We start from the raw sequence: 53,091 nt of genomic DNA, 5'->3' as shown, positions 1-53,091 counted from the left end.
TTATTGTACCACTGTGCAAGCATGTGAAGTTCTTTTTCGTTTAAACAGTTTACCAGAGTTCCATCTTTCATCCGGCTTAAGCATTCCTCGTAATCCATCCAGAGTACGGATTCCACCTCATCTTTCTGAAGTACAAGATTGTTCTCATCCACCGGTTTTTCATAAACATAGACATGGCTGATTTCATGATTGCGAAATGGCCGTCCGTAAAATACGGCATCTTCCTGTTCCTCATGAAGTCCTACGTAGGTAAGCTCTTCCGGTGCGGCATCAATTCCCAGTTCTTCTGACAGCTCCCTGACAGCCGATATAAGGAAATCATCACCAGCCGGAATATGTCCTGCAGAAGAGATGTCATAGCAGCCCGGATAGGCATCTTTGCCTGCACTGCGTTTCTGCAGCAGCAAATCAAAGCCGCTTTTGTCATTGGGCCTCACGATCCATACGTGGGAAGTTCCATGAAGTATCCCCTCCCGGTGCATCATAAAACGGGCCCGTATCCTCCCAGTGGTATTGCCACTCTTATCCCGTTCTTCCAAAAGCTCTAACGGTGCTCCGTCTAACGAAGCGGCCTTTAATTTGTCTTTCTGATACTGCAGTTTCAGAGAGAAAAATGGAATCTGATCCCTAAGCAGTTCAAAAAAGATCCGGTCCCCTTCCCATATGGGAAGACTGTCGACTTCCTCAACCGGCACCCATTCAAGAGCTCCTTCCTGACAATTTATAATTGAGCCCTGAAAATTATCAGCTGTATATAAAAACATATATTCATCAGGATACTGATCTGACACAAAGGTGATAATTCCCCTGAGTTTATAGGACAGAAGAGTCAGTCCGGTTTCCTCTTTTACTTCTCTTAAAAGACACTCTTCCGGGCTTTCCCCTTCCTCCAGATGACCGCCGACTCCCAGCCATTTATCCTGATTGATATCATTTTTCTTCTTTATCCGGTGAAGCATGAGATAGCGCCCCTCATTTTCAATATAGCAAAGGGTTGTTAAGTTCTGATGCGCCATATCTGTTTCCTCCTTACTTCTTCTCTGTTAAAACTGCATTCTCATTGATATCTGCAGCCGTTTCCGTGATCTCTTCGCCTGAGGACAGTACCTCCACCTGCACCACACAATTCGTTTTCTTTCCATCATAGATGACCGGAACCCGGTATGTGCCCGCTTTACTCCAGTCACACTGGCTGACATCAAAGGTAAAGCCGGAAAGATCGTAAGTCTCTGTATTGAAATACCGCTCTGCCTGCAAATCCGGTGCTGTTCCAAGAACAGTCTTTGCATAATACGTGGTTGCGGTATTGTCATCAAAGATCGGCTCTGCTTTGCCCTTTAAGGTCTGGAACAGAAGAACCAGTACCAGTACTAAAACCATCGTTCCGAACAATGTAAAGTGTAAATGAAATTTCCTTTGCTTCATCTGGGCCTCCATATCCGTTTTTTCCCTGCTGCAGCTGCAGGGAACCTCTTGTTCCATGAAAAAAGCTGCGTTTAAGGCAGCGCAGTCCTATATTATCTTACCATATAATTTCCATCCTGGCATCCACTGAATTATTACAATTTCATAAAATTATCGTAAAGAAGTTCTTTTCATGTCACTGTGTTACGGTAAAGCAAAAAACTCCCCGCCGGTTCTGACAACCGGTGAAGAGTTATTGGAATTATTTATAAAATTTTATTTTTCATCAACTCTATATCATAAACAAGGATTTCCTTCGCACGTTCAAAATCCCCGTCTTCAATGGCTTCAACAAGTTTAAAATGATCATAATCGCCTTCTTCCTTGTTCTCCCATACCTTTAAGAAATACTGGTTGGCGATCAGGGTACATAATCGTAAGGAATCATTCAATGACTTCTGTAAATACCGGTTCCCGCAAAATCCGCAAAGAGCTTTGTGAAATTTCTGATTCTGATCCCAGTGGGCTTTAATATCCTGACATTCAATAATTTTAGCAGCCTGTTCGTTCAGTTCACGCAGTTCATTTAACTGCGCCTCCGATATCTTATCAAAACACCGCTCCAGTGCTCCCACCTCAATTATTTTCCGGAATTCTATGGTTTCAATAATTTCACCTGGCGTGATTAAAGACAGCTGATAGCCAAAGCGTGGTATATTATTAAGCACACCCTCGCCGCACAGCTGAACCAGCGCTTCTCTGACAGGTGTTTTGCTTACCTGATATTTATCTATTAAATTCTTCTCGTTGATAATCTCGTTGGCCTGGTATACACCGTCCAGAATATCCTTTAATATTCCCTCATATACCTGGGTTTTTATCGACTGTCCCTGCATCTTGTTTTATTTCCTTTCCCTTCGCTTCAAAATACAAATGCTTACTCACTCACCCCTTTACAGCACCAGCCATTGCACCAGCCTTTTGTAAAGTCTGCAGTAATAAATATAGCACAACAATTGGTATAATTACAAGTGTCGTTCCGGAAAGAATAACAGGCCAGGGAGTGGAAAGGCCTTCACTGACCGGAAGCAGCGAAATCGTTACCATAAGAGTATATTTGACCTGCTTTCTTAAATAAAGAACCGGCCAGAAAAAATCATTCCATCTTGCAATCAGGGTAACCGCTGCCCAGGAAGCCAGAGCAGGCTTGATGACTGGAAGAATTATCTTAATAAAGATCATGAAATCCTTACACCCGTCTATTTTAGCAGCCTCCACCAGTTCATCAGGAACATCGCAGATATACTGGTGCATATAGAAAATACCCACTGCAGTAGCAATTCGTGGAATTACAAGAGACCACAGGCTGTTGATTAAATTCATTTTTTTCATAATTACAAATAATGGCACTGCCCCTGTCTCAGGCGGCACAAGCATGGTCGCAATCACAAAATAAAACAGAAAATCCCTGCCTGGGAACTTATATTTTGCAAAAGCAAAACCGGCAAGGGAACAAAAGAAAAGGGATGTCACTGTACCCATGACCGTGGTGAATATACTGTTAAAAGCATTTTGCATTACAGGTATCGTCTCAAACAGGCGTCTGTAATTATCAAAGGTAGGATCAGACACCCATATGGAATGAATTCCGCTCATTGTCTCGGATGAGGGTTTGAGTGAAATCAGGCACATCCACAAGATCGGCATGATGCATATGAATGATATGATAACCAGTACCGTATGGATGAGAAATGATACTGTGGTTTGTTTTATTCTATATACCATGGTTTTACTCTCCTATATTTTTTCCTGTTTTCTTCGGGCAATGAGCTGAACCACAGAGATTGCCGCCAGAATCAGAATGAGAATTACACCGATTGCAGACGCGTATCCCATATTAAAGATGTTAAATCCTGACTCATACATGTATTGGAACAGCGAGGTATTTGAAGTTCCCGGTCCCGGCAGGATATAGGATTCATTAAACAGTTTCCAGCTGTCAACTGTCAGGGTGATGGAACAGAAAAATAAGATGTTTCCTAATGACGGCAGCGTAATGCTGCAAAACTGCTTCCACATATTGGCACCATCAACAGTTGCCGCTTCATAATAGTCTCTTGGAATATTTAACAGACCAGAAAAAATAATCATGGTAAACCATGGAGTATTTCTCCACACATTTAAAATAATAACCGGAATCTTGGAAAACGTTGTACTGGTAAGCCAGGGAACCTTTCCTATTCCCATGGCTTTCAGTACTTCGTTAATCAAACCGGCATTCTCATCAAAGAGCATCCGGAAAATCAAACCCATGGCTATGGCCGCACAGATATTGGGCAGAAAGGTAACCGTCTTAAAAAAGGTACTCCCTTTTAAATGCCCGTAATTTAACAGACTTGCAATGGCTACAGCCAGAAACATGATAATAATCAGACCGGAAATCCAGTACACCACAGTATTTTCAAGGGCTGCCCAGAACATATTATCAATGAAGAGCTTTTTGTAATTTTCAAACCCGCAAAACTCCGGTGCACCGATTCCTTTCCAGTTGGTGAGGCTGATGTAGAATGTCCATACTGTGGGGATCAGCTGGAACATTAAAAACAAAAGAAAAAACGGCAGGATAAACAGGTATGGAATTTTATTTTTCCTTATGATCTGCAGCATACTGATTCTCCTTCACTTTTCTGGGGAGAGAGTAACTCTCCCCATTTATTTACTTCATTATCTTTGCCTGTCCGATTTTTGCCTTTAGATTTTTATCCATATTCGCAATAGCCTGTTCCATAGTCTGGTTGCCTGCTACATAGGTTTCTAATTCTGCTGATATGATCTCATCTGCTTCTGCATCCTGTGGTGTAATTATTAAATTGGCAGCACCGTTTTCAAGACACTTTCCTTCCATTTCCCTGAAAGACTGTCCTCCGTAGTAGTCAGACGGTGCTTTCCAGAAATCATCCTGAAGCAATTTCAGACAGATGGGATTGGCATAAGGTGCGTTCTGTTTTTCCATGGATTTTACCCAGGTATTTCTGGACTCTGCATCGAACTGGAAATCATGCCACAGCTGCTCCAGCAGGCCTGCATACACATTGTCGCCTTTGTTAACAATGCAAAAATAGGAAGATACGGGTGCACCCGCTTTTCCCACTGATTCAAATTCGGGAGATGCCATGACTCTCCATTTTCCAGAGGTTGCTCCGCAGTTCTTTCTTAAAAATTCGTCCCAGAAAGCTCCGATATAAAAGGTTGCTACCTGCCCATTATTGATGGCATCATATAATGCAGGCTCCATAATCTCGGATTTAAGCAAAAGTCCCTGCTGGTACATGGTATCCAAAGTTCCAAGTGCAAGCTTTGTTCCCTCATCCTGACCGATCACAACATTTCCTGATTCATCCCATATTTTTGCATTTGCCTGAGGCATTAACCCTCTTCTTCCCCAGTATCTCCATGTTTTGCTTCCTGGGCTGATATAGGATAAGTAAACAGTGCCATTACTTTTTTCTTTTAAAAGTTTGCCGGCTTCCATGTAACCATCAAACGTGCTCATCATGGCTGGATCAATTCCATACTTATCAAAAATTTCCTTATTGTAGAACAGCACATTGGGTCTGACTGACTCCGGCAAGCCATAAATCTTTCCATTCACTGTTGCATCATTGGCTGCTCCGTCAACCAGATCTTTTAAATAAGGCTGTAAAAACTCTGTTTCATCCTTCAGTAATCCGCCCTGTGATAATTCCATGATGTTAACCGGGTCTAAATAAGTAGCATCCGGCAGATCATCCACAGCTCCTGATAAAGCAGTCATGGTGATCTTCTCACGGCTCTTGGCGTGCCCTTCTGTCTGGACAATGCTGATCTTCACATCAGGCGCAATATCTTTGTGGCGTTCCAGCCATGCATCAAAATATTCCTGCAGATATTGAGGCTGTCCGGTTCCGTATATGGTGATTGTACCCGACGGATATACCGTTTCTTTCGCAGCAGCCTGTGTTCCTGCCTCCGCTTTCTTAGTTTCCTGCGCTTTCTCTTCTTTTGGAGCATTGCCTCCGCCACAGCCTGCAAGCGTTGACAGAACCATGGTACCTGTTAATAGTGCTGCAATCATTTTCTTTCGCATAACAAACCCTCCCAAATTGTCAGTTTTTTCTACACTTCTCTGGCTGCATCTGTAATTGCTTTGATTCTTTCATATGGAATCTCAGTTGGTAATGTACAGTCTGCCCCCAGTATAAATGCCGTCTTTCCATAGTCTCTTATTATCTTCTTTGCTTCTGCCTTCAGTTCTTCTATGGTACCCTCAACCATAACTCCGCTTCTGTTTTTCAATCCCCCCATTACTGTTGTACCTGGAAATAACTTTCTTCCCTGCTCCAGACTGAAATCAGTTTCGTAAACTCCCCAGTTTACTACATCTGCCAGTCCGTTATAGGACGCGTAGCGATCCATGTTTAAATTATCCTTGCACATATGAAGGAAATTAATACCTCCCGCATCCTTTGAAGCCTTTAGAATCTGTTTGTCAAACGGTTCGATGTACTCAGCAAATTCTTCATCTGTGAAATAATGTCTTTCCCCGCCTAACGCTGCATAATAAATTCCATCTAACCCCAGTTCATGATATTTAGCTGCCAGCTGGCATAAGACATCAGTGATTCGCTTAAAAGCTTCCACAACCGGTGCAGGATTTTCTCTGAGATGGGTACAGATTAATTCTCTTGTCTTTTCGTATCCATTTCTGCTTTCGTTGGGGTGAATTGCAGATGCACAGATTCCATGAAGTGTTCCCAAAGAAAATGCATCGCCATCCGCCTGATCCAAAATTCTCTTTACCAGATCCATCTGTTTTAGCATAAATGTGTCATCCATCGAGTAGACCGAAATTTGATTCCAGTCATGTGGAGTTTTGATTACTCCTGCGTCAGGAATGAGGTTTTCATTCATGATTTTAATGATGTCAGTATCTGTTTCCTCAAAAAATTTCAGATGTGATAAAATCCCCCTTTCTCCATGTTCTTCACCTGCAGGAAAATGCAGAGAAAACCCTGTAGGCACATAATCTGTCTCTTTTCCCTGTATTGCCGCAATAACACGCTCTCTCTTCTTCATCTCGGTTTCCCTAGCCTTTCTACTGTTCATATTACTGATATTATCAGTAATGCTACCAGTTGTCAATAGGTGTTCTTATTTATCTATATTTTCGGTATTAGTGACAATAAGCATCGTTATTCTTGTGCAATATGTATATTTTCTTAATAATATTTTGGCTGTGGCACATTATTAAGTTGATAAATATTAAAAATGTATCAGATCCTTCTATTGTGGTATAATTAGCACATTGCAGTTAATTCCAATAATTCAAATTGTAATGATAGGAATAATAAAATGTATAAAGCTAAAAAAGTATTAAAAATGATAAGAAAAGTCTGGATAACATTTGGTGTTTTGTTTTTTGTCTACCTTATTTTTTCTTTTCAAGCACATGGGGTAGATAGGTCTCTTTTGGACAGTGATGAACAAATACTTGTATTAAATCTAACGGACAGAATAGAATTTATACCGCAAATTGGTCTAAAATCATCTGCGTTAATATTTTATCCTGGTGGAATGGTTGATCCTAAGGCATATGTACCTATGGCAAGAAAAATAGCAGAGAACGGGCATAAAGTAGTGATATTAAAGTTACCATTTCGGAATGCAATAACCCAAGCACAAAAGAAGGAGCTGTTTTCCAAAACAATAAATATAGTGAGTGATGGTAACGAAGATCTAACATGGATTTTATCAGGACATTCTAAAGGTGGTGCGTTAGCATCGGAGTTTGTAAGGACTAATGATGGGGTTTTTAAAGAACTTGTGCTTATTGCTACTACTCACCCAAAGAACTACTCCCTTTCAGATCGTAATATACATGTGACAAAGATATATGCCAGTAATGACGGAATTGCAAGTGAAAGCAAGATTTTAGAAAATTTAAACAATCTTCCAAAGGATACTTCTCTCGTAAGGATTGAAGGGGGTAACCACTCACAATTCGGATATTACGGTTATCAAATTGGTGATAATAAAGCAATCATAAACAGAGACGAACAATGCCAAAAGCTTGTAGAGTCGCTAATGCAAGTTCTAATAACAGGCTAAAGCCCATAGTAAAAACTCCCCGCCGGTCCTGGCAACCGGTGAGGAGTTTTTGAAATATTATTTAATTTTCATGGATATATAAACGGTTAATGATACTATATGGTTTACTATCCGTAAGTAATGTGGTTACATTATTTCCAGTAGATATTGCAGTAAGGGCTGTAGCGAGCATCTCCTTTCTTTCACCCTCTACAGCTTTAAACCAATTGGTGAACGGCGGATTTACATCAAGAGATCTAAGTCCAATATAAATATTGCCGTCTTCTGCCGGACCGGTGCTGGTAACTTTGCAAGTAGCCCACAAACTCATAATTATATTCTCCCTTCTACTACATTGATTCAAAATAAATTATTTCTGCTAATCTTAAAGGTAAATTTACTCGTTTAATAGCAGATAGTTTGCAGCTATATTATTACTCTGCTCTTTATTTATGTGTATATTAATATTATACAGGTCATCCGGTGCACCACTCAAAGCATCCAAAGCAAAAATGACAGGATTCTTCCCTGAAGTACTTCTTATACGAAAGCCTAACGGTTCGCTGTTCCAATGTACTCCGTCCAAATAAGCCTTTGGATCTTCTAATCCATTATTAGCTGCTTGTTTGTTGTTAGTAAAGCGGGGACAGGAAAATGCCCACATAAAACCTTCCGTATCATTTTTTTGCACTTGAATTGCCATGTCACAAACTTGCAAGAAGGTATTATCATTTTCCCATACAACAATTGCATAGTAGCATACAGAATCAAGTACTTCAACTGGATCAAATCCAGGAGGTGTAACTGCTTCACCAGGTTTTAACATCTTTGGCAATTCAAAATTCAGTTCCTGATTATCACCACAAATCTTGGCATTTGAAAGATATTGTCCATTAACCTTCCATGAATTTTTGTCATCCCAATTAAAAATCTGTAACCGGATCGTATATTTTCGATTTAGCCAATTCCATAAATATTGCAGTCCTATAAATACAATGGCAAATACTAAAACTGAAGATATTGCAGACACTACAGCACTGGGAATAAAAAAGCTGAATCCAGTTAAGCCGACTCTTGATGCAGCTTGAGCCAGAAGCAATGAAAACGTTGCAATTGTGAAACCAAGACCTTCAGCTATAATACCAGAAACCGCTCTTGCCACAATATAGGCAATTGCCGATTCAGCAATCATAACAGGAATTGATAGATTGTATGTATGGATGCCTAGAATTGAATTTGATTTGGAATAGGTTCCTATCTGAACTTGAGCATTTAGAGTTGTATCGTTAAGGGCAGTCATGTTTTCAGTATACGCCCATATACTTCCATTATTTGACCAGCTCATGTAAAATTCCCTGTCGTTTTTTCTTACTTTTGTCCAGGCTTTGTCACCATTACTTGAGATATTGGTATATACACTTCTAAGATCATCATTGGCATTTTTCTCTAAATTTTTGATAGTGGCAAAATCGTTGTTTTCATAGATTTCTCGAACGCTTTTAGTCATAAATAGAACAGGGCTGCCCTTGGTAGTAATTTCAATTGTTTTTGAGGAAGAACCAGCATTTAATCTGGAGTGAGCCAAACAGTACTTTGGCAATTCAAGATCTGCAGGGCCAATAATCTCCACATCACGAAAAAAACTGGGTAAAGCTTCTGGATTGAATATCTCTTCCATAAATTTATTTACCTTTTCTTTTATTGGAATATCTGATACTTATATATGCAGGTTGATTCAACTTATGTTTATTTTGTGCAATATCTATTTCTCCAGTGGTTGTCTTTAAAAAATGGCTGCCCCACCCCATAATTAAGGGTGGAGCAGTGCTGTATTTTTATTGTTTTAGCTGTTCTTCTGGCTGTCTGCATAATATCCCATAGCTTTACATAAAAATGCTGATAGTCCCTCTGCATACTGATCTATATTCTGAGTAAAGCGTGAGTCTGATATATAAAGCTGACCCAGGCCTGCAAATGCTTCCAGGGAATAGGTAACACCAAAGTTCTCATTGAAAAAACGGTACATGTTATTTATTGCATTTTGTACCACTTCTGATTCAGGTGATTTCCTGCAAAGCTTTGCCAGCTCACGAAACATCTGATCCATATTTTCAAATACCTGGCTCTGTTCCTCTTCGGTCATGGATCCCAGCTTTTCATTGCTTTGGTCCACAGCTTCATTTCCCCAAAGACGTCTGGCTTCTTCTTCATAAGGGTTGTGTATTTTCCCAAAGCCATAAAATTTTTCCGACTGCGTCATTGTTTTATCTCCCTTCCATGATTTAATTGTCTTATCAAGAGTCTTCAGCATGGCATTGATACGCTTCTGTTCCTGCAGCAGACAGTCCCTTTGCAGAACAAATGCTTTTTCCCGGTCGAACTTTGGATTGGTAAGAAATCCCTTGATTTCATTAAGAGAAAATCCGCATTCCTTGAAAAATAAAATCTGCTGCAGCAGATCTAAATCTTCATTGGAATAGTTCCTGTAACCGTTATCCGGATCACGGTCTGGACACAGCAAACCAATCTTGTCATAGTGATGCAAAGTACGCACACTGATGCCGGTAATTCCGGCTGCCTCCCTGGTATTCATATCAAATTCCTCCTGACAAATATAATCATAGAGTATGACGCTGCGTAGTAGTCAATCCTTTTTTTAATTATTTTTCTAATGATTATCCTGACTGCATTTAACAGCATCAATGGCAAGAACCACCATCAATGCCAAAAGAGCATCCCGTTCTTCTCCCACATCAATAATATAAGTATCCGTTAAGCGGAAGAGCTGTTTTTCTATCTGTGCCACAACGTTTCCCTCTCTGGAGTATATGGAATAATCCCATTCAAAAAAATCTCCTTTTACCTCCCAGCCATTACAGTCGATGTTAAATGAGGGTCTGAAAAAAGTAAATTCTTTTGTTATTGTGCCAACCGTTTCACCGTTTATAATAATATAAAACCGGGGAAGAAACGTGAATATCTGCTCTTTTAAAGTCGCCAGATGACTGCCGTTTCTGTCATAGATTTCCAATTTATGTCCCCACGCAGGTTTTCCGCTGACTGTAAAAACAGGATTGCCTGCCTCGTCATAGATATCATAACTGTCAAACCAGGAAAAAAAGCGTTGTTTAAACATTAATTTCATTATTCCGTCTCCTTTTATACTTTGTCGGTTACTTTCTTAAATCCCTACAGCTTTCTCTCACACCATTCCCCCAGCACACATTCCCCGCACCTGGCCATCCTGGCTGTGCAGACCTCTCTCCCGTGATAAATCAGCTGAAAGTTAATCCGGTTCCAATGTTCCTCAGGCAGAACCTTCTGAAGCTCCAGTTCCACTTTCACCGGATTGTTTCCTTCTGCCCATCCCAGCCGTCTGGATATCCGGAATACATGGGTATCCACGGTAACTCCCGGAATTTCATACGCATCGGCAAGAAACAGGGTGGCTGTCTTTCTTCCCACTCCCGCCAGCTTTAACAGCTCCTCTATTCTGGCCGGAACCTCACCGCCATATTCATTCACGATCTGAGTACAGCATTTTTTTAAATTTCTCGCTTTATTCTTATAAAGACCAATGGAACGGATAGTATCCTCAATTTCCTCCAGAGGAGCATCGGCAAGCTGATCAGCAGTCTGAAACCGTCTGCAAAAGTCAGGCAAAGCCTCTTCCACCTGTTTATCTGTACTCTGTGCGCTGAGCATAATGGCTGCCAGCAGCTGCCAGGGCTGATCATGATAGAACCCTTCTTTTGTCACTCCGTATACTTCATCCAGCTTCTTAAGAATTGCTCTCGTTTTCTCTTCTGTCATCTGTTGTAATCCTTTCCTCATTTTTTACCCGCAGAAAACTCATCAGAATCAAACAGCTTTATTATTCCGTATTCTCCATCATATCCCGGTATCCGTTTTACTTTTCCTTCCCGGAGCCGGCTGATTCCTTCTGCAATCAGCGGATCCGATATCCGTCTGATATCTTCAAGAGGAATGTTTCTTAAGATGTCAAACTCAGCTCCCAGCCCCCGCAGCAATTCAAAATACTGATTCTGAACCTTTTTGCTTGCGGCAGAATACCCAAGACAGGCAGCAATCACCTCCGGCAGCGGTACCAGACTTTCAAAAGGTTTGCCCTGTGGAAGCACAAACCCCTCTCCCCGGTCAGAAAGCTGCCCAATCCGGTGGGATACTCCCATGGTCAGCTTCCCGCCGCAGACCGGGCATATACCGGAATGCTGCTCTGCCTCAGAAGGGGAAAAACAAATCCCGCATTTTCTATGACCGTCATGGTGGTATTTCCCTTCCTCCGGGAAAAATTCAATGGTTCCCATTAATCCTCTGCCAGTGGTTAAAGCATGAGAAAGTCCTTCAAAGGACAGCTCCATATCTAATAGACTGGCTTCCCTTCCCAGCTTTGCGGGAGAATGGGCATCGGAGTTGGATATCAGCTGGAAACGGTCCAGCGCGGATATTCCCCAGATCATGGAAGGATCAGAAGAAAGTCCGGTTTCCAATGTATGAATATGCGGAGTCAGATCCTCGAAACACTCTTCTATGGTATCAAAACCGGAACAGGCACCAAACAGGGAAAAATGGGGCGTCCAGATGTGAGCGGGTATATAAACTGCCCGCGGGTCCGTCTCCAGCATCATTTCCAGAAGGCTGCGGCAGTCAAGTCCTAAGATGGGTCTTCCGTCAGAACGGATATTGCCCACCGCCTCAAGCTTCATGGAAAGCTTCTCTGCCGCTTCCAGTCCGGGCAGGAGAAGGAGGCTGTGTACCTTTCTTGTCTTTCCGTTCTTTTTATAAATAGAACTGATTTCTCCTGAAATAACAAAACGGGGAATCAGGGAATCGGAGGTGCTTTCTCCCTCCAGGCGGTACTCCGCCTTTAACATATAAAGCCCATCCTCCGCTGGAATCAGTTTTTCTTTTAATTCTTCCCTCCATGCCGGATGGGTAAAATCACCGGTACCGAGAATCCCGATTCCCTTTCGTCTCGCCCAGAGGTCCAGCTGCTCCGGTGTGCAGTCCTTACTGGTCGCCATGGAATACCGGGAATGAATATGTAAATCTGCTATGTACATTCTTTCACCTGCTTTTGTTAATATAGAATCGATTATACCCTTCCTTCTATCCCCATGCAATAAGTAATCTCTTCCTGCAAAAGACCCGCTGAAACAAAAAAGGGGCATTCTCTGCCCCTGTGCTCTCCATTTTTCGCCGTTTCAGTTAATCACTATCTTTTCCATACATTATAAACTTCAGGGTTTCAACTATAAAATAGATCCCACATAAAGTATCTGCTCCAGAACTATGACCGATATCTGAAAATAAATCTGCAATTTTCTTTTCATCAGTCTGCTCTGGTAACTTTATTATCGCCTCACTGTAATATCCATCAACAGCACATTTCAAAAATGCTCCGCTGATATCGTTCGTCTCTTTTACTGCATCTGCTATATATTTTCTCAGATAATATAACATTCCGTCTGCTTCCGGCATTCCGGAAAAACACGTTAATCCAGCCAATACCCCGCATAAAAAATCATCTCCCGATGGTGTCAGCCCTTTGCCTAATCCTATAAGACGTATTATTTCGCCAGCAGCTTCCTCATATTTTCCATGATTAAAATTTTCCGTAAAAGCTTGAATAATACGTTCTGCATAAAGCGCAATGGTTGTTTTGCAAACAGCCTTTCCCTTATAAAAAAATAAATCCAGTACCTTTTTCTCTTTCAGCAGTTCAATGATTCCATAATACAGAAGCAGACCCTGTTCCATTCTCATACGATTTGGTTTTAAATCCACTATATCCGTATTTTCCTGGTAGAAATTAATATTCGAAATAACAATTCCCTGGGCTGTTCTCTCTGCCTTTTCTCCTGCCTGCAATTTGACAGCAAAAAAATCAGATTCATCTGCGTCAATTATAATACTCAAAGGCGACAGGGCAGAACCTTTCAGCTGTAAGGCGATTAATTGATTCCCAAAGCTCATATTTATAGTTTTCCTGTAGACAGAATGAATATATCCCGTTTTTTCTTTCTCCAGTACTTTCTTAATATATTCAGACATTTGTATTATTCTTATTCTTATGAGCATATGTTTAAACCATTTCTCCTGTTTCTGCAATTGACTGTATATTATAGGTAGCTGTCCTGTTTTATTACTGAAAATTATATCGTTTTCTGGATGCCTGAAGATGCTCCCTCATCGCATTTTCAGCACCTTCCACATCATGTGCGATGATGAATCCGTATATCTTTTGATGTTCATCATATATATTTTGTAATTGTTCCATATTTGCCATACCGCTTGAACTTACATTTTTCATAAAATTAATTATAGTCCGGATTAACTGGTGTATTACATCATTTTCCGAGCACTTTGAGATTGCTAAATGAAATTCCATATCCAGCTCGAGGAACATATTATAATCCTGATCATGGTACGCCGCATACATCTTAAAAAATATATCATTTAACTCATCCAGATTTTTATTCTGAACATGAGATGCTGCCATTCTTGCAGCCATTACTTCTAACGCATAACGTACATCTAACATACTTTCTATCTGGTCAGTATTCAAAAACAAGGACCAGGACAGCGGAATCATAAAAAAATTAGAACCATCGTTGCAAAGAAAAGACCCCTGGCCCGGCCGGATTTCAATTAAACCCAAAACGTCAAGCACCTTCAATGCCTCACGAATAGCAGATCTCCCAACTTCAAATAACTCGGCAAGATTACGGTCCGATTCAATTTTATCTCCCGGATTTAATCTTCCTGAAAATACTTCATCTGCAAAATAGTTAGTCAGACGATTAAGCAATACATTGACGTTGGTATTTTTGTTTGTAATCGTATCTTCCTGGCTGTTTTTATTATTAATATCTCTGGGAACAAGAATTACCAGATTATTCATAAACTTGTCGGTACTCATCTGAAATGCACTGACATCAAAATTTAACTGTCCTGAAATCCGTTCCAATACATCATCAAGACGTGCCCCTCCCTTAGTCTCCAGATTCGATAGTGTAGACAGGCTAATTTCATTCTTTCCGTCTGTGTCAACAAAATATTGCTGAATGAATTCCCGCTGCGTAAGCTGAAGATATCTTCTCAAGGTCATCAGATTATTCCTTTTATTAAACTCTGTTTCATCTATCATTCATCTTCTCCTATTATTTTACATTGCATTATAGTCTGGCTTCCTGTTTCCTGATTCCAAACTATAATGCAAGTAATATTCTAAGAGTATTATCGTTATTTTCCGGTATAAAGTCAACTGCTAATTAAACAGCCTCCCATTACTTCTTTTTTATAATAAATACATCCACCGGAGAATAGATAATAGCTGCTAATATAATTAAAAATCCTGCAATATATACGAACTCCTGATCCATTGTCAGTCCATAAACTTCAACAAAAAATGCTGCAATAATTACTGAAAATGCAATTGTTAATCCGCCTTCTTTTGTTTTTAAAAATGGAGTTTTCGATTCTTCCATATATACACGTTTCCTTTCCCCTTTATCACTTTATAACAGAACCTGTGTAATAAATAGAATCACACCTACAATAGCCGCTGCGGATAAAGTAATCGGCATGATTTTCTTCAATACCAGTCCTTCTTTTCCCAGAATATTTGCCGTTGTCGTTCCAAGTATGATATTACCCGGACAGATTGTATTGCCGATCGCTCCCCCTGCTGTCTGGGCTCCCAGAATTGCCGCTGTATTTAATCCCAGCAGTTTTGCAGTGGTAAGTTGAAATTCCCCAAACAAAATATTGGAAGCCATATTGCTGCTTGTCATAAATGAGCCAAGCATTCCTACTACCGGTGCCAAAATCGCATATCCTTTGCCTAATACTACAGAAATTCCATAAGCAAGCACCATTGTCTGACCAGTTCCGCTCATTATTTTTGACATAATTATAAAACCGATTACTGCAATACCTGACGGAATGGTCTTTTGCAGAGAACGCATAAAAACTTTTTTTATACCATTCTCCCTGATCCAGCCATGGCTTTTATAAAACATTAGTCCTGCCACCGAGGCGAGGAACAAAAACGTTCCTGAATGGATCAGCGGCGATATGGGGGAATAACTGGATACCGCACCATTTGCAAATCCATAACCAGTTGTTGTTTCTGAAAAAGAAAGACCAAAAGAAATTTTCCCCAAATAACCTTTTACCGCTGGAATCAACAATACAAAGAGTGTGATTCCGGTCAATATTATGTAAGGAACGAACGCATCTTTCATTTTCATATTCAGAGGAATATCCTCTTTCACATCAGATGAATAGTCCTGATTCATGATCCTGCTGTCCTCTATTTTCCAGGGATCTTTATACAGCCTTGTTCTCCCAAGGATAAAAATAACAACGAATGCAATACAAGCCGGAATAAAGCATGCAAGCATGGTATTAACCTGAGTCAGCACCAACTGGCCGCCGCCATGGATCAGCGACATGATAAGAACTGCCGGCAGGCCTTTTTTTACGGCTTTTAGCCGGCCGTAAAACCAGCAGATCGAGACTCCTGTAATAATATTCCAGATCCAGATGAACGAAGCAGCCCACAGTGCAGTCTTTAAGTACATTTCTGTCCCGGCTTCCATGCCCGCTGACATCGCTAACGCCTGCCATGCTACAGAAAGCGTCCCAAATGTATTCCCCCATGCATGTCCAATCAGAGGGATAATAACCGCCCATAGCGGAGAGACTCCCATTCCTACTAACAGGGGTGCTCCAACCGCAACAGGAACTCCAAAACCGGTAATCCCCTGCAGGAAACTGACAAATATCCAGCTCATGGCAAGCAGCTGAAGCAATTCATTTGGTATCAGTTTCTGCATTCCTTTCCTTATAACTGCAAAGCCTTTTACCTCATCAACTACTTCAAACAGCAAAATTGCGGGCCACACAATCGTCAGTACAACAATGGAACTCCAGACTCCCTTGGTACTTTCTGCTGCAAGAAGCTGAAAATCAGCTTTATAAAAGATAATACCACTTATCACTGCAATGACCAGCCCTACAGGTGCTGCCTCTGTAGCACCCCACTGAAACTTAATCATAAGTATCAGTAATGTGGCAATTGGCAAAGCAGCAATGATCCACATAAACAAATTAGTCGGTATATTCATTTTTTTCCTCCTGCTTTGTCAAATATTCATGAATGCCAATCGCTGCGTTTTTTCCGGCACCCATTGCCAGAATAACTGTTGCCGCTCCTGTAACTGCATCTCCGCCCGCAAATACATTCTCTCTCGAGGTCTGCCCGTTTTCTTCCTTCGCTATGATGCAGCCATATTTATTCACATTAAGGTCCTTTGTAGTGGAGGAGATCAGGGGATTCGGAGATGTTCCCAGAGCCATGATTACCGTATCTGCATCAATGACGTATTCTGAGCCCGCTACTTCTTCCGGTCTTCTTCTGCCCGATTCATCCGGTTCTCCAAGCTCCATTTTTATAACTCGGATCCCGCATACATATCCTTTTTCATCGACCAGTATTTCCTTCGGGTTTCTTAATAAATGGAACTGTATGCCTTCCTCCCTGGCATGATGGACCTCCTCTGCCCGGGCCGGCAATTCTTCTTCACCTCTGCGGTAGATGATGTGAACTTTCGCGCCAAGCCGCAGAGCTGTCCTTGCAGCATCCATCGCAACATTTCCTCCCCCGACTACCGCCACTCTTTTTCCGGCAGCAATAGGTGTATCATAGGAAGAATCAAATGCACGCATCAAATTGCTCCTGGTCAGATACTCATTGGCTGAAAACACTCCGTTTGCATTCTCACCCGGAATCCCCATCAATCTCGGAAGCCCCGCTCCTGATCCGATAAAGACCGCTTCAAATCCGTCTTCCTCTAATAGCTGGTCAATGGTCACTGATCTTCCGATAATGACATTTTTTTCAAATTTCACTCCAAGTTCCTGTACTTTTTGAATTTCCTTTTCCACTACTTTTTCTTTCGGCAGACGAAATTCAGGAATTCCATACACAAGCACTCCTCCGAACTTATGGAGTGCTTCAAATACTGTTACTTCATACCCCAGCCTTGCCAGATCTCCCGCACAGGTGATTCCTGCAGGACCGGAGCCAATCACAGCCACCTTATGGCCATTGGTTTTCTCCGGCTTTTCCGGTGATATGCCATGCTCCAATGCATAATCTGCTGCAAAGCGTTCCAGCTTGCCAATTGCCACTGGCTCCCCCTTGATTCCCCGGACACATTTCCCTTCGCACTGAGTCTCCTGGGGACACACCCGTCCGCATACTGCCGGAAGCGCGGAATGCCTGCTGATGACCTGGTATGCTTTGGGAAAATTACGCTGCTGGATTTCCATTATAAAAGCCGGAATATCAATTGCTACCGGACAGCCGCTTATGCAAAGCGGCTTTTTGCAGTTGAGACATCTGTAAGCCTCTTTCACGGCTTCCTCTTCCTCATAGCCCAGGCACACTTCTTCAAAATTACCTGCCCTTATTTCTGGTTCCTGCTCCCGTACCGGAATTCGCGTTAAATCATTCATTATTTTTCACCCCCGCAGCATCTGCACCCTTCATGCCTTGCATGCTGGTGTGCCTCCTGTTCGAAAGATTGAAACATCTGATTCCGTTTCATAGCCAGATCAAAATCAATTTTATGTCCATCAAATTCCGGTCCGTCAACACAGGCAAATTTCACATCGTTTCCAACATTGAGCCTGCAGCCTCCGCACATTCCTGTACCGTCAACCATAATGGGATTCATACTCACGGTTGTAGGAAGACCATATTCTTTTGTAAGAAGACAGACAAATTTCATCATGATCATGGGACCAATTGCGACACAATGATCATATTTTTTACCTTCCCGTTCGATCAGATCTTTTATTACTTCCGTTACCATGCCACAACGCCCGTAAGTTCCGTCATCTGTCGTTACATAAAGCGTTCCGGCTGCAGCTTTCAGTTTCTCTTCCATAATAAGCATATCTTTTGTTTTAGAGCCAATAATCACATCTGTTTCCAATCCATGTTCATGAAACCATTTAACCTGAGGATATACCGGCGCTGCTCCGACTCCGCCGGCAACAAACAGATAATTTTTCTTTTTAAGCTGTTCTAAATCCTCATTTAGAAATTCACAGGGGGTCCCAAGGGGGCCTGAAAAATCATTGATCATATCTCCGGCTTTTAATTTAGAAAGTTTATAGGAAGATGCCCCCACGACCTGAAAAACAATGGTAACAGTTCCTCTTTCTCTGTCATAATCGCATATTGTCAATGGGATGCGTTCCCCTTTTTCATCTGTCTTTACAATGACAAACTGGCCCGGCAGGCAATTACGAGTTACCTGAGGTGCCTCAATATCCATAAGGTAAATCTGATCTGCCAATTTCTCCCCGTGCAGTATCTTATACATATCTCTCCTCCTGATCATCTGGTGCTGCATATGGAATTACGGTCATCTGTGAATAAGGGTTCCTGTCTTTCCTTCTAATCCAAGCTGTGCTTTTTCAAGCAGCGTAATCAATGCCTGCCTGTTCTCTCCTGATTCTGCAAAACGGACCGCCGCTTCAATCTTTGGCAGCATGGACCCGGCAGCGAACTGATTCTGGCTGATATACTCATTTGCCTGTTCTGTGCTGATATCTGATAAATCGATCTGGTCAGCCTTTCCAAAATTGACCGCTACTTTTTCTACTGCTGTGAGAATAACCAGAAAATAAGCATTAATCTGTTGGGCCAGCAGACAACTGACATTATCTTTATCAATCACCGCATTGACGCCAGTCAGCTTACCTGCCTGATTGATAACCGGTATCCCTCCGCCTCCGCAGGTTATGACTACATGACCGGCATTCATAAGCGTTTTGATCGTTTCCAATTCACGTATCACTTTTGGCATGGGGGACGCTACTACCTCCCGGTAGCCGCGTCCGGCATCCTCTATGCAGATAATCCCCTGTTCTTTTTTCTTATCAGCTTCTTCTTTTGTCATGAAACTGCCAATCGGCTTGGTTGGATGCCGAAAGGCTTCATCTTTCGGATCCACTTCAACCTGGGATATGATCGTCGATACTTTTTTGTCTATCTTCCTATTATAAAGTTCATATTTTATCGCATTCTGAAGATCAAATCCAATATATCCCTGGCTCATAGCTACGCAAGTGGGAAGGGGTGCGGTCTGATTCTCAGCGACATTCATTGCTTTCTGAATCATACCTACCTGAGGTCCGTTTCCATGTGTGATAACTAAATCAAAGCCTTTTTCTACTAAATCCACAATTACTTTTGCGGTATTGGCAGCTGCTGTCTGCTGTTCCGTATAATTATTTCCCAAAGCATTCCCGCCAAGGGCTATCACTACTTTTTTGTTTTCCATTCCTTCACCTGTATCCCTTCCCCTTTAAAATAACAGATTAACCCTGAAATCCTAATTTTTCTGCATAAGCTTTTACTGCCTTTTCAAAGCATTCAACCGGCGGATGGACCGTACCAGCCCCGATCTGTCCATATCCGGCAATCTTATGGGCAATTCCGGTATTAATTACCGGTGTAATTCTCTTTTCCACAACCAGTCTGGCATCGATCCCCAGACAGATTCCCTGGAAATTCCAGGTCGGTACAATAAAGTTAGGATTGTGGTCAATGGTAATCTCTGTCATTTCATTACTGGTGCGCAGAGCATCTTCATAACCGCCTGCTCCAACAAAACGGGTAACTGCCGGTGCGGCAATCATTGCCATTCCCCCTACTCCAAAGGTCTCTGTAATCGCGCTGTCTCCAATATCAGGACTTGCATCCTCTCCGTCATATCCTGTAAAGTAAAGACCCTGTGGAGTATTAACCGGAGCTGTGAACCATTCATCCCCCATACCGCTGATGCGGATTCCAAAGTTTTCGCCGTTCCGGCACATGGCTGTAACAACCGTTCCTTCCTGAATCATTCTGGCACCATCCATAACAGCTTTTCCTGCTGCCATCATAATATTTAAAAAGAACTGATCTGTATCTGCAAGAAATTGGATAACATCAGATCTGTCTTTTTCCGGAATTTCCAGCCTGGTTATAATCGGGCTCATCTCTTTTAAGAACACCAGGGATGCCGCTATATTTCTCTGATGGAATTCATCCCCCATTGCTACTGCCTTTGCTATCATCGGATTTAAATTCAATCCGTTTTCCATGGTACGGACTGCCTGTCCTAATACCGGTCCCAGTACATCCCGCATCCAGTCCAGTCTGTTAACCACCTCTTCGGAATATGCGCCGAAACGAAGTACCTTTCCGATACCTTCATTCATGGTGCAGTAAGCACAGTTGCCGTCGGTTTTGTTTTCCACAACAAACAGGGGCATATGAGCAGAAGTAATACCTCCCATGGGACCTACCGCTTGTACATGATGGCATGGAATAAAGTTAATTTCTCCGTTTTCAAGGAGGTTTCTGGCACCAGCTTCATCTTCAGCCCATTTTTCAAATAATACGGCCCCAACGCAGGAACCCTTTACCGGATCCGGCATATTCTCATATTTAATCGGCGGACCGGCATGCAGCAGCACTTTCCCGCTGTTTAATTCCTTAATAAGCTGTGCGGCGGGCTGTATATCAACCAGAACCGGCTGTGCAGCGACCACCTTGTCAATCACCGACCGGTTTGCCTGCTCTATAAAGTAATTCTCATAATTCCGAAGGAACTGCAAAACATGAAGAAGTTCAATATTTCCGTCTGCAGGCGGCAGCCAGTTAAACTGTACTGTTTCACAGCCAAAATCATCTGCTACCTTAGCAAAACTTTTCAACCCAATGTTAATCAGCTTTGGTTTTTCTGAAATCAGTCTGGCAACCAGCGCACTGGATACAGCCGCTTCACAAGGCAGGCATTCTTTTTTTCGGATTTCTTTTGCAGGTTCCTCAAACTGATTGCCGATGATATGTATGGCAGTTTCCACTGCAATCTTATTGCTTTCGCAAACAATCACTCCAGAATCTGTCATTTTTTTTATCTGACTATCATATCCCTGATAATCCTTTCGAGTACCGCATACGGTTGCTACAAAGAAAATTTTCCTGTCCTCGGTCTGTGCCTTTTCCTTCAAATTAATGATTGCAGGCAGCAGAGCTCCTGCCATATCCTCATGAGAACCATAGCCAAGCACTACATCCAGGAGAATAACTCCCGTATCCGGATCATCCATAGCATCTCTCATACATTCCACGCGCTTTGCCGGATCGATCATGGGGTGGGGTTTCCCCTGTGTATATTCATCATCTCCTAAATCCACAACAATGTGACCGTCTGTATGCAGCATAAAACCTTTTTTCTTTTCCGGCGGTATCTGAAGATGGAGAGCATCCTTGATCAGCATTGCTGCTTCTCCTGCAAGAGTCCCACCCGAATAGTAAGCCTTTATTGTTTTTTTCTCTTCTTTCTTAAAATAATTTCCTTCCGGCATCTGCGGCTTGCCATAACTGATTTCCTCTCCTCTAAGAATCATGACTGCAATTCTGGCTGCTTCGTCCAAGGTATAAGCATGATAGAAGCCTTCTTCATGGTAAGCCGGTTTTTCACCCAGAAACACGGTAACAACCGGCTTGCTACAATTACTCAGCTTTGAGACAATCCGGTCACGTACTTCCTTTGCCGGAGGCTTGGATATAACAATAAGTACTTTGGTACTGTCATCCTGATCCATGGCATCAATGGAATCCATCATGGTAATTCCTCCAACAGTTTCTGAAAGATCCCGTCCGCCTGTTCCGATTGCATTGGCTACCCCTTCACCCATGCGGTCTATGATCGTAGTCAGCTCCTGAATTCCAGTTCCTGATGCGCCGATAATGCCGATGGAACCTGGCGTTACATTGTTTGTAAATGCAATGGGAACACCTTGTATAATCCCGGTTCCGCAATCCGGTCCCATGACCAGCAGCCCTTTCTTATGCGCCTTCTGCTTTAACCGGAGTTCCTCTTCAATTGATACATTATCGCTGAACATAAATACATGCAGGTTCTCATCCAGAGCCCGGTCAGCTTCAAATGCAGCATAGGCACCGGGAATGGAAATAACTGCCAGGTTCGCGTTTGGAGCTGCTTTTAATGCAGCTTCCCAGGATTTCACTCCTTCTTCTTTCTTCCCGCCGCCCGATGCAGTTGCCTGATTTTTCAGGAAATTTTCTACCTCTTCCATCATCTGGTCTGTCAGATTTTCGTTTTCCAGATCAGCAACAATTACCATATCATTTGCGGACGCCTTCATTAATTCATCTGTATCCATACCGCCCTGCTTATATATATCCTTATTGGCAGGCGTCGCCATCATAACTGATACTTTTGTAATCCCGTCCAAGGAGGATAGTTTATTCGTCAAGAGCATCAGCACCACCGAATCCTGATAACTTCCCTTTTTTACAATCGTTTTTAACATATACTCTCCTTTGTCCTGTTAGTCAGCAAATCTGTTTTTATGGTCATATCTGTCATAATGTACATCTTCACTGATCAGGTAGTTGTAGATATCATCGACAATTTCTATTCCGCCTTCTGCGTACTGTTTTTCTTTTCTTAATAACGCTCTCTCGCCCGGATAATATACCTTGCTATTTCCTTCCGCAGGCTGCATGGCTCCCAGTTCATCAAGAACAGTCGACATATTCTTTCTGAATGATTGCATATCTGTGAAGCGGGAAGGATCCATAACGATATGTATGTGACCAAGATTTCTTCCCTCAGACAGATCATGATACATGGAGCTGACATGTTTTCCAAATGGAAGTCCAAGCATGATTCCCGAAAGCACATCCACCATCATCATGAGGCCGTAGCCTTTTGCTCCTGAAATCGGAACCAGAGCATTTACCTTATTCGGATCTGTAACAGGCCTTCCTTTTTCATCCACAGCCCAGTCATCTGGAATCTGCTCATTTCTGGAGCGTTTATCCAGGATCTTCCCCCAGGCCTGTACCGTGGTAGCCATATCAAATACCACGTTCCTGTCATCCGCAGTCGGCGCTCCAAAAGCAATCGGATTGGTTCCGTAAAATGGTTCCGTTCCCCCATAAGGAACTGCCATCGGATCTGACTGGCACATAGAAACAGCCACCAGTCCGGCTTTTGCTGCCATCTCTACATAGTATCCGATTGCACCGCTGTGAGAGATATTTTTAACTCCAACTACCGCAATTCCATTTTCCTTGGCCATTTCAATCGCCCGTTCCATACCAACAATGGCACCAACATAACCGATTCCATTATCTGCGTCCAAAACTCCTGAACACGGTCCTGTCACCTGATAATCAAATTTCGGAGCCGTTGTAATGCCTCCTTTTGCAATCCGTTCACTGTAGTATTCCATACGCACCGAACCATGAGAATGATATCCTCTTTCATCAGACCAAACCAATACATCTGCCGTCATGTCTGCATGTTCTTCACTTAAACCAGCTTTTTTTAATTTATTTTTCATCAATTCTTTTAACTCATCATGTGACAGTCTCATCCTGTTACCTCTTTCCTGTTTTTAATTTAATTTATAATTCTATATCCCTGTTGCAGTCTTTTGAATAGATATAAGCAAAATCCTCATTTCTGCCTACTCCATATCCAGCCTGGGGACAATAGGCATCCATAAAAATGTAATCTCCTTTTTTTACAGGAATCCAGTCTCCGTCTAAGATATACATTCCTTTGCCAGAGTAAATGTAAGCTCCGTGTTCCTGTACATGTGTTTCGATATAGCCGTGAGAGGTTCCCATTTCGAATTTCAGAACATGCATGTTCATATCAAATGCAAGATCCTTTGCAGAAGGAAGAAAATCTTTTACCAGCACGTCTTTCATCCCTTCATATTCCACCCATGGAACATCATTAATGTTTCCTGCTACTGTATACGCTTCTTTTCCCTCCAGCGGGCTATAAAGTCTTTTATATAAAAATATTTTTGCATCTTCCTTACCAGAATTTTCAAAATACAGCTTTTTACCAGCCGGCGAATACAAATATCCTCCCTCCGTCAAATGAACGTTCTGATCATCATTCCACGCAGTAACGCTGCCCTCCAGCACATAAAAGAAAATTTCCAGCTTGCCGCCGCCAAAACCTGCTGTATTCTTACCTCCTTCTTTTGCTGTAACCAGATAATCCACAAAAGAGGCTCCCATTTCCGGTGAACCCAGGATTGTGATATCACAATTTTCAAATCCCGGAATCACATTCTTTACTAATCCATCCGGCTCAATCACTGCATATCTGTTTTTCTTAATAACTGACCTTGTGCAAAGCACTTCTTCCCTGTATCCAATACTATTATTCATGTATCCCATAATTAAGCTCCTTTCATTTCCCTATAAAAATTAACTATTGCAAAATTAAATCTTTCTGTTATAATACCAAATTAAATAATTAACAATTCAAATCGCAAGGAGGCATTCCATGATAAACAAAAGAATAATCAATATAAAATCAGACATTTATACAAAATATGCCAGTATTTACAGCAATCCTTCCCTGACTGCCAAAGCAGTCATTTTGTATTTTCATGGAGGCGGGCTTCTTTACGGCCATCGTGATGATCTGCCTCAGTATCATCTTCAGGAATTGTGTAATGCCGGATATATAATTGCTGCTTTTGATTATCCCTTAGCACCTGCTGTTAAGATCCCGGAAATATTAAATGACATGGAAGCTTCTATCCGGCTTTATACGGAACAGCCTCTTACGATTTCTTTGGCACCACTCCCTTATTTTTTATGGGGCCGGTCAGCCGGAGCTTACCTTTGCCTTCTGGCTGCTTCCCATTCATTTGTAACGCCGCCTTTGGGAATCATCTCCTACTATGGCTATGGTTTTCTGACGGATTACTGGTACAATCAGCCCAGTCCCTATTATTGCCGTTTTCCCACCGTTTCAGAAAAATGTATTCAGGACCGCTCCAGGGAAATAACTGCCGTAGGAGAACTGGATACCTGTTACAGCCTTTACGTATATGCAAGACAAAAAGGTAAATGGATCGGACAGTTTTTTGATGATCGGGAAAAATATTTTTATCAGAATTTTTCTCTCCGGTCCGCTCAGGACTTCTCACTTTCACATGCTGTTTTATTAGCACACAGTACCAATGATACTGACGTTCCTTATGAGGAATTTCTTGCCTTATGCAATTTTCTGAAACATAGTGAAAAATATATTGTGTCGGATGCAGTTCATGATTTTGATCGAAATACCGATACAAGATCTGCGAAAGAACTCCTATCCAAAACAATAAGGTTTTTGGATAATTCTCTAAAATTACATTAAAATCGGTCAACCTATTTTTATATTATCGCACTACATTTTTATATTTTCAATTGTTATTTTAACCAATTATCGGCATTTCATTTGTGCATATCGTATACTTTCATTAATTTTGCTTAGTTTTTAATGGTTATCTTTTAAAATTATCATTGTATAATCAACCGCTTTTTATTACAGTCATTAATTTTTGTAAAAAAACAGGACTGGTATACCTGCAATAATCAAATCACCGGTAATACCGTCCCGTTTTTTACTATTGGTTATCCAGATTCTGAATCAAATCATATGCAACAAGAATTGATTTCCCTATATCACTGTACTTGCTGAATTCAACCGGACAATGGCTTCTTCCATCCTTGCTCGGAACAAACAGCATGACTGTCGGCAGTATTTGTCCTATGGCTAATGCGTCATGTCCCGCGCCGCTCAGCATTCTTTTGTAAGAATATCCATGTTCCATGCAGCTTTTTTCTGAAATATCAAGCATCAAATCCGATAATTTAACCGGAGTAATCACCAGCTTTGTATCGCTCTCATAGCTTCCGTCGAAAGCTCCGGCTTCTTTCTGTAAGGTCTGATTGATCTTATTTACAATATCAATGATATGATCATTGTTTTTGGAACGGATATCAACGGTAAATTCAACATCCTGCGCAACAATATTCATCCCGCCAGGAATCGTCTTGATATAACCCACTGTTGCAACAGTTCCATCCGCCTTCTCTCTCGCCCAATCCGGGATTTTAGAAATAACTTTTGTTGCCGCATCTACAGCATCCTTGCGCATATCCATAGGAGTTGTTCCCGCATGATCTGAGCGTCCATGAACGGTAAACATATACCGTTGAATTCCTACGATCCATTCCACCAGCCCTATTTCAATACCGCAGCTGTCCAACACCGGTCCCTGTTCAATATGTGTCTCTATAAAACTGCCGATTTTGCTGATATCCCATTTTGCACCCTTGATTTTTTCCGGTTCAAGTCCATACTCAATCATCGCGTCGTAAACAGAGACTCCGTTTTTGTCGGTATAATGCCTGCAATACTCTGCATCCAGCTGACCCAGGATTGCCTTGGATCCAAAATACCCCGTTCCAAAGCGCATTCCTTCTTCATCGCAAAAGCCCACCGCTACAAAGGTATGTAATGGTTTCACATCATTTTCCTTCATCAGTCTTGCAACTTCAATGGCTGAAATGACTCCTGCAATTCCGTCATAATCTCCTCCATTTACTACAGAATCATAATGAGATCCCATCATAATACACGGTAATTCCTGATCTTTCCCCTCTAATATACCAAAAACATTTCCAGCTTCATCCTCGTGTACTTTAAGACCTGCTTCTGTCATTATTTTTTTCAGATAATCAACCGTACTTCTTGCTTCCGGCGTAAATGGCAGTCTTGTACAGCCTTCTCCCGGTGTAGCAGTAAATTGCTTTATATACTCTAAATCTTCACTGATCCGTGATACGATCTCATCAATATTCATGTTTTCCTGTTCCTTCCCCTTTATCATCAGACATTTGTAGTATATTCAACTGTTTTAACCTCATCATATACTTCTTTATCCAATACACCGAGTTTTTTAGAAACCACCATGGCAACCATGCAATCCACGTCTACGTTCATCACTGTACGGAACATTCCTGAGAACCAGTCTATTCCAATCAAAACGCCCATAGCTTCCATAGGAAGTCCCAGCGATGCTGCCAGAAATGTATAAGTCACGACCATTCCGCCCGGCACAACAATTGTTCCCATACACATTAATACAGAAAGAAGAATGGCCATCCCCAATTGGCCGGGAGTAAGTACGATGCCGGTTGCCTGACTCATGAATAAGATCGCCAGTACGTAACACTGAACCGCGCCGCAGCTGTTCATAGACATGGTAATCGGTCCTGTGAATGCTGCCACCTCCCGGCTGACTCCAAACTTTGTTACTTCATCTTCCATTTTCGTCGGCAGACAGATTGCGGAGGAAGTTGTAGTCATAGCCATAATTGACATATTGGCAAATTTTTTCGGCATTTTAAACACATTGACTCCACATAGAGCAGCCGTGGCCGGTCCATAAAGCAAAAATTGAATCATATCGCCAAGTGCCAGACAACCCAGAAATTTCATCATAGGTATTACAACTTTAAAACCAATTGCACCCGATACATTCGCCAGCAGACAGAATATACCGATTGGCGCCAGTTTCATGACCATTTTAATAATATTCATGATAATTCCGTTCATCTCGTTAAGCCAGTCAACGATGCCGGATTTGCCTGTCTGTTTTTTATACATTCCTGCAGCCAGTCCCAAAAAGACAGCAAATAATATACAAGGGATCATGGCTCCGTTTGCCATTGAACCGATAATATTGGTCGGAACAAAATTCAGCAGCGTGTCTTTAAATGATGTAGCTGCAATTTCCGTTGTCTGAACCTCTCCGGCTGTAAGCGATATCCCTTCGCCAGGTTTGAACAGCATCCCCAGTGCGAGTCCAATACCGGCAGAGATTAAAGTGAATACAATAATACTGATAAACGTATATAGCCCCATTTTACCAGCACTTCCTGTATCAATATTTGCCAATGCCGAAGCAACAGCCGTCATAACCAGAAGTACAACAGACATCTGAATCAGCCGGATAAAAATATCTCCAATAACTTTCAAATTACCGGCTGCCGGTCCAACAATTGAGCCAAATACGATACCACCGATTGTTGCAATTAAAATCCACGTTGCTAAAGACAGTTTCGTTAACCCTTTCTTTTTGCTCTCCATGCGCTACCTCCACTTTTGTGTTAAATATTGGTTGACTTGTTTTAATGTGTATTTATTATTGCACATTTATTTATTATATACAATATACTATAATACTAAATAATTATAATTATTTTTAGATGTTTTTACCAAATAAGAGATGATAGTAAGAGAAATTTCTCTGAATTTTGGTTGACTTTATCTTTACTAATTTGTGTTTTATTATTTAAATTATTAACGATAGAAACGTTTTTCATGTTCTCACAATCAAAAAACCAAAAAAAAATAATGCCGTCAGTTTATTTCATAAAGTGAATATGACTTAATTCATTATTTTTTAAGGTTTTTCCTTTCATTCTAATACAATATCGTACAAAAGAAAAAGGAGAAGCACAGGGGCATCATCTGCCCCTGTGCTTCTCCTTTTTCTTTTGCTGTTTCATCTCAAACTTTTGCTTTTCTGCTTCTTCCCTTGCTTCCCGGGATAAAAGTTTCCGCTCCAGTTTTCCTTCTTCCTGCTGCAATTTCAGCGCCTGCTGGGATTTCGTGCTGATTCCTGTGTTCTGAATCTGCCTGCGGACCTCCCGCAGAATCCGTTTGGGATTCTTACTGTTTACTTTCGCAGCAGCCTCAACAGCCGGACTAAACCTCAGCCTGTAGTAATTCTTGCGAAGGAATTCATTAACCTCATAATCCTTAGGCTCTGCGCCGAATGTGACCTTGCTTACAAACAGCTTTCCATCCGCTTCCCGCTCCAGAACGCCTACCCAGAAGGGCTCCTCAAAAAATACTGAAAATCCAACCGAAACCTTGTCCATAACAATTCCTCCTTTTATTGTTTCGACAAAGAACGGACGACCAGGAGGAGGGTTACTTAGAAACGGAAGTAAACCGTTTCCGTCCGGACTACCAACCGGATCTCCATGACAAATGCCATGAGCTGTGTTTTTATCTTTGCTTTTTTAATTATATCATCTCTGGTAATAGATGAAAAGACCTTAATGTATACCCGGTACCCAGCGGGAAGGATCTACATCCATGAATTCCGCCCGTTTAAACCGGCTCTTCTGGTCAAATGGAACCGTGCAGTCAAAAATGGTCTTGCATGCAATTCCGTGATCCCGGATGGAAGAAGAAATAGAAGGATCATTGGAAGGATCCAGGGGATGACAACGTACTCCCGGAATGCAGACAATACCGGAATCCCCCTGCATGCGGGTATTCATCGCCCATATTACATCATTGATGTCAAACGGATCCACATCTTCGTCTACGAGAAAAACATGCTTCAATTCGCTGAATGCGGAGAAAGCAAGTAATGCTGCCTGGCGCTGTCTTCCCTCATCACTTGGAATTTTTTTACAAAACTGAAGAACTGCCATGTATTTTCCGCCGCCGCTGGAAGCGCAGTACACATTTAACAGCTTTCCAGGCATGGCTTTTTCCACCATCTGGAGAATGCTGGCTTCCGTTGGAATTCCCGCCATGCTTACATGCTCTTCGCTTGGTCCGATACAGGTCTGCATGATGGGGTTGATTCTGTGGGTGACTGCTTTTACTTTAATAACGGGAAGTTCGGGATTTGCAGGACCTGTATATCCGGGAAATTCAGGCATGGCTTTCCCTGTATTGGTATTCTGATCCTCTCTCACCCGCACACCCGGAAGCAGCTCTCCTTCTATAACATATTCCGCGTTGGCAATGCATTTTTCATCTATGGTAATGCAGGGAGTCAGCTCAACTGCTTTTTTGCGGATTGCTCCTGCGATCTCCAGTTCATTAAATCCGAGGGGTGTTGTAGGCGGTTCAAAACAGGAAGCGATCTCAATGGCTGGATCTACACCGATGCTGATGGAAATAGGAAGGGGTTTTCCTGCTGCCTCTGCCTTTTCACGAAATACATTTAAATGTCTGGCTCCTGGAACAAAATACATGGAGATCTCATCCCTGCCCTGAATGCACAGACGGTGTATGGTAACATCAGAAATCTTTGATTCCGGATCAGATGCATAGCACATCCCCATTGTGATATAAGGGCCTGCATCCTCTTCCGTGTTGGTGGGCGCAGGAACCAGTTTTCGCAGATCAAAATCCGGATCGGAGGCATAATGAACCACTTCCTGGCATTTCGCCTCTTTCTGATCAATGACGACCGGTTTTACTGGATTCTTAACTGCATCGTTAAGCATATGGCCCAGCCGTTCCGGTGCTTCGTCCAACAAATAACCTACTCTTTTACGGCTTGCCAGCAGTCCGATTGCCACTCTTGCGCCTTCATGACCGGTTACATAATTGAATATCATGGCAGGTCCTTCCTTTGTGGGGCGCATAACAGTACCGCCGGCACCTACGTGACGGTAAACACCGGACAGTTCTGCATGAGGATGAACTTCTTCGTCCGTTTCAATCAGCTGGCCCGGTATTGAAGCCAAAAGCCCTAAGGCTGAACGCAGATCATTTACTTTCATTTCTGACATAATAAATCCCCCTTATCTATGATAGTCTGATAAGCTAACTATGCACTATATTGCGGCTATACAGTCAAGAGGATCTTTTCTTCACGGGAATCTGCAGACAGCAGTAATCCACCTCATGTTCCGAATTATAAAATGTGGTATCCAACAGGCATAAATCCAGAGCATCACCAATGATATCATACCCCTGGGACTCCGTCCATTCTTTCAGAGTAACAAAATCATTTTTATAATATGGAAAGGAATATTTATACATGCAGGCAAATATACCTCCCGGAATCTCCTCAATACCCGGAAAGTTATACTCCTGATCCGGAACCACAACGAAAATCCCGGCACCCCTGTATAGATCCTCCGAGTCAAACTGACTGCGCCTGATCAGAGTGCCAAACCCGCTGGAAGGTACCGTACCCCAGTCAAAAAGCTGATTCCAGGCCCTCATCAGCGTAAGATGAAGAATATTTTTACATGGCTCACAGGGAAATGGAACAAAAAGAATTTTCCTGGGTCCGATTTCCGTTATCAGCGGAGTATGTATGGGATGTTCTTCATGAAGGTTCTCATAAAACCGGATTCTCTGCTCCAGATGCATCCTGGTTTTATTCAGTTCCTGAATTTGCTTATCCACGGAATCTTTTTGCAGTTCCAAAAGACGAATCACTGTATCGGGACTGCGGTTTTCAAAGCTTTTCTTAATATCCTCCAGTTTCACCCCAAGCTTTTTTAAAAGGCAGATCTCCCGCAATACAGGAATCTGATAAACGCTGTAGTAACGGTAACCATGTTCATTAATGGAAACGGGTTTTAAAAGTCCGATATGGTCATAATAAATAAGCGTCTGGCGGGTGAGGTGATGCATTTTTGCCATCTCACTGATTGTGACAATTTCATCTGCCATAATGGGTTCCACCTCCATTCAGTTCAACACGGTCATATTATTAAGGAATCCAGCTTGTCCCCACCATTTTTCCATGCCATATGGATATCATTATGTACATATAATGAGGGGATTGATTTGGAGTTAAAATCAAGCGTGCATGTAAAATGTGTTCTGCAATTATGCATGACCCATTTGCATTTGTGGCTCTTTTTCAGCACACAGCCATAAAACGCCGACAGTTCCAGTATCATATCCCGGCATTTCTCAAAAGGCTCTTCCTGTTTTTCCAATAATATTTTCTTTATTATCTTCACTGCGTCTTCTGTAGATATTTGCGACAGATCCAGTTTATGCTCTGCCACAAATTTTTCGGCTAATGACTCATGTTTTTCAAACAGCCTGCAATTATCCTCTTCCCTGAAATAATCATTTTCTGCCGGCGGCTGGGCGATTTTCTTAAAAAAGTCCGGACCATATTGTTTCAGAATTTCCGCATACGCTTCAACTGCCAGCTGATATTCTCTTATTGTAGAATAGGGCAGACCGTCCTCCCTGCTGCCCGGCACAAAATCGCTTATCCGGTAACTGCTGTATTTACCAGAAAAGCAATTAATGACCATATACAGCTTTTTCTCCCATCCGCTGCTGTAAAACTCAACAACCTGCCTTGCTGTTTCTCCCTTACTGTTCCTGAATTTCCTTATAAACCAGCAGCTATCTATATTTTCACCAGATACAAATCCGATGGGAATCAAAACGTTTCCTATAATCTCTTTCATGATTTCTTTTTTAGTCATAAAGATATTCTCCTTTAAAATAAGCAAAACAGCGCAAGTATACTATTAGAGAATGTTACTTTGGCTTTATTATATAATAAATATCATGGTCAGCACAAGCTGATGCCAATAGAAAAGTTACAAATATTAGCAATTATATCTTTTAAGCTTATACCATGTTTCCATGGAATTCTCAACCGAAGGGTCAAAATTATACATGTTAAGTTCCAAAATTAGCATGTTTTCATAAAAAACATCAAAACCGGCGCATCAAAAAGGAGCCGGACGGAAAGAAAAACTTTGCTTCCGCCTGACTCCAAAACAATTTTAAATCAGAAAATTTATATATCATCCACTCCCTGCATGGCATCATATCCGGTTTCACCGGTACGAACCTTTACCGCATCCCTGACATCGTAGATAAATATCTTTCCATCACCGATATGACCGGTATAAAGTACTTTTCTTGCAGTCTTAACCACTTCTTCAACAGGAACCTTAGCAACCACTATCTCCACCTGTACTTTCGGAAGAAGCATCATATCCACAGGAATTCCTCTGTAATATTCTGCCGCACCTTTCTGCATACCGCAGCCAAGAACCTGAGTGACCGTCATGCCAGTAACTCCTATTTCATTCATGGCAGATTTCAGTTCTTCAAACTTTGACTGCTTTGCCAGAATTTCAACCTTGGTCAGCACTGACTTTGAAGCACCTGTTCCAGAAAAATCAGCTGATTTAACAGGAATGGCTTCTTCCACAGGAACATCCTGTCTGACTGTCTTTATTCCGGACACACTCTCCACCCGGTTAGCCAGATCTTCCATCGGCACCACAGGAAGAAAGTCCGCATAGGCATTTGCAAGTCCGTGCTCCGTACTGTCCAGACCTTCAATTTCTTCTCTGGAAGTAACACGCAGACCCATGGTCTGGTCTATGATCTTAAATACCGCAAACATCACAATTCCAACCCAGGCTGCTACGGAAAGGACTCCAAGAAGCTGAATTCCCAACAGGTTTATGCCTCCGCCGTATAAAAGACCGCCCTCTTTTGCAAACAAGCCCACCAGTATGGTTCCCAGCGCTCCGCACACACCATGTACTCCGATTGCACCAACCGGATCATCCACCTTTAACCTGGAATCTATGAATTCGATAGACAGTACCACTGTCAGTCCCGTACAGATGCCAATGACAGCCGCACCGCCCGGAGTCACGGCATCACACCCGGCTGTTATTCCTACAAGACCTGCAAGAGTTCCATTTAATGTCATGGAAACATCCGGCTTTTTATAACGGATCCAGGTAAATATCATGGTGGTGCAGGTGGATACTGCAGCCGCCAGATTGGTCGTCATGAAGATTCTTCCTGCTGCCTCTATGCTGTCCCCTTCCATGGATACAGTGGAGGCACCATTAAACCCAAACCAGCAGAACCATAAAATGAAAACTCCAAGGGCACCAAGTGTAATGCTGTGCCCAAGTATGGCTTTTGGCTTCCCATCCTTTGTATATTTTCCGATTCTCGGCCCCAGAATATAAGCTCCCAGAAATGCTGCCACGCCGCCTACCATATGGACCGCCGTAGAACCTGCAAAATCATGAAATCCCAGAGATGACAGCCAGCCCCCGCCCCAGATCCAGTGACCGGATACGGGATAAACCACACAGGATATGACCGCGCTGTAAACACAGTATGCGGAAAATTTTGTCCTCTCTGCCATGGCTCCCGACACAATTGTGGCAGCCGTGGCACAAAATACGGTCTGGAATATGACAAAGGACCAGAGGGAAACACCGGAGGGAAGTATCTCACTGTAATCGCCGTGTATAAAAAAATCAATCCCTCCCCCGAACATAATACCAAATCCAACAAACCAGTAAATGGGGGTTCCAATGCAGAAATCCATCATATTTTTCATGATAATATTTCCCGAGTTTTTCGCTCTGGTAAATCCCGCCTCTACCATGGCAAATCCTGCCTGCATAAAAAATACCAGCGCAGCCCCGAACAGAACCCAGATTGTATTGACAGCTGACATATGACTACCTCCGTTCCTTATATCGATTTACCGCCTCCAAAAGCCGTTCCATTGCCTCCTTAAGCACCCATAGAGGACAGGCAATATTAAACCGTTCAAATCCTCTTCCGCCTTCTCCGAAGATATATCCCTCATCTAAGAACAGCTGGGCTTCCATCTGCATGAACTTCTCAAGCTCCTGATAATCCATACCCAGTCCATTAAAATCCAGCCATTGCAGATAGGTTCCCTGAAGATCATAAACCTTTACCTCCGGCAGATTGTCTGCAACAAATTTCTCAACGAATTTCCTGTTGTCATCCAGATGCAAAAGCAGTTCCTCAAGCCAGGCTTCGCACTGGGTATAAGCGATCTCACACGCCTTGTAGCCCATTAAATTCAACGAATGATACCCTCTCGCAGCAGTGACCTTTTCCCTCATGGACTCATTGGCGATGAAATGATTGGAGGTCTGAAAGCCTGCCAGATTAAAGGTTTTACTGGGAGCGGTTGAAATTACACAGTTATTTACATATTTTTCCTCTAATGTTCCCATGGAAACATGGTGGTAGCCCGGAAGAATCAGATCAAAATGAATCTCATCAGAAATAATAAAAACTCCGTTTCTCAAACAGATATCCGCGATCGTTCCAAGCTCCTCCTCTGTCCATATCCGCCCAACCGGGTTATGAGGACTGCATAATATAAGAAGCTTTACGTCTTCTCTCGCCGCTTTTTTCTCGAAATCTTCAAAGTCTATCTCGTAGGAATCCCCTGTATTGATCAGCTCCGTCGTTACCAGCGTCCGTTTATTGTTTTCCACTGACATGCGGAATGGATAATAGACCGGAGTCATTATGAGAACTGCATCTTCCGGCTCTGTAAATGCAGCCACCATCTGGCCGAGACCTGGAACAACACCTGCTGTCTCCACAATCCATTCCCTCTTTGGAGAAAATCCATGGCGTTTTTCCATCCAGCTGATCACGCTGTCATAATAGGCATCCGTTGCTCCGGTATATCCCAATATGGACTGGTCTAAATAGGCTTTTAATCCTTCAATGATTTCCGGGGGATTTTTCCACTCCATATCCGCCACGGAAAGAGGCACCACATTTTCCTTCACATCGGGATTTTTTATTTTCATATCATTCCATTTAAATGAACCTGCATTTTCTCTTCTTACCAGAGTTTCAAAATCATAGCGCATTTGACTTCCTCCACTTAATGTCTCTTATTCTTTTTCTGCAGCCTGAGGATCGGTGATCCTCTTTAAAAACTGCTGTGTTCTTGGTTCTTTTGGATTCACCAGAATCTCAGAGGGTATTCCCTCCTCAACAATGCTGCCGCCTTCCATAAATATGATTCTTGATGCCACTTCTCTGGCAAATGAGATCTCATGGGTTACAACAATCATGGTAATACCCGTCTGGGCAACCGTTTTTATAGTATTTAAAACCTCTCCTACCAGCTCGGGATCCAGAGCGGAGGTTGGTTCATCAAACAGAATTACGTCAGGATCCAGAATCAGCGCCCTTGCAATGCCGGCTCTCTGCTGCTGGCCGCCGGAAAGCTGGGATGGATAAAAATCACACCGTTCCGACAGTCCTACCTTTGCCAGTATTTCACGGCTCATTTTTTCCGCATCTGCCTTTCCTATTTTCTTAACCGTCACAAGTCCTTCCATTACATTTTCCAGAATGGTTTTATTCTGAAATAAATTGTAATTCTGAAAAACCATGGCTGTCTTTCTTCTCAGTTCGATGACCTGGGTTTTGGAATGCTTTTTGCAGTCTAACTGAAAGCCATTGACTGTAACACTGCCGTCATCTGCGCTGTCCAGGAAATTCACGGTACGAAGAAGCGTTGTCTTTCCGGAACCGCTGGGCCCCAGAATTACCACTACCTCCCCTTTTTCAATTTTCAGATTAACGCCCTTTAAAATGTGGTTTTTTCCAAATGACTTATGGATATTGTTCAGTTCCACCATATTTGCCATAATATCTGCTCCTTCCTCATATTCGTGTCCGCGCTCAGGCAGATGCGCCTGCCCGGAACTTTTTAAGCCGGTCCTCACAGATGCGGAATAATTTATTCAGTACAAAGCTGATTGCTTCATAAATCAGAGTTGTCATAATATAAGCTTCAATGAAATTAAGCGCCGGCATTGCCAGTAAGTTTGCCGTTGCGGTTATCTCATAAACACCTACATAATACGCAAGTGACGTTCCCTTCACCAGACCGACGAAGATGCCTCCCAGGTTTGGAATGGCAATGGCAAGTGCCTGGGGAAAGATAATCCGCACAAGTGCCTGGGTTCTGGTCATTCCCACACTGAATGCCGCTTCCATCTGCCCTTCATCTACTGCAGATAAGGCGGACCGGAATATTTCCGAGGAATAGGCCGCCTGGTCAAGAGCCAGGGCAATGATGGCATATACGATGGGCGGAACTGCATTGATATCAATGGTGATTCCAATGCTCAGACCATAGCTGTATAAAAGAATGGGCAGAGCATAGTAAGAGATGTATAACAAAATCACCATGGGCACGCCCCTCATAAAGGAAACAAACACAGCTGAGAACTGGGACAAAACAGGAACCCTGTGTTTTCTGATCAATGCGATGGAAAGACCAGACAGCCAGCCTGCAGCGGCTGATACAAGAGACATGAAAAGCGTGATGGGAACTGCAAGCATGATCTTTGGCAGCGCTTCTATGATAAATTTAAAATCCATCCTGTTTTCCTCTTTTCTTTAACTTGTTGCCTTCTTCCGGCCCTTTGTGTAGATTTTCTCTGTGAATTTGCTGCAATACTCCAGGAGAATGCAGGCTGCCCAGAAGATAATTCCGGTTGCAATATAAACTTCCAGGCGGTTTGCCCCATAGCTGGCAGAGCTGATGGCTCTTGCTTTTCCCATTAAATCAATGACACCGATTGCAAATGCCAGTGAGGTATCCTTAAACAGCATGATGATGTTATTACCCAGAGCAGGGATTGCAATGCCAAACGCCTGGGGGAAAATGATCCGGCGAAACGCTGTAAATTCCTTCATTCCCACACTGTAGGCCGCCTCCCTCTGCCCCTTATCCACTGCCAGATAAGAGGCTCTCATCATCTCCGCCATATTGGCGGAGCTGCTGAGGGAAAGACATGCCACAATAAATACGGTCTTGCTGACTCCCGATAAATCAATTCCAACGCTCTGGGCCAGCTGGGGAAGTCCCAGATAAATTAAAAAGATTAAAACCAGCGTGGGAATTCCTCTCATAAATGCGATATAGCCGTTCGCAATCGCTTTTGGCCACTTTCTTTTTCCGATCCCTGCTGCAGTTACCAGCGCACCCAGTGCCAGGCTGATCAAAAGCGATATCAGGAGAATCTCCATGGTAACAGGAAAAGCCCTTAATACATTGGGAATATAGCCCGGAATTGTAGCCGGTTTGAATGTGTTCTCCAAATTCTTTTCCCTCCATTCCTGTGTTCCTTTTATTTTGCTGTTATGCTGACCATATCCGCATAGTTTGAAAATACATCCTGACCAAGATATTCGGTTGCAATCTTTGATAAGGTTCCGTCCTTTACCATATCCTTTAATGCTCCGTCAATGGCAGTATTTAAATCATCTTTTCCTTTTGCACACATGATGTAGGTATCCTCTACCATAACCACATCGGTAAGGGACAGATTATCCAGCTTTAATTCCTTTTGCACACTGTCATAAGTGGACTGATAGGTAAGGCTTGCATCTACCTGTCCATTGGAAACCTGCTTAAAACCGTCTGCTGTTGACAAGTCACTGACTGCATTGATTTTCAGTTCTTTTCCCGGATTTTTCTCGTTATAAGCCATCAGCATGGAATACTCGTAGCTGGTCGGTGACTGGTTGATGGATTTTCCAGCCATATCAGCCAGAGACTGAATCCCGCTGTCCTTTTTCACACATAAGGACATGGGGGAGAGGCAGTAATACTGTTCCGGAAATAAATATTTTTCTTTTCTTGCATCGCTTTTTACAAGCTGGTGGGACAGCACATCCAACGCACCCGAGTCAATGGAAACAATAAGTGTATTAAAATCCATTGACTGAATATCAAATTCATATTTGTCAAGACGTTTATCAATTTCTTTTAATACTGCCACGTCATACCCTACCGGTTCCCCCTTATCATCGAGAGAGCAATAAGGCGGCATGGCATTACCGGTACCCACCTTCACTTTCGTCACTCCGGACCCCTGGGTTTTTTGGCATGCGGTCATAGACACCGCCAGTGTAAGAACCATAACCGAACAAACTGCATTTTTCATAATCTTCTTCATTTTTTTCTCCTCCTGCATCTGTTTTCATCGATTAAAACGACAAAAAAGGCGCCTGCTATTATGCAAACGCCTTTGTCTACCACCTGTTCCGCTTCCTGACGGCTGGGGAACTGTTAGGCAAAGTATATTCCATCATTTTGCCTTTGTCAATATTTTTTTATCAGGATAATAATGTTTTATTATTTTCACAAAAGCCGGTTGTCATTTTCTCACTTTCAATACATTTTTCACAAATCTTCAAGATTGACAGATAATTCAAGGACAAGGATTTACATATCAGGCGTTTTCGGTATATAATAATCTAAAATTTATCAGACCAAAAGGGGGCCATACACTATGAGCGATATCATGAAGCACTACGAAGTGCTGACTAATTTTCTGGGAAATGTATTAAGTGACAATTATGAAATTGCACTTCTTGATTTAAGAGAAGGGAAACGCTGCATCACAGCCATTGCCAACGGGCAGAACAGCGGCAGAACCGTCGGAGCTCCATTAACGGATCTGGCTCTTAAAATCATAAGAGAGGGAATCTGGAAAAAGGAGCCTTACCTGCTCAATTACAGCGGGCTGACCAAAGACAAGAAGCCTTTGATTTCCTCAACCCTTTTTATCAAAGAGGGACAGGAGCTCTTAGGCATGCTCTGCCTCAATGTAGACACACAGATTTACCAGGAGCTGTGCCAGTCTATCTTAAAGCTTGGCGGATTGTCTAAAGAAGAATCTTCTTCCAGTAAGATGATAGATCTTCCTGTAGAGCATACGGAAACATTTACAAATGATATCGGTGATATGATCGCCAGTGCCATGCCTGATTACATCACGGAAAACAGAATTCCTGCAGACCGTCTCACCCAGGATGAGAAGATCTCCATCGTAAAACAGCTGAATGAAAAAGGAGTCTTTATGATCAAAGGTGCAGTCAGTGAAGCCGCTTTAAAACTTAATTGCTCCGATGCCACCATTTACAGGTATTTAAGTAAAATCAGCAAGCAGGAGCCAAAAAAACAGATTGACATTTAAAAAAAATGATGCTAAACTCCCTGATAATATTTTATTGCAATAATAAATTTTTATCACACAACAGGGAGGAAATACAATGATATCACTGGAACTGATCAAACTCTTACTGGTCTTTCTTGTAATTTTAGTGCTGCTCTGGCTGAAAAGACCTTTATGGCAGGCTATCGCCTGCAGCATTCTGCTGTCATTTTTTATCTTTCAGATACCTGCTTTTCGTATCTGTTCCATTCTTTGGCGCGCTGTATTTTCCAGGAGCACCGGGACTATTTTATTAAGCTTTTACACCATTACGTTCTTACAGCGCATGCTGGAGAAACGAAATCTCTTAATGACAGCCGAATCCTCGTTAAATCACCTGTTTCACAACAGGCGGATCACCACCATACTGGCTCCCATTTTCATCGGTCTGCTGCCTTCTGCAGGAGCTGTCTACATCTGCGGATCTATCGTGGATTCCTCCTGCGGGGATTATTTAAGCAAAGAGGATAAAACCTTTGTCACCAGCTATTACCGCCATATTCCGGAGAGTTTTCTTCCCACATATTCGTCAATCCTGATTGCTCTGGGTCTGGCAGGTGTTGAGACAGGGGACTTTCTTCTCTCCATGCTCCCGGCTGTGGGCATCCTGATTTTTCTGGGTTATATTTTTTATCTTAGAAAAATCCCGAGAGAGATCACAAATGACGAGGGAATGTCAAAAAAAGCAGCTTTCGGACAGCTTTCAAACAGTCTGTGGACCATTGCTGCAGCCATCATTCTCATCATTGCATTTCATCTTGAAGTATACATAGCAACTCCCCTGGTAATCGCTGCGGCTTTCTTCTTTTACCGCTTTTCCATATCTGAAATCAAGCCGTTTTTTCTCTCTGCACTGGAGCCTAAAATCATTGTTAATACGCTTTTAATCATGATTTTCAAAGAGGTCCTCACTTATACCGACGTAATTTCACAGCTTCCTGATCTTTTCAGCGCCCTGCCCATACCGACTTACCTTGCCTTTGCACTGATCTTCTTTTTCGGTTCCATTATAGGCGGATCAACGGCAATTATTGTACTTTGTCTTCCTCTGGCCTTTGCAGCCATTCCAAACGGAGGAGCTGCGCTGATGATGCTTTTAATGTCCTCTTCCTATTGCGCCATGCAGGTATCTCCCACCCATGTGTGTCTTGCTCTGGTAACCGAATATTTCCATACAGGAATGGGGGATTTGTTAAAACGGACGCTTCCTGTAATCCTGATTTTCTTTTTTCTGGTTCTCCTTTATTACCGGGTGCTGACTGCTCTGATCCTGATTTGACTCCCCGCTTAATTTGTGCTAGGATATGCCTATCAATCTTGAATCAGAAAGGATTTATTATATGAATCTCATGAATCTTATGCAGTTAAAAGAGGCCTGGAATGTGTTCAAAGGCAATCACCCCAAATTTCCCTTATTCTTAAAAGCAGCTTCGGAGAGTGCCTTAAAAGAAGGATCCATGATAGAAATCCATGTCACATCTCCGGAAGGGAAAACACTGACTACCAACATGAAGCTGAAAGCTTCAGATCTTGAGCTTATGGAACAGCTGAAAGCCTCCTTAAAATAACTCATATCCTTTTACTTCCCCGAAAAACGTTGTTGTTACTGGAAAGTTATGGTAAAATACATTCAGGCCATGAAACTTCCACCGTTTCAATGGCAAAACAGGAGGAGTAAAAGGCATGAAAAAACTGATTAAAGTATTTGCTGCTGCCTCACTTCTGTCAATCTCTGTTGCATCTACCGCAATGGCAGGAACCTGGAAACAGGATTCGGAAGGCTGGCGGTGGAAGGAAGACGATCACACCTATGCGGCATCTGCCTGGAAGTGGATCGATTCTGACAAAGACGGAATGGCAGAGTGCTATTATTTTGACGGAGACGGAATCCTGCTTACGGATACGATGACTCCCGATGGTCATACAGTTAACGAAAACGGCGCATGGACAGACGATGGGATCGTACGTTTAAGAGCAGCCAACCCTTCAACTGCTGTTCAGATGAAGAAAAAGGGAGCCCTTCTTTACCAGGATGCAGACCAGAAAAGTTCTTCTTTACCAGGACTGGATGTGAACGCAGATATAACCATGGATTTGTATTACGACTGGCTGCAGATTCCGGTTATTATGAATATGCAGATGAAATACCACGATATCAACACGCCCAATATGGAGTTTTTATCCAGTAGCATCATAAAGACTCTGGGTATGGAAAAAACTGAGAGCTCCTTTTATACCAATGGCTGTTATTACTCCGATTCCGGAGACAGTGAAAAATTTAAAATGAAAATCGGATATGAAGATATGACAAAGCATCTCACTCTGGGCGGCCTTACCGGACAGTTCGGAGCATTTCTGGACAATGTACAGATTGCCCAGGATAAGGAGGGAAACAGTGTACTGTTTTATTCCAGTGAGACAAACGGCCTTGAGCAGTATTTAAACAGATTCTACGACAAGGTATGGCCTTCCCTTACGGATTCGGACTTTAAAATCACCGGTGTAAACGGAAAGGCAGTGATCAGTCCGGACGGATACTTTTCCAAAGAAGAGATCCTGATCTCCATGATTATCACCGAGGATGAAGAATCCATGGGACTTGATATGAATGTGAACCTGGATTATAAAAATCCGGGACAGGCAGTAACAATCACGTTTCCCTCTACAGACGGGTATGAGGAAATTGTATATTAAAAAGATGAAGGAAGCGGTTCCTATACGAACTGCTTCCTCCATTTTTTTTATTTCTTTAAACCAATATAAATATGCACCCGGATATGACCCTCTTCTATCGTTTCATACTCCTCAAAATCACATACAAAAGATCTGGGCAGATCCATGTTCCACAGCTGCTGCCACACGTTCAAAACTGAATCCTTAACGTCCCCTTCTGCAGTAAATTTCGCATAGGTTCCGGCCGGTATGGTTTTCATTGTAATCCCGTCCGGCTGTCCCTTCTGGCTCTTTACTTCACAGGCAGCGAGCACGCTGTAATCTCCGGTTTCCGTTCCTTCATAATCCGTATAGATCCCCAATGTCTTTCCATTGGCTTTATGTACAACGGTAGAATAAAATCCCATTCCAAAAAACCGCTCCCACAATCCGCTGATTACATTCCCCATATCCGGAGAGTAATTATTCGTTCTTGCTATCAGACCTGCCGCCATTTTTTCTTCTAACTCTACCAGCTGATACTCCATTTAATTTTCCTCTTTTCTTTTTTTGGATAAATTATAACAGAGATAACATGACAGCTGACTGTCTCCATTTAATTTCTCTTCACTGTCAAAAACCTGAAAAGAACAATTACCAGAATAAGAGGAAAGATAATTGCAGAAAATATGCCGATTTTCAAATTGCTGTCAAACAGACCCGAAACAATTCCAACAACCGTAGGTCCCCCAGAACATCCCAGATCACCGGCAAGGGCCAGGAATGCGAACATGGCTGTGCCCCCGCCCCGAATCGAAGCGGCAGCCAGACTAAATGTTCCGGGCCACATGATCCCAACGGAAAAACCACACAATCCACACCCGATCAGTCCAAGAACCGGATAGGGAGAGCAGGTAATTAAAAGATAAGATCCCATACAAAGAATTCCGCTTGCCGTCATAACCTTTTTCAGCTCCCATCTTTCCCCGTACTGCCCATAAACAGCTCTGGATATCCCCATCATCAGGGCAAACAGCATGGGACCTGCCAGATCTCCGATGGTTTTCGTCACACCCAGCCCTTCTTCTGCAAACGCCGAAGCCCACTGGCTGACTGCCTGCTCACTTGCCCCCGCACAAACCATAAGAAGCATGAAGATCCAGAACAGCCTGTTTCGGATCAATGTGCCAAAGGACATTCCTTCCTCTCCTTTTCCAAGAGAAGCAATGGGCACACGGAAAAATAAAACCATGCATACAGCCGGTACAACCGCCCAGAAAAGCGCCAGTATCTTCCAGCTTCCGATGCCAAAGATACGGAAAAACAAGGTAGAAACCAGAACCACTCCCACGTGACCCCAGCAATAGAAAGAGTGCAGCATACTCATGGCTTTTTCTTTATTATCTGTGGGACACGCTTCCACAATGGGACTGACAAGAACCTCTAAAAGGCCTCCGCCGATGGCATAGATCACAACGGCAAACAGTAATCCAACCCAGGAAACAGAAACGATTCCCGGCAGAACCGTTAAAAGAATCAGACCGGCGGCTGCCATGACGTGTGCGGCAACCATGGAAATCCGGTATCCCACCCGGTCAATGAATGCAGCCGATAAAAGATCCACCAGCAGCTGAACACCAAAATTAACTGTGACAAGCAGGGTAATTCTGGATAATGATATCCCATACTCCCATTGAAAATGCAGAAACAAAAGCGGTACAAAATTATTGACAATTGCCTGAACTATGTAGCTTAAAAAGCAGGCATAAATGGTACTTTTATAATTTTCTTTCATGCGTCCGGCCCTCCCGAGTTATTTTATTGTATTATACCGCAGATGGTAATTCAAATCTTGCAATTTACCGCCAGCTTATGATACAATTTAGCCGATCACAAAAAGGAGAACGCTCTATGCAAAGCACAAAAATACTGACCGATGAATCCATGATGGAGCTGGTCTCCCATGGTTTTGCAGACTTTCCGTTTCAATACTATTACGAAGATGTGGGAAAGTTTGACAACCGCTGCATTGACTGGCACTGGCACAGGGAATTTGAACTGGTATCTGTGACCGAGGGAATCGTACATTGCTCCATCGGAAACATCCATTACATACTGGAACCTGGTGACGGTGTTTTTATTAATTCCGGTGCCATGCACCGCTTTTTATCAACCGGAACAGCCATCATACCAAATGTACTCTTTGCTCCGGAATTTATTGCACGGGAAGGAAGCTCCATCTATGAAAAATTCATGGCTCCCTTTTTATTTTCCGGCATATCCCACTTTGTATTAAGGGCCAAAAATCCCTGGCAGAACCATTTACTTACCATTCTGTCAGACCTCTACAGACTGTGCGAGGATCAGACTGCAACCTGGGAGCTCGGGGCACATGCACTGGTGTGCCAGATCTGGTGCGTCCTGTTTGAACACAAAGATGAATTTGCCACGATGGAAAATGCAGGAGTCAACCGCCTCTCCCAGGCACGTTTCAGACGAATGACCCATTTTATTGAACAAAACTATGAAAAGAGACTGACTCTGGAAGATATTGCCCGCTCGGTAGGAGTCAGCAAAAGAGAGGCACTCCGCTGTTTCCAGTGTTCCGTCCCTCTCTCTCCCATTGAATATTTAAATAAATACCGGTTAAATCAAGCCAAAACCCTGCTTCTGCACACAGACCGGTCCATCACCGATATTGCAGAAAGCTCCGGTTTTGAAAGCACCAGTTATTTTGACCGGCTATATAAGCGGGAATATCATATGACTCCCGGCCGGCACAGATTGGCCTTTGGAAATACAGCAGAACCAGGATAAAACAGATTTCACCTGAATCCAGTTCCTGTCAGAATTGCTTTTTCTTCATGATTTTAACAGAAACCAGATAAGATACAAAAACAGCTGCCAGACTGATCAGAAACAGAACAATCATCACCGGTCCTAAAGAAAATGCCGTTACAGATTCAGCCGCAGATGACAAATCCAGTTGGAATGCCTTTGCCGTCTTCACCACAATGAAACCTGCGGCAAAGATGACTCCAATTAATAAGATCAGAACAAGTCTTCCTTTTTCTGCACCGAATTTCAGCTGGACCGGAACCACTGCAGCCAGGAATAAGAATGATATAAAAAGATACAAAAACGCCATAACCACAAGTTCTCCTGCGTCTGCTCTTCCTCTCACCAAATTCATGATCACAGCAAATATGGTCACTGTAATCCAGGCCGAACCTCCTGTTAAAAGGCCAAATATATATTTCTCCGCTGCATATTGATTTCTGGAGATGGGAAGGGTAAATAAAAACGCATATCCATTGTCAAATTCATCGTAACTGATGGAGCTCAGCGTAAACAGGGAAAAAATCAAAGTCACATAATTGATCACAAAAACAGAATCAAAATCTGCCAGGAGCATTCCTGCTGACAAAAAGAAGAAGAGCAGGAAAAAACGCATCTGGTTTTTCAATAAAAGTATATCTTTGATCAGCAGTCCTCTCATAACCGTTCCCCCCGTATCATCATCGTAATCACTTCATCAACACTTCCTTTTTCCATTACAATTTCCGGCTTATTTTCCCGGTAATAACTGATCTTGTCTGTAAGAAGACGGTAGCCGTAAGCTTCCTTTTTCCTGCAGAGTATATAACTTTTATCCAGCTCCAGATACTGTTCCTCTGTTGCTTTTAAAAGACCATAGCTGCCAAGGAGCACATCCGTCTCCTCATGCAGAACAATCATTCCATTATGAATGAGATAAAGATCGTCACAAAGCTGCTCCAAATCCGTTGAAATATGGGAGCTGATCAGGATCGAACGGTCTCCAGGCTCCATATACTCCCGAATGGCATCAAGCAGCTCCTCTCTTGCCAGAACATCCAGCCCTGCCGTAGGCTCATCAAGTATGAGAAGCCTGGCCTCATGAGACATGGCTGTCAAAATCTTCACCTTGGCTTTCATTCCTGCAGACATATCTTTGACTCTCTTATTCAAAGGCAGTCCTGATTCCCTGCACTTTTTTATAAACCGGTCCTGATCAAACGAATGATACAAATTTTTCATAATTCTGGCTATATCCTGAATCGTTAAATATCCGCTGAATCCCGAGTCAGCCAGAACCACTCCCATATCCTGCTTTTCCTTCAGAGACAGCTGATCAAACGGTTTTCCAAATACCGTTACAGCACCCTGGTCTAACGAAATAAGCCCCAGCGCAGATTTAAATACAGTGGTTTTTCCTGCACCATTTGGCCCAATCAGCCCAGTGATATATCCAGGCTGCAGTTCCAAAGAACAATTCAGCGTAAAATCTCCATACGTTTTCTGAATGTTTTCCATTTTTAACAACATCATTAATCCTCCAAAATCAAATAAAACAATTCCGTTAGTTCCTCATCTTTCATTCCACAGCTTCTGCCTTTGCGGATCGCCGATTCCATCTCGACCTCAATCTCTTTTTTCTTTTCCTCCAGCATGAATTCCTGACTGGCGTAAGCGATAAAGCTTCCCTTTCCATGAATTGTAACAATAAAACCTTCCTGTTCCAGAATGTCATAAGATTTTTTAACTGTTAAGGCACTGATACGCAGTTCCTTCGCCAGAGTCCGGACCGATGGCAGGTTGTCTCCCTCTTTTAACGTTCCCTGCATGACTCCGCTTTTGATCTGCTCCGTGATCTGATCATACAGGGGCTGCATGGATGAATTATTTATTATTATTTTCATATCACCCCTCCTTGATAAACAGTATATAACAGTGTATTACTGTTGTCAACTGTTATATACTGTTTATCTAAAATTTTTCAGACAAAAAAAAGAATACACAGGCATGTTGCTCTTCCCGTGTATCCTTTTTATTCTTAGCTGGTGATCAAACTATTTATGCTTTCAGCTGAAACTGGCCGATTAAATCCTTTAAATTTTGTGCCTGCCCTGCAAGTTCTTCGCTGGAAGCGGAATTCTCTTCCGCAGACGCTGCACTTTTATCCACTTCCATGGAGATTTGTCCGATTCCATTTTCAATCATTCTTGCAGAATCCGCCTGATCCTTGGAAGCCTTTGCTATGCTGCGGACCTTATCCATGATCTGACTGCTTTCTTTTGCCACGCCATTTAAATTGCCGGCTGCCCGGTCTGCGATTACAGTTCCCTCTTCCACTGCTTTTAAGGATGCCTCTATTAAGTCAGAGGAATTTTTTGCAGCATCTTTGCTCTGGCTTGCCAGGAGACTGACCTGTCCCGCCACAACAGCAAACCCTTTTCCTGCTTCTCCGGCTCTCGCTGCCTCGATGGAAGCATTTAAGGCCAGAAGATTGGTCTGCATGGCAATATCATCAATGGTCACAATCATCTTACTGATTTCCTCAGAGGTCTTCTTTATGGTACTCATGGCAGAAACCATTTCCTGCATATTCTGATTTTCCGTGGAAATATTCTGGGTAATCCGTTCCATCTCCATCTGGATTTCTTTCGTCAGCTCCGCATTTTCACCGATCTGTTCTGTGATGCGGGTGACTGACTCCGACAATCTTCCGGCAATGCCAGCCTGATTTTCGGCTCCGACTGCCAGATAGCGGGCGGATTCCGATATCTGGCTGGAACCATCGGATACCTGATTGGCTGCTTCATTTATCTCTTCAAAGCTTCTTGATATCTTTTCAGTAAAACAATGCAGGGAAGATTCAATATTTTTAAAATCGCCAATAAATTCACTGGAAAAATCCACATTGAAATTCCCGCCTGCCATCTGCTCCATCGCACAGTCAATTTCCATAATATAACACCGGATCTTTTCCATGGAAACTCTTAAGCCCTGGGCTGCCTGACCGATCTCATCACCGGATTCGTAAGTAATTGCCGTATGTAAATTACCTTTTGCAAACTCACCTGCTGCATTCTGGATCTCTTTTAACGGAACTGCAATTGATTTGGTAAGCCGTCTTCCCATGAGCAGCGCAATGGCGAGAGAGACCAGAGAAAAGAATGCCAGACAAACAGTGGCAAGATTTTCAACTCTCTGGCTGTTTGTATATTTGGCAAGGGCAGCTTCATCTGCCTGGGCGCCGGTCTTATCCAGAGCATCGGCAAGTACCTCTGAAACATCGTTGAATGTAGTCTGGTAATACTCTACCGCGCCTTTTGTATCTCCCTTTTCCAGCATGGACAACAAAGTTGCGGTATCTTTCTGGAAATCAGCAAATGCCAGATCCAGTGCTTCTACCGACTGCTTGTCCTTCAGATTCTCTTTAATGACAGCAATATATTTCACAATTTTTTCGAATCTTCCTTCTATTTCCTTTTTCTGCTCTGCAGTAACAGAAGCATCTTCCTGAATGGCTGCCCAAAGGATTCTTTTATTAATCGTCTGTACATCCTTACGGATCTCCATCTGTTTTTTTGTGGTCTCATACTGAACCTGATAAAATGTTGACATATTATTACCAATGGAACGAAAACTGACCAGCGAAAATACTGAAGAAAGAAAAATAATAAAAACCAGAATTGCAAATACCCGTTTCAGCCTTGTTGAAATACTCAGTTTTCCTGAATTCTTCATCTCTAGTCCCCACTTTCGATTTGTTATTGTATAGTAAATCTAATTCTATTATATCAACCCAACATCCCGATGCCAACTTAATATTCATTCAGAAAAACGGCCGTTATCTTAACAAACTGTAAGATAACAGCCGTTTTTTTTATAAATCGTATTCAAAACTTACGGAAGTGCTGGAAAGATCGAATATCATATTTTCTCCTTTGTACAGCAGAAATCTCCCCCGCAGCAAATGCTCTTCCTTGACAAAACGGCTCATTTCACCCTGGCTGGGCGCTAACAGCTGATGGGAAAACCGTTTCTCATCCTTCCTGTTCTGATTGGAAAGGAACACTTTCAGAATATATGCTCCCTGCTTTATAATCACTGCCGTCTCTCTTTTGCTCACCACTCTGGCTCCTAAATAGGTAGCAAATCTGTATTCTTTTCCCTGATACATGATTACGCTGATGCAGCCCTCAAACCGAAATCCCAGCCATGGAATTTTAGCAACAGAGACCATGACAGAGGCATTTTCAGAAAATGAATTACACTGAAGCCAAAGGTAGCTCTCCGGAAATGATTTTCCTTTATCTCCTTCTATATACCCCATCCCTCCGCCAAAATCCACTACTTTGCCGTTTAGTTTCACCTTGCCGGACAGTCTGTGTGACATGCTGATTATCTCATGTTTGCATTCCATAAAAGGTATGATCTGAAAGGGGCCCATAATGGGATACCGGATTGGGGTAATTGGACCGAAACGGATAATTCCCTTTAATGTTATGTCATCTGTCTTTATGTTAAGTCTTACTCCCCTGCGGGAAAAAATATTATCATCAAGAATAATCCGTTTCTGATTCCAGTCAATAAGAAGATCCTCTTCTTTAAAATCCACCCAGCAGGCCTGCTCATTCCAAATAACCTGTATAAATGGATATATTTTTCCCGTCCCGTCCATACTAAGTCCGGGAATCACAGCCAGAACCGTGTCACCGCTTTGCATTTTAAAGTACCACCCGGCAAAGAATTTGCCCTTGTTTTTTATATCAGCCATTTTTATCATCCTCCAGTCTCCATAATCCCATGATTTAACCTTATGGTTACCAGATATGGGAAAACGTAATCAGGGAATTGGCGGAAAGCTGTTTCTTCCCTCCAAACTGGTATGCATGAATTTGCTTAAATTGGCTATTTAAAAAACTCCAGTTTTTCTATATGATAGATTTCAACAAAACAACTGATATTTTATTTGAAAGGGTGGAATAACTATGAACAGCAAAAAAACGAAAAAATTAGTATTTGGAGCCTTAATGGCAGCACTTACCACTGCAGCTACCATGGTAATACATATACCTACTGCAATGAATGGTTATATTCATCTGGGCGATGGGATGGTTTTGTTAAGCGGTATCCTTCTTGGTCCCGTAACCGGCGCTGTTGCAGGGGGGCTTGGTTCCATGACGGCAGATTTGCTTTCAGGCTACGCATTCTATGCACCAGCTACATTTCTCATTAAAACACTGGCCGCCTTCTTTGCCGGATATTTGTACCACAGACTTTCACGCAGCCTTCTCAAAGCACGTTTTCGGATACTGCCATTTCTGACCGCAGGCATTGTGTGCAGCGGTATTGTAACAGGAGGTTATTTTATATTTGAACTGATTGTATATAATGCAGCCTCTGCCATTATTAATGTGCCTTTCAATCTGGTTCAGAATCTATTCAGCCTGATTGTATCCGGCGCCCTGCTTCCTTTTCTTCTGAGAATTCACGAGATACGAAGCCTGAGTTAATCTTCCGTATGCATTTTCTTCGTATACTCCCGAAGAATTTCCACCGACTGATGAAACTTATCCAGTTCCTCGTCCGTCATATGCATCTCCAGTATATCAGCGGCACCGGTGCGGTTTAAGATTGTGGGCACTCCGGCGAATACATCGGTTTCCCCATATTCCCCTTCCAGCAGGGTTGATACCGGAATAATCCGGTTTTCATCGTAAAGAATTGCTTTGATAATACCGGCACATGCTGTGGCGATTCCATAATAGGTGGTTCCTTTTCTGTTGTAGATCTCCCAGCCCTCCAGAGTTGTCTTTTTCACAATCTCATCTAAGTCAACATCGCCAACCATATCTTTATTATCCTGAATAATGTCATTAAATGATTTGCCTGCCACGGTTACGGTAGACCATGGCACCATCTGGGAATCTCCGTGCTCTCCCATGGAATAGGCATAGACACTTCTGGGATCCACGTTCACAAGCTCTGCGATAAAATTCTGGAGTCTGGAAGTATCTAAGGAACTTCCGGTTCCGATCACCTGATTCTTTGGAAGACCGGACAGCTTATAGACATAATGGGCAATGATATCAACCGGGTTGGATACTACAATGAAAATCCCGTCAAAGCCGCTTGCCATGACTGGATTAACAATGGTTTTCACAATTCTGGCACTGACTTCCAGCGTATCCAGTCTGGTCTGTCCTTTCTGGGGCGGTGCTCCCGCTGTGATTACGATAATATCCACGTCTGAACAGTCGGAATAGTTTGCTTTGCGCACCTTTACATTACGGTCCAGATACTTGATCGTATCCCTTAAATCAAGCACTTCTCCCAATGCTCTTTCCTCGTTGATATCGATCATTAATATTTCATCGCATACTCCCTGTGTTACCAGACTGAATGCTGTGGAGGATCCCACCAGTCCGCATCCGACTACAGCCACTTTTGATTTCCTGATCTTCATGTGTCATTCCCTTTCCTGACGGTTCCTATGATAACTGATAATTAAAACATAAGAATAGAGATAGTGCTCCGCCGGCTCTATCCCCATCTCTTTAGCGGCTCTACAGATGCTCTAAAAGTGATTCCAGCTGCTTTGCCGTTCCGTTTAATTCCTCAATGGAATTAAGTATTTTTTGAAATTCTTCCGTTTCCTTTGTGAAAATCTGATTGGATTCCGTTATACGTGTATTAATCGTAGTAATGGATGCATTGATACTTTTCAGCACACCGTCGATCTGACCGATGGATTCGCTGGTGGAGGCTGACATCTTTCTAATCTCTCCCGCTACTACGGAAAAACCTCTTCCGGCTTCTCCTGCCCTTGCTGCCTCAATGGCTGCGTTCAGTCCCAGTAAGTTGGACTGGGTAGCAACGTCCTTAACAAAATCCAGAATGGAATCTGTATTCTTTGTACTTTCATTGGCTTCTTTTACCTTAAGAGATATCTCACCGTTCATATCCTTTAGCTGTCCAATTCCCCTGCTCACATCATTGGTAGATTCTGCAATCTGGCTTGCACCATCAGTCAGCCTGTTGATCAGTTCAATTAAGCTATTCCTCTTTTCCAGACTTCTTCCCAAAGTCAGGACACCAATCACCTTGTTCTTTTCCGTTATGGGAACTGCATAGGATTTAAAAGGAATACCATACACAGCTGCAGGCACATCTTTTATAATCACTCTGCCGAAATCTAATGCCTCCCTGATTGCACCTCCTGTCGGAACAATGTCGCCGGGATTAACATGGAATCTTAACTTTTTGCCATTCCATACATTAATAAACTTCTCTGCATCGGTTAAAGCAAAGGATACATCATCATCAAATAAATTCATTAAATATGGTATAACAGAATAAAAAGAATCCAGTATTTCATTTCCAGTCACTGAACTGCCCATCTTTCGTAATCCCCCTTTTTTATGAAATCATCCGGTTCTGCCTATTGGAGCACAGGCTGATGATTTCAAACACATATCTTATTTTATTACATTCCCGGATTTCTGTCAATAAAACAGCTTATTCCT

At 42.6% G+C, this 53,091-nt stretch carries 51 protein-coding genes and 1 pseudogene; 8 read left to right on the top strand and 44 right to left on the bottom strand.

What is annotated here, in order from left to right; all coding sequences use genetic code 11:
* From V7D18_RS17170 to V7D18_RS17140, 7 genes are all read right to left on the bottom strand, one after another.
* On the bottom strand, positions 1 to 1,016 hold a 1,016-nt coding region (locus V7D18_RS17170), incomplete at its 3' end, for an NUDIX domain-containing protein (protein ID WP_426155922.1).
* A gap of 13 nt (positions 1,017 to 1,029) precedes the next feature.
* On the bottom strand, positions 1,030 to 1,425 hold the full coding sequence (locus tag V7D18_RS17165; protein ID WP_426155920.1) for a ty transcription activator TEC1: 396 nt from the start codon (positions 1,423 to 1,425) through the stop codon (positions 1,030 to 1,032).
* A 245-nt stretch (positions 1,426 to 1,670) separates the two neighbouring features.
* On the bottom strand, positions 1,671 to 2,300 hold the full coding sequence (locus V7D18_RS17160; RefSeq protein WP_426155918.1) for a GntR family transcriptional regulator: 630 nt from the start codon (positions 2,298 to 2,300) through the stop codon (positions 1,671 to 1,673).
* Between the two features lie 49 nt (positions 2,301 to 2,349).
* Entirely contained in the window at positions 2,350 to 3,189 is an 840-nt protein-coding gene (locus tag V7D18_RS17155; protein ID WP_426155917.1) for a carbohydrate ABC transporter permease, read from the bottom strand.
* Positions 3,190 to 3,201: 12 nt separating this feature from the next.
* A complete protein-coding gene (locus tag V7D18_RS17150; protein WP_426155915.1) occupies positions 3,202 to 4,071 on the bottom strand; it encodes a carbohydrate ABC transporter permease in 870 nt (289 codons plus the stop codon).
* Between the two features lie 49 nt (positions 4,072 to 4,120).
* On the bottom strand, positions 4,121 to 5,530 hold the full coding sequence (locus tag V7D18_RS17145; RefSeq protein ID WP_426155913.1) for an ABC transporter substrate-binding protein: 1,410 nt from the start codon (positions 5,528 to 5,530) through the stop codon (positions 4,121 to 4,123).
* A 29-nt stretch (positions 5,531 to 5,559) separates the two neighbouring features.
* Entirely contained in the window at positions 5,560 to 6,519 is a 960-nt protein-coding gene (locus V7D18_RS17140) for a uroporphyrinogen decarboxylase family protein (RefSeq protein WP_426155911.1), read from the bottom strand.
* A 276-nt stretch (positions 6,520 to 6,795) separates the two neighbouring features.
* Between V7D18_RS17140 and V7D18_RS17135 the strand changes: the two genes are divergently transcribed.
* Entirely contained in the window at positions 6,796 to 7,551 is a 756-nt protein-coding gene (locus tag V7D18_RS17135) for an alpha/beta hydrolase (RefSeq protein WP_426155909.1), read from the top strand.
* A 61-nt stretch (positions 7,552 to 7,612) separates the two neighbouring features.
* Here the strand turns inward: V7D18_RS17135 and V7D18_RS17130 are convergent, their stop codons facing one another.
* The 16 genes and pseudogenes from V7D18_RS17130 to allE all read right to left on the bottom strand — a co-directional run bounded on the left by V7D18_RS17130 (position 7,613) and on the right by allE (position 24,856).
* Positions 7,613 to 7,861 (bottom strand): hypothetical protein, encoded by a 249-nt coding sequence (locus V7D18_RS17130; protein WP_426155907.1) that lies wholly within the window; start codon positions 7,859 to 7,861, stop codon positions 7,613 to 7,615.
* 66 nt (positions 7,862 to 7,927) lie between these two features.
* Positions 7,928 to 9,208 (bottom strand): hypothetical protein, encoded by a 1,281-nt coding sequence (locus V7D18_RS17125; protein ID WP_426155905.1) that lies wholly within the window; start codon positions 9,206 to 9,208, stop codon positions 7,928 to 7,930.
* Between the two features lie 165 nt (positions 9,209 to 9,373).
* Positions 9,374 to 10,123, bottom strand: a complete 750-nt coding sequence (locus V7D18_RS17120; RefSeq protein WP_426155903.1) for a MerR family transcriptional regulator — start codon at positions 10,121 to 10,123, stop codon at positions 9,374 to 9,376.
* A gap of 75 nt (positions 10,124 to 10,198) precedes the next feature.
* Positions 10,199 to 10,675, bottom strand: coding sequence for an LURP-one-related/scramblase family protein (locus V7D18_RS17115; protein ID WP_426155901.1), 477 nt, complete (start codon positions 10,673 to 10,675; stop codon positions 10,199 to 10,201).
* A gap of 44 nt (positions 10,676 to 10,719) precedes the next feature.
* Complete coding sequence (gene nth / locus V7D18_RS17110) at positions 10,720 to 11,343, bottom strand: endonuclease III (protein ID WP_426155899.1); 624 nt, start codon at positions 11,341 to 11,343, stop codon at positions 10,720 to 10,722.
* Positions 11,344 to 11,381: 38 nt separating this feature from the next.
* A pseudogene (locus V7D18_RS17105) lies at positions 11,382 to 12,614 on the bottom strand (endonuclease Q family protein); the annotation flags it as partial.
* Between the two features lie 145 nt (positions 12,615 to 12,759).
* Positions 12,760 to 13,527 carry a DUF2877 domain-containing protein gene (locus V7D18_RS17100; protein ID WP_426155897.1) on the bottom strand — a complete coding sequence of 256 codons (768 nt, stop codon included), beginning with the start codon at positions 13,525 to 13,527 and terminating at the stop codon, positions 12,760 to 12,762.
* 169 nt (positions 13,528 to 13,696) lie between these two features.
* On the bottom strand, positions 13,697 to 14,701 hold the full coding sequence (locus tag V7D18_RS17095) for a FadR/GntR family transcriptional regulator (RefSeq protein ID WP_426155895.1): 1,005 nt from the start codon (positions 14,699 to 14,701) through the stop codon (positions 13,697 to 13,699).
* Positions 14,702 to 14,840: 139 nt separating this feature from the next.
* Positions 14,841 to 15,041 carry a hypothetical protein gene (locus V7D18_RS17090; protein ID WP_426155894.1) on the bottom strand — a complete coding sequence of 67 codons (201 nt, stop codon included), beginning with the start codon at positions 15,039 to 15,041 and terminating at the stop codon, positions 14,841 to 14,843.
* 30 nt (positions 15,042 to 15,071) lie between these two features.
* Positions 15,072 to 16,685 carry an L-lactate permease gene (locus tag V7D18_RS17085; protein ID WP_426155892.1) on the bottom strand — a complete coding sequence of 538 codons (1,614 nt, stop codon included), beginning with the start codon at positions 16,683 to 16,685 and terminating at the stop codon, positions 15,072 to 15,074.
* Positions 16,669 to 18,078: an NADPH-dependent glutamate synthase gene (gltA, locus tag V7D18_RS17080; protein WP_426155890.1), complete on the bottom strand. Its 1,410-nt coding sequence runs from the start codon at positions 18,076 to 18,078 to the stop codon at positions 16,669 to 16,671. The genes V7D18_RS17085 and gltA overlap by 17 nt, the downstream gene beginning before the upstream one ends.
* The gene (locus V7D18_RS17075; RefSeq protein ID WP_426155888.1) at positions 18,078 to 18,953 is read right to left on the bottom strand and encodes a sulfide/dihydroorotate dehydrogenase-like FAD/NAD-binding protein; all 876 of its coding nucleotides are present in this window, start codon (positions 18,951 to 18,953) and stop codon (positions 18,078 to 18,080) included. Before V7D18_RS17075 ends, gltA begins: the two co-directional genes overlap by 1 nt.
* Positions 18,954 to 18,995: 42 nt before the next feature.
* A complete protein-coding gene (gene arcC, locus V7D18_RS17070; protein ID WP_426155886.1) occupies positions 18,996 to 19,916 on the bottom strand; it encodes a carbamate kinase in 921 nt (306 codons plus the stop codon).
* A 37-nt stretch (positions 19,917 to 19,953) separates the two neighbouring features.
* Complete coding sequence (gene fdrA / locus V7D18_RS17065) at positions 19,954 to 22,962, bottom strand: acyl-CoA synthetase FdrA (protein WP_426155884.1); 3,009 nt, start codon at positions 22,960 to 22,962, stop codon at positions 19,954 to 19,956.
* A gap of 18 nt (positions 22,963 to 22,980) precedes the next feature.
* On the bottom strand, positions 22,981 to 24,033 hold the full coding sequence (gene allD / locus V7D18_RS17060) for an ureidoglycolate dehydrogenase (protein ID WP_426155882.1): 1,053 nt from the start codon (positions 24,031 to 24,033) through the stop codon (positions 22,981 to 22,983).
* A 31-nt stretch (positions 24,034 to 24,064) separates the two neighbouring features.
* Positions 24,065 to 24,856, bottom strand: a complete 792-nt coding sequence (gene allE / locus V7D18_RS17055) for a (S)-ureidoglycine aminohydrolase (RefSeq protein WP_426155880.1) — start codon at positions 24,854 to 24,856, stop codon at positions 24,065 to 24,067.
* Positions 24,857 to 24,965: 109 nt separating this feature from the next.
* Between allE and V7D18_RS17050 the strand changes: the two genes are divergently transcribed.
* On the top strand, positions 24,966 to 25,829 hold the full coding sequence (locus V7D18_RS17050) for an alpha/beta hydrolase (RefSeq protein ID WP_426155878.1): 864 nt from the start codon (positions 24,966 to 24,968) through the stop codon (positions 25,827 to 25,829).
* A 250-nt stretch (positions 25,830 to 26,079) separates the two neighbouring features.
* Here the strand turns inward: V7D18_RS17050 and V7D18_RS17045 are convergent, their stop codons facing one another.
* From V7D18_RS17045 to V7D18_RS16990, 12 genes are all read right to left on the bottom strand, one after another.
* Positions 26,080 to 27,321, bottom strand: a complete 1,242-nt coding sequence (locus V7D18_RS17045) for a Zn-dependent hydrolase (protein WP_426155877.1) — start codon at positions 27,319 to 27,321, stop codon at positions 26,080 to 26,082.
* 26 nt (positions 27,322 to 27,347) lie between these two features.
* Positions 27,348 to 28,610, bottom strand: coding sequence for a dicarboxylate/amino acid:cation symporter (locus V7D18_RS17040; protein WP_426155876.1), 1,263 nt, complete (start codon positions 28,608 to 28,610; stop codon positions 27,348 to 27,350).
* Positions 28,611 to 28,990: 380 nt separating this feature from the next.
* Positions 28,991 to 29,407 carry a YjdF family protein gene (locus V7D18_RS17035; RefSeq protein ID WP_426155874.1) on the bottom strand — a complete coding sequence of 139 codons (417 nt, stop codon included), beginning with the start codon at positions 29,405 to 29,407 and terminating at the stop codon, positions 28,991 to 28,993.
* A 180-nt stretch (positions 29,408 to 29,587) separates the two neighbouring features.
* Positions 29,588 to 31,057 (bottom strand): UbiD family decarboxylase, encoded by a 1,470-nt coding sequence (locus V7D18_RS17030; RefSeq protein ID WP_426155930.1) that lies wholly within the window; start codon positions 31,055 to 31,057, stop codon positions 29,588 to 29,590.
* Positions 31,058 to 31,130: 73 nt separating this feature from the next.
* A complete protein-coding gene (locus tag V7D18_RS17025) occupies positions 31,131 to 31,961 on the bottom strand; it encodes a MerR family transcriptional regulator (RefSeq protein WP_426155873.1) in 831 nt (276 codons plus the stop codon).
* A gap of 32 nt (positions 31,962 to 31,993) precedes the next feature.
* Positions 31,994 to 32,740 (bottom strand): hypothetical protein, encoded by a 747-nt coding sequence (locus tag V7D18_RS17020; RefSeq protein WP_426155871.1) that lies wholly within the window; start codon positions 32,738 to 32,740, stop codon positions 31,994 to 31,996.
* Positions 32,741 to 33,060: 320 nt separating this feature from the next.
* Positions 33,061 to 34,761, bottom strand: coding sequence for an ammonium transporter (locus V7D18_RS17015; RefSeq protein ID WP_426155869.1), 1,701 nt, complete (start codon positions 34,759 to 34,761; stop codon positions 33,061 to 33,063).
* Positions 34,762 to 34,765: 4 nt separating this feature from the next.
* Complete coding sequence (locus V7D18_RS17010; protein ID WP_426155867.1) at positions 34,766 to 35,950, bottom strand: MalY/PatB family protein; 1,185 nt, start codon at positions 35,948 to 35,950, stop codon at positions 34,766 to 34,768.
* A gap of 24 nt (positions 35,951 to 35,974) precedes the next feature.
* Positions 35,975 to 36,730: an amino acid ABC transporter ATP-binding protein gene (locus tag V7D18_RS17005; protein WP_426155928.1), complete on the bottom strand. Its 756-nt coding sequence runs from the start codon at positions 36,728 to 36,730 to the stop codon at positions 35,975 to 35,977.
* Between the two features lie 43 nt (positions 36,731 to 36,773).
* Positions 36,774 to 37,478 (bottom strand): amino acid ABC transporter permease, encoded by a 705-nt coding sequence (locus V7D18_RS17000; protein WP_426155866.1) that lies wholly within the window; start codon positions 37,476 to 37,478, stop codon positions 36,774 to 36,776.
* Positions 37,479 to 37,496: 18 nt separating this feature from the next.
* Entirely contained in the window at positions 37,497 to 38,201 is a 705-nt protein-coding gene (locus V7D18_RS16995; protein WP_426155864.1) for an amino acid ABC transporter permease, read from the bottom strand.
* Positions 38,202 to 38,230: 29 nt separating this feature from the next.
* Complete coding sequence (locus V7D18_RS16990; protein ID WP_426155862.1) at positions 38,231 to 39,061, bottom strand: transporter substrate-binding domain-containing protein; 831 nt, start codon at positions 39,059 to 39,061, stop codon at positions 38,231 to 38,233.
* 336 nt (positions 39,062 to 39,397) lie between these two features.
* Here V7D18_RS16990 and V7D18_RS16985 point away from each other — a divergent pair, with 336 nt between their 5' ends.
* The 4 genes from V7D18_RS16985 (at position 39,398) to V7D18_RS16970 (ending at position 42,796) form a co-directional block, all read left to right on the top strand.
* Positions 39,398 to 40,084: a helix-turn-helix transcriptional regulator gene (locus V7D18_RS16985; protein WP_426155860.1), complete on the top strand. Its 687-nt coding sequence runs from the start codon at positions 39,398 to 39,400 to the stop codon at positions 40,082 to 40,084.
* A 79-nt stretch (positions 40,085 to 40,163) separates the two neighbouring features.
* A complete protein-coding gene (locus tag V7D18_RS16980) occupies positions 40,164 to 41,381 on the top strand; it encodes a DUF401 family protein (protein WP_426155926.1) in 1,218 nt (405 codons plus the stop codon).
* A gap of 61 nt (positions 41,382 to 41,442) precedes the next feature.
* The gene (locus V7D18_RS16975; RefSeq protein ID WP_426155859.1) at positions 41,443 to 41,670 is read left to right on the top strand and encodes a hypothetical protein; all 228 of its coding nucleotides are present in this window, start codon (positions 41,443 to 41,445) and stop codon (positions 41,668 to 41,670) included.
* Positions 41,671 to 41,785: 115 nt separating this feature from the next.
* Positions 41,786 to 42,796, top strand: coding sequence for a hypothetical protein (locus tag V7D18_RS16970; protein WP_426155857.1), 1,011 nt, complete (start codon positions 41,786 to 41,788; stop codon positions 42,794 to 42,796).
* A 47-nt stretch (positions 42,797 to 42,843) separates the two neighbouring features.
* Here V7D18_RS16970 and V7D18_RS16965 read toward each other — a convergent pair whose 3' ends face one another.
* Entirely contained in the window at positions 42,844 to 43,302 is a 459-nt protein-coding gene (locus V7D18_RS16965) for a GyrI-like domain-containing protein (protein ID WP_426155856.1), read from the bottom strand.
* Positions 43,303 to 43,370: 68 nt separating this feature from the next.
* Complete coding sequence (locus V7D18_RS16960; protein ID WP_426155854.1) at positions 43,371 to 44,549, bottom strand: MFS transporter; 1,179 nt, start codon at positions 44,547 to 44,549, stop codon at positions 43,371 to 43,373.
* Positions 44,550 to 44,665: 116 nt separating this feature from the next.
* On the opposite strand from V7D18_RS16960, the gene V7D18_RS16955 reads away from it, so the two are divergent.
* Complete coding sequence (locus tag V7D18_RS16955; RefSeq protein ID WP_426155852.1) at positions 44,666 to 45,571, top strand: helix-turn-helix domain-containing protein; 906 nt, start codon at positions 44,666 to 44,668, stop codon at positions 45,569 to 45,571.
* A 28-nt stretch (positions 45,572 to 45,599) separates the two neighbouring features.
* Here V7D18_RS16955 and V7D18_RS16950 read toward each other — a convergent pair whose 3' ends face one another.
* The 5 genes from V7D18_RS16950 to V7D18_RS16930 form a co-directional block, all read right to left on the bottom strand.
* Positions 45,600 to 46,253 carry an ABC-2 transporter permease gene (locus V7D18_RS16950; protein ID WP_426155851.1) on the bottom strand — a complete coding sequence of 218 codons (654 nt, stop codon included), beginning with the start codon at positions 46,251 to 46,253 and terminating at the stop codon, positions 45,600 to 45,602.
* Positions 46,250 to 47,098, bottom strand: a complete 849-nt coding sequence (locus tag V7D18_RS16945) for an ABC transporter ATP-binding protein (protein WP_426155924.1) — start codon at positions 47,096 to 47,098, stop codon at positions 46,250 to 46,252. The genes V7D18_RS16950 and V7D18_RS16945 overlap by 4 nt, the downstream gene beginning before the upstream one ends.
* 5 nt (positions 47,099 to 47,103) lie before the next feature.
* Positions 47,104 to 47,475 (bottom strand): GntR family transcriptional regulator, encoded by a 372-nt coding sequence (locus tag V7D18_RS16940; RefSeq protein ID WP_426155849.1) that lies wholly within the window; start codon positions 47,473 to 47,475, stop codon positions 47,104 to 47,106.
* Between the two features lie 154 nt (positions 47,476 to 47,629).
* Entirely contained in the window at positions 47,630 to 49,306 is a 1,677-nt protein-coding gene (locus V7D18_RS16935; protein WP_426155847.1) for a methyl-accepting chemotaxis protein, read from the bottom strand.
* A gap of 139 nt (positions 49,307 to 49,445) precedes the next feature.
* Positions 49,446 to 50,339 (bottom strand): tocopherol cyclase family protein, encoded by an 894-nt coding sequence (locus tag V7D18_RS16930; protein ID WP_426155845.1) that lies wholly within the window; start codon positions 50,337 to 50,339, stop codon positions 49,446 to 49,448.
* 214 nt (positions 50,340 to 50,553) lie between these two features.
* Here V7D18_RS16930 and V7D18_RS16925 point away from each other — a divergent pair, with 214 nt between their 5' ends.
* On the top strand, positions 50,554 to 51,078 hold the full coding sequence (locus tag V7D18_RS16925) for an ECF transporter S component (protein ID WP_426155844.1): 525 nt from the start codon (positions 50,554 to 50,556) through the stop codon (positions 51,076 to 51,078).
* On the opposite strand, the gene V7D18_RS16920 is transcribed toward V7D18_RS16925, so the two are convergent.
* Positions 51,075 to 52,031: an L-lactate dehydrogenase gene (locus tag V7D18_RS16920; RefSeq protein WP_426155842.1), complete on the bottom strand. Its 957-nt coding sequence runs from the start codon at positions 52,029 to 52,031 to the stop codon at positions 51,075 to 51,077. The two genes, V7D18_RS16925 and V7D18_RS16920, sit on opposite strands and share 4 nt — an antisense overlap.
* A 100-nt stretch (positions 52,032 to 52,131) precedes the next feature.
* Positions 52,132 to 52,965 (bottom strand): methyl-accepting chemotaxis protein, encoded by an 834-nt coding sequence (locus tag V7D18_RS16915; RefSeq protein ID WP_426155841.1) that lies wholly within the window; start codon positions 52,963 to 52,965, stop codon positions 52,132 to 52,134.
* Positions 52,966 to 53,091: the final 126 nt, after the last annotated feature.

This window comes from Lacrimispora sp. 38-1, assembly GCF_049890855.1.
GTDB lineage: Bacteria > Bacillota > Clostridia > Lachnospirales > Lachnospiraceae > Lacrimispora.
This window is presented reverse-complemented; position numbering and strand designations above follow the sequence as displayed.

Excerpts from the sequence above, each read along its gene's own strand:
- V7D18_RS17035 (WP_426155874.1), bottom strand. The coding sequence starts at position 29,407 with ATGGACAAGGTTTCGGTTGGATTTTCAGTATTTTTTGAGGAGCCCTTC.
- nth (WP_426155899.1), bottom strand. The coding sequence starts at position 11,343 with ATGACAGAAGAGAAAACGAGAGCAATTCTTAAGAAGCTGGATGAAGTA.
- V7D18_RS17095 (WP_426155895.1), bottom strand. The coding sequence starts at position 14,701 with ATGATAGATGAAACAGAGTTTAATAAAAGGAATAATCTGATGACCTTG.
- V7D18_RS16915 (WP_426155841.1), bottom strand. The coding sequence starts at position 52,965 with ATGGGCAGTTCAGTGACTGGAAATGAAATACTGGATTCTTTTTATTCT.
- V7D18_RS17140 (WP_426155911.1), bottom strand. The coding sequence starts at position 6,519 with ATGAAGAAGAGAGAGCGTGTTATTGCGGCAATACAGGGAAAAGAGACA.
- V7D18_RS17020 (WP_426155871.1), bottom strand. The coding sequence starts at position 32,740 with ATGACTAAAAAAGAAATCATGAAAGAGATTATAGGAAACGTTTTGATT.
- V7D18_RS17155 (WP_426155917.1), bottom strand. The coding sequence starts at position 3,189 with ATGGTATATAGAATAAAACAAACCACAGTATCATTTCTCATCCATACG.
- V7D18_RS17045 (WP_426155877.1), bottom strand. The coding sequence starts at position 27,321 with ATGAATATTGATGAGATCGTATCACGGATCAGTGAAGATTTAGAGTAT.
- V7D18_RS17130 (WP_426155907.1), bottom strand. The coding sequence starts at position 7,861 with ATGAGTTTGTGGGCTACTTGCAAAGTTACCAGCACCGGTCCGGCAGAA.
- V7D18_RS17030 (WP_426155930.1), bottom strand. The coding sequence starts at position 31,057 with ATGAAAGTAAATGATCTGCGTTCAGCCTTAGGGCTTTTGGCTTCAATA.
- V7D18_RS17100 (WP_426155897.1), bottom strand. The coding sequence starts at position 13,527 with ATGAGCTTTGGGAATCAATTAATCGCCTTACAGCTGAAAGGTTCTGCC.
- V7D18_RS17150 (WP_426155915.1), bottom strand. The coding sequence starts at position 4,071 with ATGCTGCAGATCATAAGGAAAAATAAAATTCCATACCTGTTTATCCTG.
- V7D18_RS16990 (WP_426155862.1), bottom strand. The coding sequence starts at position 39,061 with ATGAAGAAGATTATGAAAAATGCAGTTTGTTCGGTTATGGTTCTTACA.
- V7D18_RS17015 (WP_426155869.1), bottom strand. The coding sequence starts at position 34,761 with ATGTCAGCTGTCAATACAATCTGGGTTCTGTTCGGGGCTGCGCTGGTA.
- V7D18_RS16920 (WP_426155842.1), bottom strand. The coding sequence starts at position 52,031 with ATGAAGATCAGGAAATCAAAAGTGGCTGTAGTCGGATGCGGACTGGTG.
- V7D18_RS17135 (WP_426155909.1), top strand. The coding sequence starts at position 6,796 with ATGTATAAAGCTAAAAAAGTATTAAAAATGATAAGAAAAGTCTGGATA.
- V7D18_RS17125 (WP_426155905.1), bottom strand. The coding sequence starts at position 9,208 with ATGGAAGAGATATTCAATCCAGAAGCTTTACCCAGTTTTTTTCGTGAT.
- V7D18_RS16965 (WP_426155856.1), bottom strand. The coding sequence starts at position 43,302 with ATGGAGTATCAGCTGGTAGAGTTAGAAGAAAAAATGGCGGCAGGTCTG.
- V7D18_RS16955 (WP_426155852.1), top strand. The coding sequence starts at position 44,666 with ATGCAAAGCACAAAAATACTGACCGATGAATCCATGATGGAGCTGGTC.
- V7D18_RS16940 (WP_426155849.1), bottom strand. The coding sequence starts at position 47,475 with ATGAAAATAATAATAAATAATTCATCCATGCAGCCCCTGTATGATCAG.
- V7D18_RS16930 (WP_426155845.1), bottom strand. The coding sequence starts at position 50,339 with ATGGCTGATATAAAAAACAAGGGCAAATTCTTTGCCGGGTGGTACTTT.
- V7D18_RS17115 (WP_426155901.1), bottom strand. The coding sequence starts at position 10,675 with ATGAAATTAATGTTTAAACAACGCTTTTTTTCCTGGTTTGACAGTTAT.
- V7D18_RS17160 (WP_426155918.1), bottom strand. The coding sequence starts at position 2,300 with ATGCAGGGACAGTCGATAAAAACCCAGGTATATGAGGGAATATTAAAG.
- V7D18_RS16935 (WP_426155847.1), bottom strand. The coding sequence starts at position 49,306 with ATGAAGAATTCAGGAAAACTGAGTATTTCAACAAGGCTGAAACGGGTA.
- arcC (WP_426155886.1), bottom strand. The coding sequence starts at position 19,916 with ATGGAAAACAAAAAAGTAGTGATAGCCCTTGGCGGGAATGCTTTGGGA.
- V7D18_RS17005 (WP_426155928.1), bottom strand. The coding sequence starts at position 36,730 with ATGGTGGAACTGAACAATATCCATAAGTCATTTGGAAAAAACCACATT.
- V7D18_RS16950 (WP_426155851.1), bottom strand. The coding sequence starts at position 46,253 with ATGAGAGGACTGCTGATCAAAGATATACTTTTATTGAAAAACCAGATG.
- gltA (WP_426155890.1), bottom strand. The coding sequence starts at position 18,078 with ATGAATGATTTAACGCGAATTCCGGTACGGGAGCAGGAACCAGAAATA.
- V7D18_RS16925 (WP_426155844.1), top strand. The coding sequence starts at position 50,554 with ATGAACAGCAAAAAAACGAAAAAATTAGTATTTGGAGCCTTAATGGCA.
- V7D18_RS17090 (WP_426155894.1), bottom strand. The coding sequence starts at position 15,041 with ATGGAAGAATCGAAAACTCCATTTTTAAAAACAAAAGAAGGCGGATTA.
- V7D18_RS17165 (WP_426155920.1), bottom strand. The coding sequence starts at position 1,425 with ATGAAGCAAAGGAAATTTCATTTACACTTTACATTGTTCGGAACGATG.
- V7D18_RS17085 (WP_426155892.1), bottom strand. The coding sequence starts at position 16,685 with ATGAATATACCGACTAATTTGTTTATGTGGATCATTGCTGCTTTGCCA.
- V7D18_RS16970 (WP_426155857.1), top strand. The coding sequence starts at position 41,786 with ATGAAAAAACTGATTAAAGTATTTGCTGCTGCCTCACTTCTGTCAATC.
- V7D18_RS17050 (WP_426155878.1), top strand. The coding sequence starts at position 24,966 with ATGATAAACAAAAGAATAATCAATATAAAATCAGACATTTATACAAAA.
- V7D18_RS17120 (WP_426155903.1), bottom strand. The coding sequence starts at position 10,123 with ATGAATACCAGGGAGGCAGCCGGAATTACCGGCATCAGTGTGCGTACT.
- V7D18_RS17075 (WP_426155888.1), bottom strand. The coding sequence starts at position 18,953 with ATGTATAAGATACTGCACGGGGAGAAATTGGCAGATCAGATTTACCTT.
- V7D18_RS17000 (WP_426155866.1), bottom strand. The coding sequence starts at position 37,478 with ATGGATTTTAAATTTATCATAGAAGCGCTGCCAAAGATCATGCTTGCA.
- fdrA (WP_426155884.1), bottom strand. The coding sequence starts at position 22,962 with ATGTTAAAAACGATTGTAAAAAAGGGAAGTTATCAGGATTCGGTGGTG.
- V7D18_RS17010 (WP_426155867.1), bottom strand. The coding sequence starts at position 35,950 with ATGCGCTATGATTTTGAAACTCTGGTAAGAAGAGAAAATGCAGGTTCA.
- V7D18_RS17040 (WP_426155876.1), bottom strand. The coding sequence starts at position 28,610 with ATGGAGAGCAAAAAGAAAGGGTTAACGAAACTGTCTTTAGCAACGTGG.
- V7D18_RS16975 (WP_426155859.1), top strand. The coding sequence starts at position 41,443 with ATGAATCTCATGAATCTTATGCAGTTAAAAGAGGCCTGGAATGTGTTC.
- V7D18_RS17025 (WP_426155873.1), bottom strand. The coding sequence starts at position 31,961 with ATGGCAGATGAAATTGTCACAATCAGTGAGATGGCAAAAATGCATCAC.
- allD (WP_426155882.1), bottom strand. The coding sequence starts at position 24,033 with ATGAGACTGTCACATGATGAGTTAAAAGAATTGATGAAAAATAAATTA.
- V7D18_RS16985 (WP_426155860.1), top strand. The coding sequence starts at position 39,398 with ATGAGCGATATCATGAAGCACTACGAAGTGCTGACTAATTTTCTGGGA.
- V7D18_RS17145 (WP_426155913.1), bottom strand. The coding sequence starts at position 5,530 with ATGCGAAAGAAAATGATTGCAGCACTATTAACAGGTACCATGGTTCTG.
- allE (WP_426155880.1), bottom strand. The coding sequence starts at position 24,856 with ATGGGATACATGAATAATAGTATTGGATACAGGGAAGAAGTGCTTTGC.
- V7D18_RS16960 (WP_426155854.1), bottom strand. The coding sequence starts at position 44,549 with ATGAAAGAAAATTATAAAAGTACCATTTATGCCTGCTTTTTAAGCTAC.